This window comes from Nocardia otitidiscaviarum (assembly GCF_007362295.1).
GTDB lineage: Bacteria > Actinomycetota > Actinomycetes > Mycobacteriales > Mycobacteriaceae > Nocardia > Nocardia otitidiscaviarum.
This window is the reverse complement of record NZ_CP041695.1, coordinates 6,693,210-6,750,880: the sequence shown is the minus strand read 5'-3', so window position 1 is coordinate 6,750,880 and position 57,671 is coordinate 6,693,210. Positions and strand designations below refer to the sequence as shown.

Here is a 57,671-nt window from a genome sequence, read left to right as displayed (position 1 = left end):
ACGCCGAGGAGCAGGTGCCCGACCCCGAGGTGGAGGATTCGCGGCCGGTGGACCGCGGCCGGGTGGCCTTCGAGGAGGTGTCGTTCCGCTACGAGCCCGACACCCCCGTCATCGAGGAGCTGTCCCTGATCGCCGAACCCGGCCACGTGGTGGCCATCGTCGGCCCGACCGGTGCGGGCAAGACCACGCTGGTGAACCTGCTCATGCGCTTCTACGAGCTGGACGCGGGCGCGATCACCGTCGATGGTGTGGACATCACCCGCATCACCCGCGACCACCTGCGCGAACGCATCGGCATGGTGTTGCAGGACACCTGGCTGTTCGGCGGCACGATCCGGGAGAACATCGCCTACGGCAATCCGAAGGCGTCCGAGGACGAGATTCTGGAGGCGGCGCGCGCGGCCTACGTCGACCGCTTCGTGCATGCGCTGCCGCACGGTTACGACACGGTCATCGACGAGGAGGGCTCCGGCGTCTCGGCGGGTGAGAAGCAGCTCATCACCATCGCCCGCGCCTTCCTGGCCACACCGTCCATCCTCATCCTGGACGAGGCCACCAGCTCGGTGGACACCCGCACCGAACTGCTGGTGCAGCAGGCCATGGCGGCGCTGCGCCGGGACCGCACGAGCTTCGTCATCGCGCACCGCCTGTCCACCATTCGCGATGCGGACCAGATCGTGGTCATGGAGCAGGGCCGGATCGTCGAAATCGGCACCCACGAACGCCTGCTCGCCGCCCGTGGCGCGTACTACCGGCTCTACAACGCCCAGTTCGCCGCCGCCATTACCGACGAAGGCGGTGCGGACGAGCCGGACGCGGACGCGGTGCCGCTGGCGAAGACCTGACACCAGGCTCTCCGCCACGTACTCTCGCTAGAGTAATGCTCTAGCGAAAGGTGTAGTCATGCCCGACACCGAGCCCACGCGGGTGCTCATCCTCGGCGGTTACGGCACGGTCGGCCGCGAGGCCGCCGCACATCTGGTCGATGCGGGCTGCCGGGTGACCCTCGCCGGGCGCAATCCCGAGCGGGCGCGTCCCGTGCCGGGCGCGGAGTTGCTGCGCGTCGATATCGCTGACGCCGCCCAGGTCGCCGCCGCGCTGACCGGCGCCGATGTCGTGCTCATGTGCGCCGAGCTCGACAACGCCCGCATCGCCCGAGCGTGTTTCGAGCGCGGCATCGCTTACCTCGATGTCACGGCCACGCTCGACGTGATCACCGCGATCGAGGAGCTGAGCGACCTCGCCACGGCGGCGGGCGCGACCGGGGTGCTCAGCGTCGGCCTCATCCCCGGGGTGTCGAATCTGCTCGCCCGAACGGTCGTCGCCGCCTCGGGATTGCGCACCGTGCGCATCGGCGCGATGCTCGGCTCCGGTGAGGCGCACGGCCCGGCCGCCGTGCGCTGGACCCTGAACGGCCTCGGCCGGCTCACCGGTTCCTGGCGGATGCGCTTCCCCGAGGGCGCCCGCACCGTGCACCGCTTCCCGTTCTCGGACCAGTACACCCTGCGCCGCACCCTCGGCCTCGATACCGCCGACACCGGCCTCACCCTCGACTCCCGGGCCGTCACCGCACTGCTGGCCGCCGCCCGCCGCCCCGCCCTGGCCCGGCTCATGCGCGGCCGCACCGCCGAACGCCTGCTCACCCGCGTCCACCTCGGCTCCGACCGCTTCGCCCTGGTGGCCGAATCCGATACCGCGGCGGCCTATTTCGCAGGCCACCGGCAGAGTGCCGCGACCGGCCTGGTGGCGGCACTGCTCGTCCAACGCGTCTCCGGCTTCCCCGCTGGCATTCATCACATCGAGGAACTGGTGGATCCGGCGGAGTTCCTGCCCGCCCTGGCGGCCTACGGCTTCGACCTGCGCCTCGCCGCACGGCTCCCGGGGTGACCGCGACCCGTCTCGGACGCGCGACGGGGGGCTGGGAGGATATTCGGGTGTCTTCCCCCGAATCCTTCGCTTTCAAGGTCGGCACCCGGTTGGACGGTCGGCACGGCCGCACGGGTGTGATCAGCACGCCGCACGGCGACATCGCCACGCCCGCCTTCATTCCGGTGGGCACCAAGGCGACCGTGAAGGCGGTGCTGCCCGAGGCCATGAAGGAGCTGGGGTCACAGGCATTGCTGGCCAACGCCTACCACCTGTATCTACAGCCGGGTCCGGACATCGTGGACGAGGCCGGTGGGCTGTCGAGCTTCATGAACTGGCCGGGACCGACCTTCACCGACAGCGGCGGCTTCCAGGTCATGTCGCTGGGCGTGGGCTTCAAGAAGGTGCTCGCCATGGAGGCCGTGGGCGTGCAGAACGACGACGTGATCGCCAAGGGCAAGGAGCGGCTGGCCCACGTGGACGATGACGGCGTCACCTTCCGCTCCCACCTGGACGGGTCGAAGCACCGCTTCACCCCCGAGGTGTCCATGGGCATCCAGCATCAGCTGGGCGCGGACATCATGTTCGCCTTCGACGAACTCACCACGCTCATGAATACCCGTGGCTACCAGGAGGAATCGCTGGAGCGCACCCGGCGCTGGGCGCAGCGCTGCCTGGACGAGCACGAGCGGCTCACCGCGGCCCGCGCGCACCGGCCCTATCAGGCGCTGTTCGGCGTCATCCAGGGTGCGCAGTACGAGGACCTGCGGCGCAAGGCATGTCGCGATCTGGAGGAGCTGCGTGGCGCCGCCGGAACGGGTTTCGACGGATACGGCATCGGCGGTGCGCTGGAGAAGCACAATCTCGGCACCATCGTGCGTTGGTGCTGTGACGAACTGCCCGAGCGGAAGCCGCGGCACATGCTCGGCATCAGTGAGCCCGAGGACATGTTCACGGCGGTGGAGAACGGCGCCGACACCTTCGACTGCGTGAACCCGTCGCGGGTGGCGCGCAATGCGGCCATCTACGTCGACGAGGGCCGATTCAATATCAACACCAGTCGCTTCCGCCGCGACTTCACCCCCATCGACGACACCTGCGACTGCTATACCTGCGCCAACTACACCCGGGCCTACCTGCACCACCTGTTCAAGGCCAAGGAGATCCTCGCCGCCACCCTGTGCACCATCCACAACGAACGCTTTACCGTCCGGTTGGTGGACCGTATCCGCGGCAGTATCGAGCGCGGTGAGTTCGACGCCTACAAGACCGATTTCCTCGGTCGGTGGAAGGGCCGAATCAAGGCTCCCGCCAATTGATCTCGGCCGGGTGTGGGAGCCGGAGCCCCCACACCCGTCGCGGTCAGCTCGCGAGCGCCGATTCCGCGCGCGGCGCGTAGGACGGCTCGTGCCGCTTCAGGTACCCGATCACCCAGTAGGTGAGGGGCAGCACGATGACCTCCGCCAGGGTCTTCCACAGGAACCCGACGATCACGTAGTTGATGAACGAGCCCCACGTGCTGATGCCGATGGCCGTCGCCGCGATGGAGCAGAAGATCAATGTGTCACCGAATTCGCCGACCACGGTGGAGCCGAGCAGTCGCGCCCACAGGTGCTTCTCCTTGGTCTTCTCCTTGATCGCGACCAGCGTGGCCGAATTCAGCATCTCGCCAACGAAGTATCCGGCCAGTCCGGCTAGCACCAGTTGCGGCGTGGTGCCGAGCACACTGCGGAAGGCTTCCTGGTTCTCGTAGAACCCGGCCGGGGGCAGCTCGATGGCGATCTTGAACGCCACCACCATCAGCAGCAGGATGCCGAAGCCGTAGTAGATGGCCCGCCGCGCGGCCTTGAAGCCGTACACCTCGCTGAGCACGTCGCCGATGATGTAGGCGAGCGGGAAGAGGAACCACGCGCCGTCGGTGGTGATCGGGAGTAGTTCGATCGGCCCGAGGCTGAACGAGTGGTCGGAGAGGAACTGCACGCCCTTGGTGGCGCAGATGTTCGAAATGATCAGAACTGCCGTGAACAGTGCCACGACCGGTGTGTAGTAGCCCCCCGCCGCCTTCGCGAATGCCGCGTGTTCGGTGGCGGGGCGTCCAGGTCCGACCGTCTCGGCCGGTAATGCATCACTCACGAAGTGAACAGGATACCGGTCACTGCCATCGGTGGAATAGGCTGGGCAAATGACGAATAGCGGTGACTCCGACGAGTGGTGGAAGCAGTACGGGGGTGAGGGCGTCACGCCCGATTCGTCTTCCTCGCCGTCGGTGCTGCAGCCCCCGGTCGCCGGTTATTCCTCGGCACCGCAGTACCAGGCTCCGCCGATGACACCGCCACCGCAGCAGCAGTATCCGAATTACCCTCCGCCGCAGGCGAATCCGAGCACGCCCGGATACCCGCAGCCCACTCCCGCGCCCGCCCCCGGCCCGCCGTACGGCTATCAGTCCGGTGGGCAGGCACAACCGAGTTATCCCCAGGGCGGCTACGCGCCGTACGGGTACGCGCCCCAGCGGAGCACCAACGGCCTGGCGATCGCGTCGCTGGTGGTGTCGATCCTGGGCTTGACGACCCTGTTCTTCTGCTTCCTGCCGATCGGATCGCTGGTCGGCCTGATTCTGGGCGTGGCCGCGCTCAACCAGGTGAAACAGTCACAGCAGGAGGGCCGCGGCCTCGCCCTGGGCGGCATCTGGGTCGGTGCGGCCGGACTGGCGCTGGGTGTGCTGGCGTGGATCTTCATCGGAGCGGCGGTCATCTCCGGCTCCTAGCCCGGCCCCGGACGGACGAGAGCGGGGGCGCATCCGACCGGATGCGCCCCCGCTCTGGTGCTGTCGCCAGCTCTCGACGGCTCAGCTGTCGACGACTCAGCTCTTGACGACCTGGGTGCCGCCCGCGAACTTGTCGTGCCAGCCCTGCTTGTTCGGGTCCTGCTCGATGGTGACCGCGATGTAGATCCACAGGCCGATCGAGATGAGCAAGCCCAGGCAGGGAATGATATTGGCCAGGACGAACAGGTTGCGCTTGGCCGAGGTCGCCGGATCCAGGGTGCCGCCGCCGGGGGCGAGCACGCGCATGCCGAGCAACTTCTTGCCGAGGGTCTGGCCGCTCTGCTGGGTCTCCATGAAGACGAAGTAGCCGAACAGCAGCGCCGGGGTCAGTACCGACCACAGCGTGCCGAGCGTGCTGGAGCTGGAGTTGAGCACCCAGCCGATGATGCCCGCGGGGATGCCGACGATCAGGCCGTCGATGATGCGCGCTCCGAGGCGGGGCCACAGCTCACCGGGGGCCGTGCCGCCGAACCCGCCACCGAATCCCGGTGCGCCGTAACCGGGCTGCTGCCCGTACTGCGGCGGCTGGCCATACGGCTGCTGCTGCCCGTAGGGGTCCGGCTGCTGCCCGTACTGCGGCTGCTGGCCGTAGGGGTCCGACGGCTGCTGGCCGTAGGGGTCCGACGGCTGCTGGCCGTAGGGATCGGACGGCTGCTGCCCGTACTGCGGCGGCTGCTGGTTGTAGGGGTCGGACTGGCCGTAGGGCTGCTGCTGACCGTACTGCGGCTGGCCCTGGCCGTAGGGCTGGCCGCCGGGGTTCTGCCCGTACGGGTCGCCGCCCTGCGGATACTGATTGGGGTCGTACCCACCGCTCGTCATTGTCTCGCCGTCCTCATGTGAAGTTTCGTCCGGTGTGGTGTCGAATCCGTACGTTACGGACCTGGACTGCTCGCAACAAGCCAATCCGGATCGAGTGTCCACGGTTCGCGCGGCAGGTCCGCCGGGCGGAAACGGGGCAGCAACTCGGCCGGGCTGTGCGCCGTGTAGCCGAGCGACCTGGCCAGGTATCCCACCACCTCGTCGACGGTTTCGCCCCGGTCGAGCCGGTCACCGAGGGTGACCGCGCCGTCGCGTTTGGCCAGCCGCTGCCCGGCTTGATTCAGCACCAGGGGCACATGGGCGTACTGCGGTACGGACAGGCCGAGCAGGGTCGCCAGATATGCCTGCCGGGGTGTGGAGGGCAGCAGGTCGTCACCGCGCACCACCTGGTCGATGCCCTGCTCGGCATCGTCCACCACCACGGCCAGGTTGTAGGCCGGAATGCCGTCGCCGCGCCGCAGCACCAGATCGTCCACCGCGCCGCGGTAGGAGCCGTGCAGTTCGTCGGTGATCTCGAATTCGTGGACCTTGGCGCGCAAGCGGAGCGCGGCGGGCCGACCCGCGGCCCGGCGTTCGGCGCGCTCTCGAGCGGTCAGATCGCGGCAGGTGCCCGGATACGCACCCATCGGGCCGTGCGGTGCGGTGGCCGCCTGCTGGATCTCCCGGCGCGTGCAGAAGCATTCGTAGGTGAGCCCGGCATCGGTGAGCCGGGCGATGGCCGCCTCGTAGCGCGGTATCCGCTCGGACTGCCGCACCACCGGCGGATCCCACTCCAGCCCGATGGCCGCCAGGTCCGCGAGCTGCCGTTCGGCGGCTCCGGGCCGCACCCGGTCCAGGTCCTCGACGCGCATGAGGAAGCCGCGCCCGGTGGAGCGGGCGAACAGCCAGGCCAGCAGGGCGGTGCGCAGATTCCCCAGGTGCAGATCGCCCGAGGGGCTGGGCGCGAACCGGCCGTTGCCCACGGCGGTGGCCGGGCATGCGGCGGGCGCGGTCTGGTCGGTGGACACGTAGGTCCATGCTAGCGGCGGTACTCACAGCCCTGGCCGTCGGCGAGATGCCGGGGGTGGGTGCACCTGAGCGGCGGCCGATGCGGCGCGGGTGGTCAGCGGATTACTCACGCTCTCGGTCCGATGCCAGCAGCGTCAGCCGCACCCGCAACCTCTCCTCGGCGATGGGTGTATCGGTGTCGAAGGTTGCGAGGAGCTCCTTCGCACGGGCGACGAGTCCGGCGCTGTCGATACCGTACGGCGGTGGTCCGAAGGCCGTGAGGCGGTGCACGGCGCGCTCGAGGAGGGTGCGCGCACCCTTCCGATTCCCCCGCTGAATGTGGGTCAGGCCAACGGCATACTGGGCCAATCCCTGCCACAGCATCCTTTCGGCGAACGGCCCGTTCTTCCACGCGGCCTCCAGGACCTCATGGGCATTGAAGGCGAGTCCCGCATCGAGGAGTTGCTGGGCGTACTCGAGCGTTTCCGCGGGTGGGAGTTCGAGATCGTCCGGTATGCGAGGTACGCCGACACTGCCCATGGGCAGCGGGCGGCCAAAACGATCACGGGGACGCGCATTCCGCGCACGTCCGCTCTCGTCACGGTCCCGGGAGTCGTCGGCATGCGGTGCATCGGCCATGGCCTCCATCATCCCGGATGTGCGCGACAGCGGCGGCGGTCCGGTTTGCCACCCGGATGCGCACACCTACCCGCAATAAATATGCGCCACCCGATATTCGCCCGTTTAGGCATTCTGCAATTATTTGGCAAATAGTTTGCCAGCAAACTTTGCCACGCATTCGCTGGTTGAATTCGAAAGAATGCGATCTCCTGTTGACGAACCCTGCTACTGTTTAGCCCGGGAATGGTCATCGGGGGAGCATTCCCATCGTGAAGTGCAGAGAACGAGTTGACGGCACAGTTGCGTGCTACCTCAGGCGCACTGCGGAAGTCGGATTTCACCCGCTTCCGGCCTGTCACGAGAACGATGCCAGCAAGAACTCACGCATGATGCAGCAAAGGAGCTAGAACCGTGAAGGTGGATTTGGCAGGCGCCTCATGGCGCAAGAGCAAACATAGCGGCCCGAATGGAAACTGTGTGGAAGTGGCGTTTCTGCGGGACGGCAACATCGCGGTCCGCGACAGCAAGGACCACGGCCACGGCCCGATCCTGGCATTCACGCCGGGCGAGTGGGATGCGTTCGTGATGGGCGTATCCGACGGAGAGTTCAAGCGCGCCTGATCCGACGAACAGGTGGCCCCGAGTCAACGCGGACTCGGGGCTGTATCTTTTTGCCTCCGCTTCGCTCAGTCCAGAACCGAGACGCGCCGCCAACCCCGGAGCGTGCCGGTCGGGGGTGCTGGGTCAATCGGTGTGGTGGCCGTTGCCTTCTTCCTGGGCGCGGCGGAGGACGGCCAGTTGTTTGTGTTCTTCCTCTTGTTCAGTGGTGCGGTGTAGGTCGCGCTCGGCGTCGGGGTCGGGGCGGAAGAAGGCGCCGGTGCCGGGGCGGCCCGCTATGCCCAGTTCGTTCATCTTTCGGGGGACGCGGGCGCCCTGGTATTCCAGCGGGATCGGGTGGCCGTGGGCATCGACGGGGCCCAGGGGTTGGTGCAGTTCGATGTACTCGCCGTGCGGAAGTCGGCGCACCACACCGGTTTCGATGCCGTGGTCGAGAATCGCGCGGTCACTGCGTTGCAGGCCCAGGCAGAGCCGGTAGGCCACGTAGTAGGCCAGCGGCGGCAGCAGGAGCAGGGCGAAACGGAATCCCCAGGTCGTCGCATTGAGCGAGATATGGAATCCCAGCGCGATGATGTCGTTGACGCAGGCCAGCGTGAGCACGAGGTAGAAGGTCAGCGACATGGCCCCGATCGCCGTGCGAGTGGGCACGTCCCGGGGGCGTTGCAGCAGGTTGTGGTGGGCGCGATCGCCGGTGAGCCGCTTCTCGATCCACGGATAGGCGATGAGCAGTACGAAGATCAGCGGCATGAGGATGGCCACCGCGAACGCGCCGGGCACGGTATGGCCGAAGATGTACAGCTCCCACGGCGGGAACAGCCGCAGGAATCCGTCGGTCCACATGAGGTAGAAGTCCGGCTGCGTACCCGCCGACACCTGGGAGGGGTTGTACGGCCCCAGATTCCAGATCGGATTGATCTGCAACAGCCCGCCCATGAAGGACAGAATCGCCAGGTTGAACGCGAAGAACGCGCCCTGGTCCAGCGAGAACACCGGCACGATGCGGGTGCCGATCACATTGCGTTCGGTGCGCCCCGGGCCCGGGTACTGCGTGTGCTTCTGATACCAGACCAGCGCGATGTGCGCGGCCACCAGCGCGATCATGATGCCGGGGAACAGCAGCACGTGCGCGATGTAGAGCCGCGGAATGATGATGGCCCCCGGGAAGTCCCCGCCGAACATGAGCCAGTGCAACCAGGTGCCGATGATCGGCGTGCTCATGGTGATGCCCGCGAAGGCGGCGCGCAGCCCGGTGCCGGAGAGCAGATCGTCGGGCAGCGAGTAGCCGAAGAAGCCCTCGAACATGGCGATGATCAGCAGCAGTGAGCCGAGTACCCAGTTGGCCTCGCGCGGTCGCCGGAACGCACCGGTGAAGAAGACGCGGGACAGGTGCACGATCATGGACGCGGTGAAAAGCAGTGCGGCCCAATGGTGTACCTGCCGCACGAACAGTCCGCCACGCACATCGAAGGAGATCTCCAGTGTGGACTCGTAGGCGCGTGACATGGTGACGCCACGCAGCGGCTGGTAGGTGCCGTCGTACACGACGTGCGCCATGGACGGGTCGAAGAACAATGTCAGATACACGCCGGAGAGCAGCAGGATGATGAAGGTGTAGAGCGCGATCTCACCCAGCAGGAACGACCAGTGGGTCGGAAACACCTTGTTGATGGATCGTTTCAGGAATGCGGCGGCTTGATACCGCGCATCCATGGCATCGGCTTGTTCGGCCGCTCGACGGCCCGCACGTGAAGTTGCCATTCGCGGTCACCCCGCCCCCGCAGGAGAGTGAAATACTTCTACTACAGACGGTAGCACGCAGTGCCGTTGGGCCGGGCCGGAATTCCGGCCGATATGGTCGCGGGCGTGAACTCGCTGGCGCCTCGGGACGCGACCATGTACTGGCTGTCCACCCGCACCCGCACCCGCAATGATTTGTTCCTGCTGTACTGCTTCGCCGATACCGGTGTGCCCACAGCGGAATTGCGTACCGCCATTGCCGAGCGAACCACCCGCATTCCAGATTTGCTGGTCCGGGTGCTGGACGTTCCTGCGAACCTTGCGTATCCGCGGTGGACGCCCTGCGAGTTCGCTGACAGCCAGCTCGTCGAGCACACTCTCGATAAATCCGACTGGTCTGAACTTCTCGCCGACCTCGGCAAACTCGTGGGCACCGGTCTCGACGCCGCCGACCGCCCCTGGCGGCTGCATCTGTTCCGCGGCATAACCGATGCCCCGACCATGAACGGCCCCGCCCTGATCGCGGTCCTCCAGGTTTCCCACGCCCTCGCCGACGGCCGCCGCGCCGCCGCCCTCGCCCGCGCGCTGTTCACCGAGCACGACGGGGGAGCGCCGATTCCCTTGCCGCTCATCGAGAATGACGCGAGAACAGACTGCGCGAACGACGTGGGTCGGACGGACGGGAGCGGCAGCCTGGCCGCGTGGCGGGCCGCCGTGTTCCCGGATCGCGCGACGAGTTGGCTCGCGGCGGCAACCGCCTTGCCCGCCATACCGATAGGCATGGCCCGCACCGTCTTTCGCGGCTACACCGCCTACCGCGCGCAGCGCGAGCTGGAGGAGCTGACCGTGCGGGGTGAACTTCCGCCACCATCGCCCGGCTACCCGCCGAATCTGCTGCACGGCAAGGGCTCGGTCCCCGCACACGCGGTCCGTGTTCGCGTGTATGACGTGACCGACCTGCGCACCCCCGGGTACACCGTCACCGTCGCCGCACTCACCGCGGTGTCATTGACCCTGCAGCGCTACCTCAGCGCCCGGGGCCGGCCAGCCGACGCCCTCGGCGCTCAGGTTCCCATGGCCGTCTCCGGCGACTCCGGCGGCCGCCGCAACAGTTACCGCGACCTCTCGGTAGACCTCGCCATCGACGAACCCGACCTGTGCCGTCGGGCCGACCGCATCGCCGCGACCATGGCCACCCGCCGCACCCGGGCGACCCACCCCCTGCACGCCGCCCAGGACGCGGTGACAGCCGCCCTCCCGGCCCCGATCCTCCACCGCGACGTCACCACCTACCCGATCGACATCCTCCCCGACCAGGTTTCGGGCCACACCGTCGTCTCCAGCGTCCACCGCGGCCCCGCCGACCTGACCCTCGGCAACGGCCGCGTCCACTTCACCGCCGGTTTCCCGGCCCTGGGATCCGTCATGCACCTCACCCACGGCATCCACGGTCTCGGGGACACGGTCACCTTCTCGGTGCACGCCGATCCCGTCGTCATCCCGGACCTCGACGCCTACGTCCGTCTGCTGGCCACCGCTGTGGCCGAGGTGGTCGCCGCGCTGCGCTCCCTCGCCGGAAATACCGAAGGGCTCCGTCCGGAGTAATCCGGACGGAGCCCTTCGAGAGCGGAGGATAGGGGATTTGAACCCCTGAGGGCTGTTAACCCAACCCGCGTTCCAGGCGAGCGCCATAGGCCACTAGGCGAATCCTCCGCTGAGCAATATAGCGGCTGATCCGGGTGTACGGCAAAACGGGCAGCTGAGGGGCTATTTCTGCGGGAGGGCGGCGAGGGCCTTCTGGACCTGCTCCTTGGCGATCTGGCCGACTTCCTCGGTGCTGATCGTGTCGGCGCTGGCCCGCTTGATGCTGATCTCCACCTTGACCGACACATTGCTGTCGCGCACCGCGACCGTGTAGTCGAGGTTGTTTCGGTAGCTGGAGTCGCGGGTCTCGGTGTGCCAGTAGCCCTCCTCGCCCAGGCCCGTCACATCGCCGGAGGCCAGGCCGCTGCCGGTGGAGCGGGTGTCGTATTCCTTCCAGCGCTTGTAGTCCGGATCGGGCTGGTAGTACTTGCTGCCCGCGGCCAGGAAGGACACCTCGAGTGTGATGTCGGCGTCATTGTCGACGTACTTGTCGGAGCTCGGCTCGGTGTAGCTCGCCTTGCACTCGAGCTTGCCGCCGGAGTACGAGGTGGGCTGGGTCTCGGTGTGCGTCGGCGAGCCCTCCGGAGTGCGCGACCACCTGGTCAACGCGGTCGGGTCGATCAGCGAGCAGGCGTTGGTGACATTGTCCATCGTGTACTTGCCGTCGGCATTGGCGTTCTCGGTCTCACCGCCGGCGGTGTTCGGGGAGTCGTCGCCACCGCTCATGAGGGCGATGCCGCCGATGGCGACAGCGACGATCACCACCAGGCCGATAATGCCGCCGACGATCAAACCGGCCTTGTTGCCGCCGGACGGCGGGGGCGTCGGATAGCCGGGGTAGCCGGGCTGGGGAGCCGGACCGGAGGTGTAGGGCTGCGCGGGCCCGGCGGCGAACTGCTGCACCGGGGCGGGACCGGAGGTGTAGCCCGGCTGGTAGGTCTGCTGCGGGGGCGGCGTGTAGCCCATGCCCCCGCCGTAGTTGAGCATGGTGGGATCCGGTGCGGATGGCTGCGGCGCACCCTGGTTGAGCATGGTCGGGTCCGGAACCTGTTGTCCCGGCGCGTAGTTCAGCATGGTCGGATCACCGGCGACCGGCTGGGCATCGGCTGCGGCGGGTGGGGTGGACCACCACTGGGCCGTCTCGGAGTGGTTTCCGGGGTTCTGCTCGCCGCCCGGTGGTGGATTCGTGCCTGTCACTGCCTGTTCCCCTCGATGTAGAGCGGGCCCTCCCCGCAATGTCCGACAGATCGTAGCGACCCCGGGCGGCGGGCGGCTCGGTGAGCGGCTACACTGGCCGACGGATCCAGCGCGGCGCGCATCCTGTGAACTCCCCCAGGGCCGGAAGGCAGCAAGGGTCAACGGGCTCTGCCGGGTGCGCTGGGTCCCCTTTCATTTCCGGGCCGGTTTTCTCCGCTCGCCGATCGGCTCCGCGTATATCCCTCCCACTTCCGCCTGCTCGCCGAGTAACGTGGGCGGCTGGGTCCGCGGACCCCCATCGCGGACCCCAAGGAAATCGACCCCACGCCGTTGGAAAGGCCCGAGGATGCCCCGGCAGACGCAAATCGGTTTGATGAGCCATGCGGAACTCGTATCGGAACACGAGACGCAGGACGCGAACTACGCGAAGCTCAAGACCGAGAAGCTCACGCTGGATCTGACCCGGGGTAAGCCCGCGCCCGAGCAGCTGGATCTGTCCGCGGATCTGCTCTCGCTGCCGGGCGCCGACGACTACCGGGACGCTTCGGGCACCGATGTGCGCAATTATGGCGGACTGCACGGTCTGCCGGAGCTGCGCGCCATCTTCGGCGAACTGCTGAACATTCCGGTGGAGAATCTGCTGGCGGGCAACAATGCCAGCCTGGAGATCATGCACGACATGGTCGTGTTCGCCATGCTGCACGGCACCGCGGATTCGGAGCGGCCGTGGGTGCAGGAGCCGGTGCGCAAATTCCTGTGCCCGGCACCAGGTTACGACCGGCATTTCGCCATCACCCAGTCGCTCGGCTTCGAGATGATCCCGATCCCCATGCGCCACGACGGTCCGGACGTGCCCGCCATCGCCGAGTTGGTGGCCGCCGATCCGACCGTCAAGGGGCTGTGGGCGGTGCCGAACTACTCCAACCCCACCGGTGTCACCTTCTCCGAAGAGGTGGTGCGCGAACTGGTTTCGATGCCGACCGCGGCCGCCGACTTCCGGCTGTTCTGGGACAATGCGTACGCCGTGCATCCGCTGACCGATACCGCCGACCCGGTGCTGGACGTGCTGGGCATGGCGGCTGCCGCCGGTAACCCCAACCGTCCCTTCGTCTTCGCCTCCACCTCGAAGATCACCTTCGCGGGTGCGGGCGTCAGCTTCGTCGGCGCGTCCACCGCCAACCTGGACTGGTACCTGAAGCACGCCGCCAAGCAGAGCATCGGCCCCGACAAGGTGAATCAGCTGCGTCACCTGCGCTTCTTCAAGGACGCCGAGGGCGTGCGCACACATATGCAGAAGCACCGCGCCATCCTGGAGCCGAAGTTCACACTGGTGCTGCGCATTCTGGAGGACCGTCTCGGCGCGTCCAAGGTGGCGTCGTGGACCGAGCCCAAGGGCGGCTACTTCATCAGCCTCGACGTGCTGGAGGGCACCGCCAGCCGGGTGGTGGCGCTGGCCAAGGACGCGGGCATCGCGCTGACCCCGGCCGGTGCGTCCTTCCCGTGCGGTAAGGACCCCGACGACAAGAACATCCGCATCGCCCCCAGCTTCCCCAAGGAGGCGGAACTCGAGAAGGCCATGGACGGCCTGGCGACCTGCGTGCTGCTCGCCGCCACCGAGAAGCTGCTCGCGGACGGCAAGTAAGCACACACCAGCGGCGCGCATCGTTGTCCGGTGCGCGCCGCTGGCTTCTCCGAATGAACCTTCTCCGAATGAACTCAGCCGTCAGGTGGGTTTGTGCGCGAGGACGGCGAAGATGGTCACCGACAGGTGGATGTCGCCGGAGGCGGCACCGGCCTCCAGGTCCGCCACCAGCTGGTCGCGCTGCTCCTGGGTGATGGCCCGGCGGGCGACGGCCATATCGGCGACGCGGGCGACCAGTGCGCCCGCGCCCGCACTGCGGTCCTGGACCAGCGCGTGCGAGCCGATGTCGTCGATGACCAGTCCCGCCCGGGTGAGCTGCCCGGCGAGCTGGCGGCCCGCGTAGGGATTGGTGGTGCTGGCGATCATGGTGTCGATGACCTCGTTCACCACGCGGCGGTCGCCGGGATGCACGATGGCGGTGCCCCAGTCGCTGTCCATCACCACGACGCGACCGCCGGGCGCGAGCACGCGGGCGATCTCACCGGCGGCACGGGCGGGCGCGGTGAGGTGCTGGAAGACCCGTTCACACAGGGCGACGTCGAAGGTGTCGTTGCCGAACGGCAGCCCGTAGGCGTCACCGGACATGAATTTCGCGCTGGAGCCGTGGTTGGCGGCCCGCCGTTCGGCGGCGGCCAGCAGGGCCGGGTCGGGTTCGACGCCCATGGCCAGGCCGGTGGGGCCGACCCGGTCGGCGAAGGTCAGCACCTCGGACCCGGTGCCGGAGCCGATGTCGAGGGCGCTTTCGCCGGGCTGCGGGGCGAGCGCCTCATGAGCCCAGTGCCGCAGGCTGCGGATGGCGGGTAGTGCCGCGCGTAGGTCGCGGACGTCGACGAGTTGGTCTTGGCCGTTCTTGTCGAACCGATCCGGTGCCAGCCCGGACCGCGTGCCGTTATGCGGCACGGAGCCCACTGTGGGGGAGGCCATAGTGTCAGGCATGGGCCGAGCCTACTTGTGTTCGGGGACGACGCATCACAAGGTCTGTGATATGCGTCACGATAGCGCTCTTCGCCCGGTTGCGCACGGATGCGGCCGCCGTCGCACCCCTTCTCGCTCGACAGTGCGTGCCGAAGTGCGATGATCGATGCCATGGCGACCCGCAAGCTGTGTATCGCGCAGGATCCGCAGGCCGATGAGCTGCTCTCCACCGACGACTTCGCATTGCTCGTCGGCATGGCCCTGGACCAGCAGTTCCCCATGGAGCACGCGTTCCGCGGCCCGCAGAAGATCGCGGACCGGATGGGCGGTTTCGACATCCACCGCATCGCCGCCGCCGATCCCGCCGAGTTCGAGGAGATCGGGGCCACGCCGCCCGCCATCCACCGCTACGGGCGCTCCATGGCACGGCGGGTGCAGGAGTTGGCGCACTACATCATCGAGCACTACGACGGCCGCGCCGCCGGCCTGTGGACCGACGGCGACCCGGACGGCAAGGAAGTCCTGAAGCGCCTCAAGGCCCTGCCCGGTTTCGGCGACCAGAAGGCCCGCATCTTCCTGGCGCTGCTGGGCAAACAGGACGGCCTGGCGGCGAAGGGCTGGCGCGAGGCCGCCGGCGCCTACGGCGAGCAGCACTCCCGCCGCTCGGTCGCCGACGTCACCGACGCCGAATCCCTGGCCCAGGTCCGCGAGTTCAAGAAGCAGGCGAAGGCCGCCGCCAAGGCGGGCTGACCGGATCCGCCGCCCGCGGGATTTCGCCACGGTCAGCTGGACGCGGCAGCGGCGAACGGGGTGGCCGACGGTGGGACGGCAACCGCGCCGTGTGGCTGCCACACACCGCGTCGACGCAGGATGGGCAGTACGCCCTCGCCGAACCAGTACGCCTCTTCCACATGGGGATAACCCGACAGGACGAAGTGGCGAATGCCCACCCGCGAGTATTCGATGAGCCGTTCGGCGACCTCGGTGTGCGAGCCGACCAGGGCGGTTCCGGCGCCGCCGCGCACCAGCCCCACGCCCGCCCACAGATTGGGCGCGATCTCCAGCCGATCGGTGCTGCCGCCGTGCAGTTCGGTCATGCGGCGCTGTCCCTCGGATTCGCTGCGCGCTAGACTCGCCTGCACGCGCGCCACGTCGGCCGGGTCGATGCCGGCGAGCAGTCGATCGGCCTCCGCCCACGCCTGCTCCGAGGTGTCGCGGGTGATGACGTGAATTCGTAAGCCGTAGTCGAGGATTCGACCTCGGTCGACGGCCAGGCCGCGAATCCACTCCAGCTTCTTCGACACCGCGAACAATGGCTCGCCCCAGGTGAGGTAGGTGTCGGCGTGGGCGGCGGCCACCGGACCGGCGGCCGTCGACGACCCGCCGAAGAAGATGGGCGGCACCGGGTCCGGATGATTGTGCAGCAGCGCGTCGTCCACTCGAATGTGCTCGCCCGCGAAGCTGATCGGCTCCCGGGACGTCCACAGCCGCCGCACCACGTCCAGGAATTCTCCGGTGCGCCGATACCGCTGCTCCTTGTCCAGCCGATCCCCGTACGCGCGCTGCTCGTGGCTCTCGCCGCCGGTCACCACATTGAGCAGCAGCCGCCCTTCGGAATGCCGCTGGAAGGTCCCCGCCATCTGCGCGGCCAGGAATGGGCTCACCAGTCCGGGCCGCAGCGCCACCAGGAATTTCAGTGTGCGCGTGGACTCCACCAGCATGGCGGTGGTGAGCCAGGCGTCCTCGCACCACGCTCCCGTCGGAGTGAGCACGGATTCGAAACCGTTCTCCTCGGCGGCTCCGGCGATCTGGCGCAGATACCGCAGCGTGGCGGGCCGGTCTCCCGACATGGCGGTGCCGTGACCACCCGCGACGAGTTCGCGGGAGTCGCCGTAGGTGGGCAGGAACCAGTGGAACGACAATGACATCGGCTTTCTCCGAATCAGGCGGGGGTGAGCAGGTCGTTGAAGCGGGTGTCGACGAAATCGGCGATGGCTATCCGCTCCGGGATGAGCCCCGCCGCGGCGAAGGCGTCGGCCACCTGCTGCTCGGCCGCGACGGTGGCGTCGTCGATGGGGTGGTCCCGGTACGGTGCGCGGGCCACGGCCAACCGCGTCACCTCCACGGGCAGCCCGGTGACCTGCGCGAAGGTCGTGGCCCACGCTTCGGTATCGCCATTGACCCAGGCGTGCGCGCGGGCGATGCGGGCGAGCAGGTCGCGCAGCGCGGCCGTGGTCGCGGGGCTGTCGAGCGCCCGCCGCCCGGCCACGTAGAAGGAGTCGCCGGGCACATATCCGTTGCCGTCCACCAGGATCCGCGCATCCGCCTGCTGCTGCGCCTGCGCGGTGTAGGGATCCCAGCTGGCCCACGCATCGACGCGTCCGGTGCTCAGCGCGGCGAGCGCGTCGGCCGGTTGCAGGTACTGCGGTTCGATATCGGCGAAGCCGAGTCCGGCCGCGGTCAGCACGGACAGCAGATGGTGGTGCGCGGAGCTGCCCTTTGCGACAGCGATCTTCTTGCCGCGCAGGTCTTTCGGGTCCCGCAGAGGTGAGTCGCGGGGAACGACGATGGCCTGACCGCCGGTGCCGATCAGATATGCCGAGACGATCCTGATTCCGGCCCCGGCGGCGGCCGCGAACACCGGCGGGGCATTGCCGACCCCGCCGATGTCGACCGCTCCGGCATTGATCGCCTCCAGCATGGGCGGTCCGGAGGTGTACTGGGACCATTCGATGCGATAGGGGATGTCTTGCAGCTCACCCGCCGCCGCCAGCAGGGCCTGGGTGCCGGTGCCCTTCTGGTCGCCGATGCGCAGCGTCACCGCGGACAGGTCCACGGAACCGTCGGGGCGCAGCGCGTCGCCGTTGGGGTCCGTTCCGCCGCAGGCGGTGACGAGGGCCGTGGCGAGGGCGAGCACGGCGGCGAGTCGTCGGGTGGTCATGCGGTTCCTTCCGGGGCGACGCCGAGGGCGGCGAGCAATTCGCGGCGCAGCGCGAGGAATTCGGGGTGGTCGCGGCGGCGCGGCCGGGGCAGGTCTACCGCGAGGTCGCGGGCGATCCGGCCGTCGCCGAGCACCAGGGCGCGGTCGGCCAATAGCAGCGCCTCGTCCACGTCGTGGGTCACCAGCAGCACGCCGGGGCGATGCCGCTGCCACAGCTCGAGCACCAGGCCGTGCACGCTGATGCGGGTCAGCGCGTCCAAGGCGCTGAAGGGTTCGTCGAGCAGCAGCAGATCGGGTGCGCGCACCAGCGCGCGAGCCAGCGCGGCGCGCTGCGCCTCGCCGCCGGACAGGGTGCCCGGCCAGACCTCGGCGCGTTCGCCGAGCCCGACCTCCGCCAGCGCGGCGCGGGCGGCCCGCTCCGGCTCCGGATGCCGCAGTCCCAGCGTGATGTTGGCCAGCACCCGCTGCCACGGCACCAGGCGTGGCTCCTGGAAGGCCACCGCCACCGCACCGGATACCGCCAGCGTTCCGGTGTGGTCGGTATCCAGCCCCGCCAACGCCCGCAGCAGCGTGGATTTGCCGGACCCGCTGCGCCCCAGCAGCGCCACGAACTCCCCGCGCCGGATCTCCAGATCGATGCCACGCAGTATTTGCCGCGCACCGAATGTCTTGCCGAGCCCACGGATTCGCGCGACGGGAGCAGTTCGATCCGAATGCGCCCCCGCCGCCGCGTCCGCCGGACGGGTGGCCGCGGTGATCATGGCCGCCGCTGGATGCGAGGTGGCGGTACCGGCCTCCCGATGTCCGCCGCCGGGCGTGGCGGCACTGTCGACCGCCCCGGCGCGAATACCGTTCAGGCTGCCAAGAATCCGTGTCGCCATGCGAGGGCTCTCCTTTCGATCAGCCGGACCGCGGCATCGGTGAGCAGTCCGAGCACGCTGTAGACGAGCAGGCCGACGACGATGACGTCGGTGCGCAGGAATTCCCGGGCGTTGTTGATCAGATAGCCGAGCCCGGCGTCGGCATTGACCTGTTCGGCCACGATCAGCGCCAGCCAGGCCACGCCGAGCGCCTGGCGCAGCCCGACCAGGGTCTGCGGCAGTGCGCCCGGCAGCACGATGTGGCGTATCAGCGCGGGTCCGCCGAGCCGCTGCACCCGCGCGAGTTCGGCCAGTTTGCCGTCCACGCCGCGGATTCCGGCGAAGGTGTTGAGGTACAGCGGCACCGCCACGCCGAAGGCGACCAGTGCGATCTTGGGCGGCTCACCGATGCCGAACCAGAGGATGAGCAGCGGAATGAGCCCGTAGAACGGCAGGGTGCGCAGCATCTGCATGGGCGGGTCCACCGCATACTCGCCGATCCGGCTCAGCCCGGCCACCACGGCGGCCCCGACTCCGAGCGCCGCGCCGATGGCGAACCCGATGACCGCCCGCCGCAGCGAGACGGTGACGGCGTCGGTCAGGGTGCCGTCGCGCAACAGCTCCAGCGTCGTCTCGAGCACGGTGGTCGGCGCGGCCAGCAGCCGTTCGGGCAGCACGCCGGTGGCGCTGGCGAGCTGCCAGGCGACGATGAGGACCAGTGGGCTGACCAGCCGCGGCCAGGGGCCGGGCCGGGAGCGGTGGGGCGTCGACCGTGCGGCGGGCCGGGCAATGAGTGCTGACAACGCGAAACCTCGGTGGGGACGGGGAATTCCGCCGAGCGGCGGGTTGCTCGATGGTCCGCCGGACCGGGTGCGACCCGCACCGGTTGGAATCGGCGTGATTCTTGGCCGCCCCGGCATCGGCGCCTAGCTGATGTTATTCGCCGTTCACATCGACAAATCTTGTTAACGCCATGTTGTCGCCAGGAAAAGTGACCGGACATTCACAAGAATGTGGTAGAACTCACTCGGTTACGAAGGGTGGATTTGTCATGGAACCAACGGCCCGACAGCGCGCGGCGCTGGGCATGATCTGCGATACGTTCCTGCCGGGGGATGGGGCATCCCTGCCCGCGGCGACCGAACTCGGGGCGGTCGACACGATCTTCGCCATCCTGGGCCGCAATCCGCGCGAGGCCGAGCGGAAGCAACTGGCCATGCTGCTGGACCGGTGGGATTCGCGGTTGGCCGGACTGCTCACCGGCAGCGGCCCGCGCCGCTTCTCGTCGCTGTCGCAGCAGCAGCGGGAACAGGCGCTGCTGCGCCTCGGGGACTCCGGCCTCGCGCCCGCGCGGGCCGTATTCCAGGCGCTCAAACAGGCGGCGCTGCTCGCCTACAACGTCACGCCCGGCCCGACCGGAACCAATCCGCTCTGGGGGCGCATCGGCTACCCCGAGCCCACCGGCCCGCTGCCGTCGGCCCCGCGGCCCGCGCTCACCCCGCTGCGTTTCACCGAGAACACCTCGCTGAGCTGCGATGTGGTCATCGTCGGATCGGGTGCGGGTGGCGGCGTGGCGGCGGCGGTGCTCGCCGAGGCCGGTCTCGACGTGGTACTGCTGGAACGCGGAAACTATTACGACGACCGCGATTTCGGTGCGGGCGAGCTCGACGCGCTGACGAAGCTGTACGCGCCCGGCCCGTCCGCCACCGCGGAGGGACAGCTCACGCTGGTGGCGGGCACCTGTCTGGGCGGCGGCACCGTGGTCAACTGGAGCACCTCGTTGCCGACGCCGGACGCCATCCGGCAGGAATGGGCCGAGCTGGGCGTCCCGCAGTTCGCCGACACCGAATTCGGCGACGCGCTCGAGGCGGTGCGCAAGCGGATCGGCGTCACCGAGCAGCGCTCGCCGCTCTCGGCCCGCGACAGCGTCCTCGAACGCGGCGCACGGGCGCTGGGTTGGGCGGTGGATCCGTTGCCGCGCAATGTCTCCGACGCCTGTGACGCCGGGGTCGAATGCGGCCGCTGCGGTTACGGCTGCCGTCTCGGGGCCAAGCAGACGGTGACCAAGACCTGGCTCGCCGACGCCGCCGCCCGCGGCGCGCGCCTGGTGGTCGACGCCGACGTGCGCCGCATCGAGGTGAAGAACGGCCGCGCCGAGTCTGTTTCGGCGCGCACCTCGACCGGGGTGGAGATCGACGTGCGGGCGCGCGCCGTGGTGGTGGCCGCCGGTGCCATCCAGACACCGGCGCTGCTGCGCCGATCCGGCCTGCGCAACAAGAACATCGGCAGATATCTGCGGCTGCATCCCGCCGCCGCCGTCTTCGGGGTGTTCGACGAGGACATCCGCCCGTGGGAGGGCGCGCTCCAGGGACGGATCAGCCGCCACCACGCCGACCTGGACGGCCGGGGCTACGGCGTCATCTACGAGACCGGGCCGATCCATCCGGGACTGGCCACCGGCTTCATGAACTGGCGCGGCGCGGCGGGCTTCCGGGACACCATGCTCGACTTCGCCCGGTCGAATTCGATCGGCGTCATCACCCGCGACCGCGATCCGGGCGCCGTCACCGTGGACGGCAGCGGCGAACCGATCGTGAAGTACCGGCTCTCCGACTACGACGCCGCGCATCTGCACACCGGAATCGTCGGGGCCGCGTCGATTCTCGAGGCCGCCGGAGCGCGCCGGATCTTCTCGGGACATCAGGCGGGCATCGACTACGAGCCGGGGGTGCGCGGCTCCCACGACGACTTCGCCGCCGCGTGCCGCCGGGCGGGCTACGCGCCCGGGCGGTGCGCGATGGGCGCGCTGCACATCATGGGTTCGGCGCGCATGGGCGGCACCCGCGAACTGTCGGCGGTCGATCCGGACGGTGTCACCTGGGATGTCGCCAATATCGTCGTCGCCGACGGCTCCTGCTTCCCGACCGCGCCGGGGGTGAATCCCATGGTGACCATCGAGGCGATCGGCTACATGAACGCCACCCGTCTCGCCGCGCGATTGAGCTAGTCCCGCACGGCATCCGGGACCGATCACAGGGCTCGGATGCCCTCCAGCAGCGTATGCAGGACGCCGGTGTCGGCGTGCCCGGTCGGCGCGGGCGGCGGCGACCGGTGCAGCAGCCGCCCGTCGTCGATGAGGTCACCGATGAGCACCTTGGTCACGGTCAGCGGCAGCCGCAGATGCGCCGACACCTCCGCCACCGACAGCGGGGTGCGGCACAGTCCGATGATGGCCGCGTACTCGGGTTCGGTGCGGCGCGCCGCCGCGCCCCGGTGGATGTCGACCACCAGCGTCGTCATGTCCAGATCCGGCCGCCGAGCCCGGCCGCGACCACGGGTGACGGCGTAGAGGCGGACCAGCGGGCCCGCGTCCTCCTCGTACCAGTGCTCGCGCGCGTCGCTCATGGCTGTGGCCGGTCGACCGCCGTGAACCGTGGATCGACCGACAGATGGGTGCCGACCCGCTGCACCGTCTGGTTCATCTCGTAGGCCACCAGCCCCATATCGGCGGTCTCGGCCGCCAGCAGGGCCAGGCAGGCGTTCGCACCGGCGGCGGTGATGAACAGCACCGCGTGATCGAGTTCCACCACGGTCTGACACACCCCACCGGCCTTGAAGTGGTGACCGGCGCTACGCGCCAGACTGTGCAGAGCCGAGGCCATGGCGCCGAAGCGGTCGGCGTCGGCGCGGTCGAGTCCCTTGGAGAAGCCGAGCAGCAGGCCGTCGGCGGACAACAGCACCGCCGATTGCGCGTCGGGCAGCCCGCTGACCAGTTCGTCGAGCAGCCAGCCGAGGTCGATTCGCTGTGAAGTGGTCATTGTCGCCTTCTGTGGGTAGAGCTATTCGTTTGGAGTGTGGCCGGTCTCGGTGCGCGCCCGACGGCCCTGGCGGGTGCCTTTGGCTATCGCGCTCATGAGATCGCGCGCCTCGTCGGCGGTGCGCTGGCGCGGCGGGGCGGGGGCAGCGGTGTCGGTGTTCGCCGCGCGGTCGGCGTTCGCCTCCGGGCCGGAGTGGCGGTGGCGGCGGGGCAGTTCCGGCCGGTCGTCCCGCGACGGCAGCGGCCGGGCGGACGATGGCGGTGCGGTGGACGGCGCGATGTCGACGGTGCCGATCAGGGTGATAGGGCTCAGCGGCGGCAGGCCCGGCCGTGACGCCCGCAGTGGCGGCATGGGTGGCATGGTGATCTCGGCCAGGCGTCGCATATCCACCGAGGTCGTCCCGATGGGAACGATGACCTCGGGAACGGCGCCGACCTCGGGAACGCCGGTGTCGACCGGCCGCGCGGCCTCCAGCACCGGATGCGGCACCAGCACGACCGCCCGCACCCCGCCGTAGTCGGATTCGGTCAGCCGCACCGAGATCCCGTGTCGTCCAGCCAATGTCGCCACCACGAACAGCCCGAGCCGGGAATCGCCGGACAGCGTCGCCACGCTGAAGTCCGGCGGATCGGCGAGCATGGCATTGCGTTCGGCGAACTCGGCCTCCGACATGCCGAGCCCCTGGTCGATGATCTCGATCGCCACCCCGCGGCCGACCACCACCGCCGATACCGTGACCGGTGATTCGGGTGGCGAGAAGGCGGTCGCATTGTCCATCAGCTCGGCCAGCAGGTGGATCACATCGGCCACCGCCTTGCTGGCGATCCGCACCTCGGGAATGCGCCCGGTCGAGATCCGGGTGTAGTCCAGGCTTTCGGCGACCGCACCGCGGATCAGGTCGATCAGCAGCACCGGATTGCGCCAGCGGCGGCCGGGCTGCTCACCGCCGAGAATGACCAGGTTCTCGGCATTGCGGCGTGCCCGGGTCGCGAGATGGTCGAGCTGGAACAGCAATTCGAGCTGATCGGCGTCGGTCTCCTCGCGCTCGGCCCGGTCCAGCAGGGCGAGCTGCCGGTGCACCACCACCTGGCTGCGGTGGGCGATATTGAGGAAGACGGCATTGATACCCGTGCGGGTCTTGGACTCCGCCACCGCGGCCGCCACCGCCGCCCCGTGGGCGCGGTTGAAGGCGTCGGCCACCTGGCCGAGTTCATCGGTGCCGAAGTCCAGCCGGGCGGCGTCCCGCTCGGCGTCCACGGCCGCGCCCGATCCGGCGCGGCGGATCAGTTCGGGCATGCGCTCATCGGCCAATTCCAAGGTGTGGCGGCGCAATCGGCGCATCCGGCCGATGAATCGGTTGGCCAGCAGCAGCGCCAGCAGGAAGGCGACGGTGGCCACCAGCAGCACCGCGCCGCCGCCGAGCAGGGCATCGCGGGTGGCGTCCGTGCCGCGCTGCTTGGCGACGGCGTGGGCGTCGCGGCTCTGGTCCTCCCACAGCTGCTGGAGCGCGGAATTGACCTGCGCGGTCGCCGCCTGCCAACCGGCCAGATCGAGGGGGAGCGCGGTTTTCGGCTTGGCTCCGTCGGTGACCGCGCCGCGCAGCACGACGGCGTCCTGCATGGCCGTGACCTGCTGCCAGGCCGGACCGGCCGTGATGCCGTTGAGCTGGTCGAGCCGCTTCCCCTGCAGCACCGTGGCCGCGTAGGCCACCTGATCGCGGAATTCGCCCACCCGGCGCGAGAATTCGAGGAGCTGCGGTTCGGTCAGCTCACCTGTGGTCAGGGCCACCGAGCCCAGGGTGTCGGCCTGCGACAGCGCCTCGGCCGCGCGCAGCACGTCCACGCCGTAGCCCAGTTCGACCGCGATCTCGGCGTCCGGGGCTACCCGGGCCGCCAGCATGGAGGCGGCGATGATGGTGCCGATCACCTGGGTGAAGAAGGTGAATACCTGATCGGCCGGAACCCGCAGGCCGTCGATACCGGCGCGCAGCGTGGGCACCATCTCGAAAAGCCGGTTGTAGCCCTCGATATCGGCCGCCGAGTTGTTCGGGTTGAGTTCGGTGGCGGCATCGCCCTTGGCCTCCAGCGCGACCAGCGCGGCATCGGACTGCTGGCGCGCGGTGGCAAGTTGTGCGGCCGCGCCCTCGTCACCGGCCAGCCGCAGCAGGGACAGCCGGCGTTCCTCCTCGAAGGCCGAGATCATGAGGATGGCCGGGCCGGTGGTGCTGCTGGCCAGGTCGGCCCATTCCGTGGAGCTGCGCGCGTCGTCCACCAGATACACGGCCGCGCCGCCGCCGATGGCCAGCAGGGTGACGCTGGAGATGAGCACGATGGACAGCAGCCGGGCCCGGATGCCGATCCGCCCCCGCAGGTCACGGAGGTCGCGTGCCAGTGCATCGGACCGTGCGGCGGACGCTGTGCGCAGGTTGTGCCGAATGCCCACGTAGATCTTCCCTGCTTCCGGATGGCGCGCCTGCCGGTATTCGATGCCCGTGTGCTCGAGATGAGCGCAAGGTCACACTTTCTCGACGAAAGAGTAACGGAAAGATGCCGACGCAACCACACGTCTCACTCACCGGCATCCGGCGAATATGTGGCTACTACAAGGTGATTGGCGCGGCACCGGTCGTAGCGACGGCGGCAGCGGCTCGGCCGTCGCCACGGCCCGGGGTGCACTGTTCGAAGCTGGCGGGCCGGATTCGTGGGATGTTATGTTGATCGACATGACTGCCAGCCGCCCTCGCGCCACGCGGGTCACCTATGTGACCGTCGCGCTGGGTGTGCGGCTGCCGCGCCAGCGCGAGCTGTGTTGCTCCCGCCGTCGCGCAGTCGAGTTCTGATCCCGGGTCGCCATCGCCCTCGGGCATCCTCGCTGCCGCTGCCGATATGTCCTGTCGACACGTCCCGTCCGAACACGGGACCGCAGCAAGGAATTCGCGTCATGTCCAGCCCCGCCCTCGAGCGACCGCATACACCGACCGCGTCCACCCGCCCGGCCCCGGCACGTCCCGCCGTGCCCCCGGAACTGCGCATCTCCGACAACCCGGCCGCCGCGGTGCTGCGGGCCGCGGCGCGCGGTCCCATCTTCCGCGACAGCGCCGCCCGGACCACGGGCGCAAGTATCGCCACCGTCAATCGTCAAGTGTCCGCGCTGCTTTCGGCCGGGCTGTTGCGGGAGCGGGCCGATCTCACGGTCTCCGGCGCGGTCGGCCGCCCGCGGGTGCCCGTGGAGGTCGACACCGACTCCTTCGCGACGGTGGGTGTGCATATCGGCTGCGGTGTCACACGGATCGTCGCGGCGGATCTGTCCGGCCGGATACTGGGCGGCCTCGAGATCGCCACGCCGCAGACCGGGCAGCAGGCCGCGCTGACCATAGTCGCGCGCAGCGCCCGAGCCTTCCTGGACCGGATACCGCGCCGGCGGCCGCTGTGGGTCGGGGTCGCCGTATCGGGACGGGTGGACGCCGCCGCCGGCGAGGTCGACCACCCACGGCTGGGCTGGCGGTCCGCGCCGGTCGCCGCCGTCTTCAGTTCCGTACTGGACCTTCCGGTTTCGGTATCCGCGCATGTGGAGGCGATGGCCGCCGCCGAACTGCTGCTGACGCCACGCGAGACGGACAACCGCCCCGGCAGCAGTCTCTACTTCTACGCGCGCGAAACCGTCGGTGTGGCGGTGACATTGGACGATCGGGTGCATACGCCCGCCAACGGTCCGGGCTCGATCGCGCATCTGCCCACCGGTTCGCAGGTGGAATGCCCGTGCGGCCGTCGCGGCTGCCTGGAGGTCACCGTCGGTGAGCGCGAACTCCTCGCGCGCGCCGTGCGCCACGGCATCCTGCCCAAGCCCGAGGCGCACCGCCGCCCCCGCATCGCCGACCTCTACCGGGCCGCCGACACCGATGCCGCCGCGCGCGACCTGCTCGCCCAACGAGCCGAGATACTGGGCCGAACCGCCGCGCTCATCCGCGACATGTTCAACCCGGACCGCGTCATCCTGGGCGGTCAGGCGTTCACCGGCTACCAACCCGGAATCGCCCGCGTCGCACGGGCTTTCCGCGGGAACACCAGCCTGCCCGATGCCGATCTGCGCATCAGCCGCTTCGGCGCGCGGGTGCAGGAGAGCGCCGCCGCGGTCACCTCGCTGAGCGTGGTCTACGCCGACCCACTCGCGGCCCTCCGCCGCGCCGTCCGCACCCGCTGAGCGGCACGGGTCCGACCCCGCCCGAGGGCACAGGATCGACAAGGTTTGCGCAGGTCACAAGCATTCCACTACGTCAGCGACATCGAGGGTATGGCGAGTATCAAGTTCGAGTGCTTCGCTGCTGACGAAATGCGAGTCCTTGTCCGCCACCAATCGTCGTATGCACGACGATCGCGTTCGAGAAGGTCGTTTTAGAACTGGTCAAGTCTGGAGACGGCTGAGGTGATTATTGACCTGAAACGTATCGGTTGTGCTGCTTGATGTTTCGGGTGTGGGTGATGATCTCCGGATGGACATGCGCAGGCTTTCCCCGGCTCAGCAGGAGGCGGTGCGGAAGCGGGTGATGGGAGCGTTGACTGACGGGATGTCGCCGGGTGAGGCGAGGCAGGTGTTCGGGGTGTCGGCGGGGTCGATCCGTAACTGGCGCAACCGATTCGCTGAGGGTGGGGCCGATGGCTTGGGTTCCGGGCGTCCCGGCAGGCGTGTGGGTGAGAAGACGAAGTTGTCGGCGTCGCAGGTCGAGGCGTTGGTCGTGTTCACGCCGGAGCAGTTGGAGCTGGGTGGGTGTTGTGGACCCTGCGCAAGGTCGCTGTGTTCGCACGTCGGCTGTTCGGGGCGTCCTACACCGAACAGGGTATGGGAAAGTGCTGCGCCGCGTGGGATTCACTTTCCAGCGACCAGACCGGCGGGCGATCGAAGCCGACCCCGCCGCGATGGAGCAGTGGGTGGCGGCGACTTACCCGGCGCTGCGCACACGCGCGAAACGGGAGGGGGCGGTCATCGCGTTCGGTGACCAGATCGGGGTCCGCAGCGATCGACTTGCGGGCCGCACCTGGAGCCGGCGCGGGGTGAAGCCGGTGGCGCGCACCGGCAAACGGTTCTCCCTCAACGCGATGTCGACCATCTCCACCCACGGTGACCTGCACTTCACGATCGTTAGGGCCGGTCCGACACCAGGTCGTTCCTCAAGTTCCTGACCCGGCTGCTGCGTCAGTACGACCAGAAGATCCAACTCGTTCTCGACGGCCACCCCGTCCACTGCGCCGAGGCTGTCCGCGCCTGGGTAGCCGAACACGCCGAGGAGATCGAACTGCACTACCTGCCCGCCTACGCCCCGCACCTCAACCCAGACGAACTGGTCAACGCCGACCTCAAACGCACCCTCGCCGACCAGATCATCACCACCCCCGACCAGATGAACCACGCGGTCAAGTCCTTCTTCCACCGCGTCCAGAAACTCCCCGACCACGTCCGCGCCTACTTCCAAGCACCACACACCAAATACGCTGCAACCGTTTAGTTTCGGACAATATCTCACTGGGCGTGGGATTGCACCCTGTCATAGTCATGCATCGAACAGCCCCCGCTGCCCCCCTGGTGTCGTCGAGCGACGGCGGCGAGTCTTCGGCCAGAACCTTAACATCCGCGCCTCGACCTTGTCGGTGAACGTAGCCACCGGCCCAGACGGGCCAAGAGCAGCCCTGGGCGATTCTCTCAGCGCGAGATCAATCAACGTGTCCACGTTCACTCGAATCTCAAGGTGGGGCGCCAATGGGCGCGGCGAGGCATCAGTATCCGGATCTAGTTCGAATACGAATATCCAAGCGTTTTCACTATCATTCCGGGTATCCCCCAGAGAGAAGGTGCCATCCCCGTTGTCTATCAGCGTTGGGTTGGCCAGATGTCTCAGCCAGCTTTTCCAGACACTCTGCGGAATCGCGAACCCGGTCCCGGCACATCGTTGATGACCACTCAGAGCGAATTTGTATGCCATCTGGTAGAACGTGCGCTTGAACACATTGGAGAGGTTTGGGCCCTCCATCTTCTTCGAGAGAGCGGCACGACCCGCTGGTGTGGGCAACCAGCCGTGGAAATCAATTCCCTCCACTAAGGCAATGTCGATAGCACCGACAGCATGCTTGTACGAGCCGTGGAAGTCCATAGTCTGGATCTCAAGGACCCCGTACCGCTTGATCTTCGGCACGGGGTAGATAGACTCGACTTCGGCAAGAGTCCAGTCGAATGAAAACTCCGGCGAGCTATCGGTCTTGCTGATGCTCAGCTCGCCACCGAGTTTCTCCTGGAAGTAAGCGACCACGTGGACTCCACGATCCAGCCATTCCCGGATTCCGTCGCGCACCGCCTGATCGGCTAACGTCGGCGCCGCGATGAACTGAAGCGGTTCTGTGGGTCCGTAGCCAAAAAGCTTCCTCGAAGCTGCGGACATGAACAGGGGGTCTAACGCTCGGTTGGGACACACCAACCAGTCGTAGCGCTCGTTGTCTACAGCTGTGTTGACCACGCAAACCCCGCGCGAGGTCTCGGCCTTTACGCATGAAGTTTCAACCAGCTTGGCAGCCGTCAAGAAAGGGCAGGTCCCCGTCGCCTGGTCATTCCTCGCAGCTTCAGTGCTGACGACTTCGGGGTACACACGATGCCCGAAAAATTCCGCGATGAAGTTGGCGCCCTCTGGCTCCACCGACGTATCTGACCGCATGACCGTCGAGTATGCCGGAACCCTCCGACAGGTTCGGTGCTCTAGAGGAGACGCAAAGCGTTTGCGCTGGCCTCCGCGTTGCGGGTGGCAGCTTGCGTGAACTCCTCACTCAGCTCGAATCCGATTGCGCTGCGTCCAAGTTCAGCCGCGACTCCGAGTGCACGCCCGGTCCCAGCGAACGGGTCCAGGACGAGCCCACCGACGGGCGACGAGCTTTCGATCCTCGGGCGGATCAAGTCCGGGGGGAAGGTCGCTGAGTGCCCATCCGAACCCGAGCGAACGTTCACGGTCACAACGTCGCGCGTACCTTCTTCGACCGCACTGGTGTCGTAGTAGTACTTCGCCCTTCCTTCCTTCGGCCTCAGCACGAAGTGAAAGAAGTGCTCATGAGCCAGGCGCAGGCGGTCTTTCTCGGGCCGCGGTGCAACGTTGGGCTTGTGCCAGATCAAGTCGTTCCGCAGAATCCAGCGCTTGTCTTGCATGGCAATCGCGAACCGCGATGGAATGAGCATTAGCTGCTTCTCCTGGCGGTATCCGCCCATCGGGGTTTTACGTCGGGTACGCGGGTTGTCCCCGAGTCCCTGGCGGCCGTCGGATCGTATGCTGGACCACCGAGCGAAGTACGTATCGCCAAGGTTGACCCACACGCTGCCACCAAGCTTCAGGGCTGGCCTCAAGCGCTCGAAGATCTCCACCAAATGAGAAATGAACCACTCCGGAATCGGTTCCATCCCGAGCAAACCACCGTGTTCGCGATACCACTCGTAGGGCGGTACGTCCGTCGCATGATTGCCCTCGGCCACCCACTCGTCAAGCACATCTTCGCTGTGGTCATGGCCGTAGGTCCGCATCCCCCAGTAAGGAGGTGACGTGATGATGAGGTCTATCGACTGCGGATCGAGACCACTGGCCAAATCGTATGCGTCCCCCTGCCGCACCTCGACAGTAGGGTCATCGATTGCTGAGTCATAGCTGCTCAAGGACGTCACGCAGGCATCATAAGGTATCACGACACGAACAGGTGTTCTCCTCGACCTAGTTATCCACAGCCCCGTCAACGATCCGCACACACTGATACCGACGTGCAGTCGAGGGCCGCTCATCTGATCAGCAATCAGGCGTCGTACTGCTCCAACGACCAGACGCGCGAACCGAGTTGCGCGGCGGTCATTTGCGACACGTGCAACCCAGACGCGCGTAGCAGGATCTCAAGACGCTCGTGACGCCCTCCGCGCGTGTTGCTCGATCATTCGATGCACGCGACGATCGCGAGACGTCAGAACGTCTACTAGTGTCCTGAGTCGGAAGTTCACCGGCGGCATAGACTGTTCGGGTGCCGTCGCCGAAGGTCGAGCCTGTCCAGTTGTCGGATTCCGAGCGTGAGGTGTTGGAGGGGTGGGCTCGACGTCGAAAAACGGCTCAGGCGTTGGCGGTTCGGTCACGGATCGTGCTGGAGTGCGCCGCCGGTGGCGGTAACACCGAGATCGCGCGTGAGCTAGGTGTATCGCGAGATATGGTGCGCAAGTGGAGGACTCGATTCCTGCGTGACCGGCTCAAAGGCTTGTCCGACGAGCCGCGACTGGGTGCGCCGCGCAAGATCACCGATGAGCAGATCGAATCGGGTGATCGCCAAGACGCTGGAATCTCAACCGACCAACACCGATTCGCACTGGTCGACCCGGTCCATGGCCGCCGAGGCGGGCATGAGCCAGTCGGCGGTCTCACGGATCTGGCGGGCGTTCGGGCTCAAACCACATGTAGTGGAAACCTGGAAACTGTCGACCGATCCGCAGTTCGTCGACAAAGTGCGTGACGTGGTCGGACTGTACATGAGCCCGCCGGAGAACGCGCTGGTGTTGTGCGTGGACGAGGAATCGCAGATCCAGGGCCATGGACAGGACCGCGCCCACGATGCCGATCATGCCGACCACCCCGGCGCGGATGACCCACGACTACGTCCGCGACGGCACCACCAACCTGTTCGCCGCCCTCTATCTGGCCAGCGGCTCGGTCATCGCCGAATGCTATCCGCGCCACCGCCACCAGGAGTTCCTGCGGTTCCTTGAGGCCATCGACACCGCCGTGCCGGTCGAGTTCGACCTGCACCTGATCCTGGACAACGACGCCACCCACAAGACCCCGAGGTGAAGAAATGGCTACTGCGACACCGGCGGTTCCACCTGCACTTCACCCCGACCTCCGCGAGCTGGCTCAACCTGGTCGAACGCTGGTTCGCCGAGTTGACCACCCGCAAGCTCCGCCGCTCGGCTCACCGCTCGGTCACCGAACTGCGCGCCGACATCCAGGCATGGATCAACACCTGGAACGACGACCCGAAGCCGTTCGTCTGGACGAAGACCGCCGACGAAATCCTCGAAACCCTCGCTGCCTACTGCCAACGAATTGACGACTCAGGACAATAGGTTGGCTTCGGCACAGACACACTGTGCCACAACCAGATTCACACCAGGTCAGCGGCCTGCCGAGAGGGCACCTGACCAGTTACAGCAGGTCTTTCTCGCGCGAACGCACGCGTAGCAGCTCCACACAGACCTAATGCGAAGCATTTACTCGTAACCTGAGCTATAGCGAGAGACCCGTACACAGTGGTTACATACACCAGATTTCTTGCACAAGGGCCCCGCTCATCTAATTGGTAATTAATTTCCTTATCAACTTGCCATCGAATTGACTCGACACGATTCTGGCCGGATGCAATACTGTCACACATGCCTGCGATGACTGAGCTGGAAGAACGTGAAATTCGCGAGTATGTAGCTTCTCAAACGCCACCGGATTCCGGCGACGAAGTCTCTCTGGTTCAGAAGGTTGGTCGGCGAAGAGTCGCCCGCCGAAACCATGACCTCTACGACGTCTGGATGTCAAGTGGACAACGATGGTGGGTAATTACAGATATGACCAATCTGTATGCGCAGGATGACTTCAAGAGTATCGATCAGGCTTTTACCTACCATCTTGGCCTCAACCTCGTCCTGCATGAGCAGTTCAATGTGGAGCCAACCGATGAACAGGTCGAACATGTCGCCAAATCATGGCGCCGGTACGCGGGGGCGGTCGATGCAATGGCAGAAGCTGAAGAATCCGAGGATTTTCAAGCCGTAGGCATACGTTGCCGCGAGGCCGTGTTAGCGTTGGTCCGCGAGAACATGAACGCGGATTGGGTTCACTTTGAGGGAGACCGGCCACAGGTGGCTAATGCCAAGGCGTGGTTTGGAATTTTTGCGAACAGCCTAACTGCAAATAGTAAGCCGCGAGCCTATCTTAAATCAATGGCAGATAAGACGTGGGACCTAACCGTGTGGTTGCAGCATTATGCCAAAGCTTCCGAGCTGGATGCCGAGATAGTTCTCGGTGCGACCCGAGAACTTATGAGACTATTTACGCTTCTGCGCGTACGTCATGATCAGGACGAGGAACAGCGGTGTCCAGGCTGCGACTCATACCAGGTAGTGGAAGAGAGTAGTGGTCTCATCGAGCGCGACGGCCAATTTGGCACACTATTGCATGATGAATGTGTTTCATGCGGGTGGAAGTCTGAACAAATATTCGACCAATGGCCGATCGATAGACTGAAACGCTTGATCGACTACAAGACCGGCACTTGGAGCCCTCCGAAGAAATCAATGGAAGAGCTCGAAGTCACGGATATTGACGGGTGACGTTATGTATCCGAACACGAAGAGGTGGCTCGCTGACACCCGCGTTATAATATGAACATTTCGCGAGAGATCTACCTGAGATTATTTAATCGGGTCGCATGATTGTGTTGCAGATGGAAGTTGATGATTGAGGTAGTGGGCAGAAAGCGGACACTCTGGCCCTCGCTGCATTGTTCGATTTCTTCGGTGATTTCTGCCGCCCACTGACCCTCGATCTGTGTATGGCATACTGGGGCGAGGAGTATGGTATGTCGATGCATTCACCGGGCGGTGGTCCTGGCTACGAGATACAGCGGCGCATTGCACTGCCTCGAAATGTCGAGTTTGAACCTTGGTGGGTAGGGCAGCGGATCACTACTGCTGATGAATTGAATTATTCGACTACCGCGACGTTCATGCGAAAATCGCTGGACGCAGGAATCCGCGATAATTCCCCTGTGGCGATTGGATGGAATGGCATTTGGGTCGGTCGGCTATGGTGCGACTTCCATCTGAATGTGAGGCGATTGGTGGTGTAATGTCAGTACGAAGCGGCCCATCCGTCCTCGATCATTCGGTAGAGTTAGTCGACGGCAAGCAATGGGTATGTGGACCGCAGCTGGTCAATCGCTCGGGTCCCATAGTGTGTCAAATAACTCGGGACTGCGGGGTGATTTCGCGGCAAGTACCTATACATTGGTCGATATGGGCTTGCGGTAACCTGGTTTTGTTGATGTTTAAAATGGGGTTTCAGCTCTAGCCGGAGAGGGCTGGCAATTGGATGAGGGATTGTGGCAGAAATTCGCGCCCAACTACTGATCAGACGGCTATGAGTGTTTGGGTGCAGCGCAGATCGCGGCCCGCAGCGAGCATGGCGCCAGCGTTCATCACGTCGGCCAGAGCGAGATTGACCAAATCCCTTTCCTGCGCTGAGGAATCCGCCAGAGGCATGCCGGGGACTCTGTCCAGTTCATGCCCTACGGGGTGGTCAAGCCGCTGTAGGTGCCGCCCCGAGGAATTGCACCGACGTGCCGCCGCGCGAACTACTTCCCGGGTGTGAACAGCCCCTCCAGCACCGTGATGAAGTACGGGAAGTGCCCGGCGAACCGGTACAGGTCGCGGTCGCGTTCGAAGCCGCCGAACCAGTACAGGCCGGGACGGCCGTCCGAATTCGGGTTGAGGTCGCGGAAGGCGCGGGTCCAATGGTCGGTGCGGCCCGCGGCCACCGCGAAGGGCAGCGCGCGGGAGAAGACCAGTTCCTGGTCCGGTGGCGGAATCTGCTCGCGCGACAGCGCATCCAGGGCGCGCTGCATGCCGCGCACGCGGTCGGTGAGTTCGCGACCGGCCGCGGTGCGCGCGGGCAGATAGCGGGGGAGCAGCAGGGCCGCCACACCGCCGAGCGCGATCGCCACCCCGACCAGGGCGTGACCGGGCCCCAGCGCCAGGCCGACGGTGGCCGCCGCGCCGACCGCGACCAACCCGACGCCGAGCCAGAATTCCGTCCCGCGCCGGGCGCGATCCACATACAGTCCCTGCGCCACCGCATCGGCCACCAGCGCCTTGCGCACCGCCGTGGCGTCCAAGCGCCCCCGCAGTTCCGACAGCAGCACCGACTCCGAGCCCTCCGGCAGCAGCGCCGCGTACACCGCCCGCTCATGGTCGGTGAGCTGCCCGTCGGCCGGATTCACCCGGGAGATCCGCCAATCCGTGTCGTCGATCGCCGTCACCCACAGGTACCGCCGCACCGCCAGATCCACCACCGTCGCGGCGAGATCGCGCGGATCCACGTAGCCGTCCAGCAGCAGCCCCGCCGTACCGGGCAGCACCCCGTCCGGGGAGGTGAACAGCACCCGATTGCCCTCGCGCAGCAGCGGATCGACCGCCTCGGCCTGCTGCGGTGTCGCCTGCCTGCGCGACCACACCACGAACCCGGCGGCCACCGCCACCCCGAGCAACTGGACCGCGAAGGCGGCGAGCACGGGAGTCGTGATGGAGAACGGACCCGGCGCGTCGGCATCGTCGATATCGGCATTGGCCGCCACCGTCCCGGGCGGCAGTTGCAGGGTCACGTCGATGACATCGCCCTTGCGCAGATCGGTCTTCTCCAGATGGGCGAAACCGTCCGGTTCGACCCGGATGTCCGCGCAGTCCTGCGGCTGTCCGGGTGGCCCGATGGTGCACTTCGTCACGCCCATCCGGAAATCCGGACTGCTCACCGTCGCCACCACCGACGCCACATCGGTATTCAGCACACCGGTCCAGTGGAACACCTGCGCTCCGGTGGTATCGCTGACCGTGTTGTGCACCGTGTACTCGAACGTCGACTCCCCGGGACGCGCGGTAATCGTGAAGCGGTCGTCGGCGACCGTCGCCTCCCCGGCGCCGGCCGAGCGCACGTCGGTCACCCGGAAGGTGCGCGCCACGCTCTCGCTGACCTGCACCCGCAGCGGCAGTACCTGGCGGAACTCCTCGCCCTCGGGCACCGTCACCGTCTCGGTGACCCGCAGCAGCCCGTCATCGCCGAGATCGACATCGGCGACGATCCGCACCCCGTCCGGAGCGGGCTGGGCGTGGGCGGCCGGGGCGAGCAGGCCCAGCAGGGCGAGCAGCGCGACGACCAAGCCCCCCCGAAAAATCTGCATGGAAGGGTACTTTAGACAGCTTGCTATCCTTCCTCAGCGGCTGTCGGTGATATCGAGGTGACGAGGGGGTCCGGGGGAATGACTCGACCACCGTACGGACAGGGGCCGATTTCCCCTGGTGGACGGCCTGTTCCGCCGCCGCCCGGTCGCCGTCCCGGCGCTCCCGGTCCACGCCCCGAGCCGGGTTATCCACAACGGCCCGGTCCCGGTTATCCACAGCGTCAGGGATTTCCGCCGCCGCCCGGCTACCAACCGCATCCCGGACCGGGCGGGCCGCAAGCATCGCCCTACGGCATTCCGCTCTCGCCCCCGCTACCCCCGGTCGGCTATACACCGCACCAGCGCCCGCCGACGCAGCCGCCCGCGCCGCGGGGCCCCACCCCGTACGGCCCGACCGCGCGCCCGACCCCGCCGCCGCGCCGTCGTCGTTGGGGCACAGTGCTGTTGATCGTCGTCGTGGTGGTGACCGGTGTGCTGTTGCGCACCGCCCTGAGTGCCGGAGTGGACAAGCTCGGGGCGGGCGACTCGGTGGACACCGGTTACGGCCCGGATATCGGAGCGCTCGGCGTCGCCGAGACGGCGGGCAATCCGCTGCTCACCGATACCGACGCCACTCTCGTTCCGGCGGACTGCGATTACGCGCCGTGGAGCACCCAGGTGGAGCAGGCCCGCGCCTTCTTCGATTCCGCCGCCACCTGTTTGGAATCGGGCTGGCGCGCGGTATTCGCCGAGGTGGGTCTGTCCTTCGAAGCGCCCAAGGTCACGGTGACCGCGTCCACCACCGGCATCACCACGCTGTGCACCGGCAACAGCAGCAATTTCGCGGCCTTCTACTGCTCCGCCGACAAGACCATCTACATGCCGATCAGCCAGTTGCAGACCGATGTCTTCAAGAACAACTGGGTGGTCTACCTGTCGGTGTTCGCGCACGAGTACGGCCATCACGTGCAGGCGCAGTCCGGCATCCTCGGCAAGGTGCACGCGCAGCGCCGCGAAGCGGGCGTCCGCTCCGACACCGGTCTCGAGCTGTCGCGCCGAACCGAGTTGCAGGCCAACTGTTTCGACGGCATGTACCTGTCTTCCTCCCGGGACGGCGGGGCGCTCACCGCGGCGCAGATCGGTGTCGCGCGCAACGACGCCTACCATCGCGGTGACGCACCGGGGGATATGCGCGACCACGGCACCACGCAGAACGGCGGAGCCTGGTTCGAGCTGGGTCTCGACGAGAATCGCACCTTCGCGTGCAATACCTTCACCGCCCCGGCGAGCGCGGTGAACTAGCGAGAACTCGGGCCCGTCGCGTGGCGACGGGCCCGAGTCGTGCATCGCGACCCCTCGGGCTCAGTGCCCGAGCGGCCCCTCACCGATGCGGCGCGGTGAATGTCCGTGCACCCCTTCGGCATAGGCGGTCTCGGCGTGCAGCGCGAAGTCGATGCCGCCCACCTCGTCCTCACGGGAGACGCGGAAGCCGATCGTCGCGTCGATCACCTTGCCGATCAGGAACGAGATGCCGAAAGCCCATGCGGCCACGGCCAGGACGCCCACCGCCTGCTTGCCGAGCTGGGTGAGCCCGCCGCCGTGGAACAGGCCCGCCGCGCCGCCCTCGCCGGTCATCACCTCGGTGGCGAGCAGGCCGATCAGCATGGTGCCCACCACGCCGCCGACGAAGTGCACGCCCACCACGTCGAGCGAGTCGTCGTAGTTGGCCTTGAACTTCCAGCCCACCGCGAACGCGCACACCACACCCGCGACCAGACCCACGACGATCGCGCCCAGGGTGTTCACGAAGCCGCAGGACGGCGTGATCGCCACCAGACCGGCCACCACACCCGACGCCGCGCCGAAGGTGGTCGGTCGACCGTCGCGCACCTGCTCCACGGCCAGCCAGCCCAGCATGCCGAGGCAGCCCGCCACCAGCGTGTTCAGGAAGACCGCGGCCGCGGTGCCGTCGGCCGCCAGCGCCGAACCGGCATTGAAGCCGAACCATCCGAACCACAGCAGACCCGCACCCAGCAGCACGAACGGCAGATTGTGCGGGCGCATGGCGTCCATCTTGAAACCGACGCGCGGACCCAGCACCAGTGCCAGTGCGAGCGCCGAAGCGCCGGAGGCGATCTCGACCACCAGACCGCCCGCGTAGTCGAGTGCGCCGAATTCGGCGAGCCAGCCCTCGGAATTCCACACCCAGTGCGCGATCGGCGCGTACACCAGCGTCGCCCAGATCGGCACGAAGATCATCCACGCGGAGAATTTCGCGCGGTCGGCGATGGCGCCGCTGACCAGTGCCACGGTCAGAATCGCGAAGGTCAGCTGGAAGGTGACGAACAGCAGATCCGGAATACCGCTGTTGGCCTCGGTATCGGTCACCCGCACCGTGCCCGGATCGAATCCGGAGAGGGCGAAATGATCGAACCCGCCGATGAAGCCCCCGCCCGCGTCGGGGCCGAAGGCCAGCGTGTAGCCGACCAGCAACCAGACCACGGTGACCAGCGGAATGGAGATGAAGCTCATCATCAGCATGTTGAGCACGCCGCTGGAGCGCACCATGCCGCCGTAGAAGATCGCCAGGCCGGGTGTCATGAGCAGCACCAGCGCGGTGCTGGCCAGCAACCACGAGGTGGCGGCGGCGTCGATTGTGGGCACGGGGTAACTCCTTCCACGCGTTTCGCGTTTCAGGGAAGTTACCGAAAGCTCACGTTTCCGCGTTGTTACGAAGAGCGTTCGTGTGTTACGGATTGTGCACGCGATGTTACGAAATGCTCACACGCGCGTCGGAGCGCGGCTTTTCCCGGGCTGGACGTCGCGATTTCTTGTTCAGCGCGCGCAGGCCGCGCGGTCCGGGCAGCGGGAGACCGTCGTCACGCAGCACCATCCATTCCGCGGTGGTCATCCACTGCTGCTGGGCGCGGGCGTCGGCGGTGTCGTTGAATACCCGGCGCCCGCGATCGTCGCGCAGCTCATGGGCCAGCACCGACCAGCGCGGCGGGCGATCGTGTTCGGCGAACTGATCGCGCAGATATGCGGCCACCAAGGTGCCGATCGCGTTCACCGGCCGCAGCGACACCCGATTTCCGTATTTCGCCGAATAGAAACGCCGTCCGGCGCACAGGGAGCGCGGCGAATCGTTGTAGGCGATCCAGCCCGCGCGTTGGGCGCGCTCGATGAGCCACAGGTGTTTCACGGCGGTCGGCGGAATATCGCCGACGTGCTCGTGAATAAGTGCCACAACGGGTTCCGACAGCAGAATGTCGCGACGGGTCGGACCGTTTCCGTGCAGCGTCCAGTATTCGTCGGTGAGGGTGGCGATCACCCGGCCGAAATCGTCGATGCCGCGCTGGGCGCGGCGGCCGAGACGCTCGATGCGCTCGGCCTCGCGGCGCATGTCGTTCTGGGTGATCAGGGTGCGGATGGCGGGCAGGGTGGGTACCTGGCCGCGATGCAGGAGTTCGAGGATCGCACCGGCGGTGGCGGGGTCGGCGGCTGCCGTGACCGGCAGCGATTCGCGGTGCAGATCGAACTCGCGCGGGCTGATGGCTCGGCTCAGCAGATCCGCCGCGGTTCGATTGCCGGCGAATTCGGTACCGGAAAGCCAGGCGGCTGCGATGTCGTCATGCGACGGCACGTTGGGCGTTTCCTCCGAGAGATTTGGTTGCGCCCCGGTCGGGATGAGGGACCGGCCGGGGACACCAACCTGATGAAGGTTTGGCTACCGAAGTTGCCGATGTCCACGGTAGCCAAGCAATTGCGATCTTGCCGCATCCGTTGACGGTATCGTTATGTCCGTAATGCGGAGTTGAAACCGGGCGCAGGTCTGTAGACAGCGATCATGCACTACAGCGTTATCCGGCAAATTCCGTTCCCGAACTACGCTGAGAATTTGCTGTGCATTCTTCTCGCACCGGGGGACTGCGCGACGTCGGCGAACGGGGCGCTCGGTTCCTACGTGATTCACATCACGTTTGCGAGTGGGTGGCGAACGGGCAAAGGGGCGGATTTTCGGTCGAATCGGACGCGCCGAACCGGGTCGGGACATCGGCGCATGCGCTGTCGGTGTCCGCCGGTAGCCTCTCTGCCGTGGCTCTCTACCGGAAGTACCGACCGGCAACGTTCGCTGAAGTCGTGGGGCAGGAGCACGTCACCGATCCCCTGAGTACGGCGCTCGACACCGGTCGCATCAGTCATGCGTACCTGTTCTCGGGACCGCGCGGATGTGGCAAGACCTCATCGGCGCGCATCCTCGCGCGCTCGCTGAACTGTGTGGAGGGGCCGACGTCCACACCGTGCGGAGTGTGCGCGTCGTGTGTGGCGCTCGCCCCGGGCGGACCGGGCAACCTCGATGTCATCGAACTCGACGCCGCGAGCCACGGCGGCGTCGACGACACCCGCGAACTGCGCGACCGCGCCTTCTACGCGCCCGCCGAATCCCGCTACCGCGTCTTCATCGTCGACGAGGCGCACATGGTGACCACTGCGGGCTTCAACGCGCTGCTGAAGATCGTGGAGGAGCCGCCCGCCCACCTCATCTTCGTCTTCGCCACCACCGAACCGGACAAGGTGCTGCCCACCATCCGGTCCCGCACCCACCACTACCCCTTCCGGCTGCTGCCGCCCGCCACCATGCGCGGACTGCTCGGCCGCATCTGCGATCAGGAAGGGGTGCGGGTCGAGGAATCGGTGTACCCGTTGGTGATTCGCGCGGGCGGCGGTTCGCCGCGCGACAGCCTCAGCGTGCTGGACCAGCTGCTGGCCGGCGCCGGATCCGAGGGGGTCACCTATCCGCGCGCGGTGTCGCTGCTCGGCGTCACCGATATCGCCCTCATCGACGACGCCGTCGAGGCGCTGGCGACCGATGACGGCGCCGCCCTGTTCGGTGTCATCGACCGCGTGGTCGAATCCGGCCACGACCCCCGCCGCTTCGCCACCGACCTGCTCGAACGCCTGCGCGACCTGATCCTGCTGCGCGCCGTCCCCGACGCCACCGACCGCGGCCTGGTCTCCGGCCCCGGCGACGTCCTCGACCGCATGCGCGCCCAGGCCGACGCCATCGGCCCCGCCACCCTCACCCGCTACGCCGAACTCCTGCACGAGGGTCTCGGCGAGATGCGCGGCGCCACCGCCCCCCGCCTGCTGCTCGAGGTCATCGCGGCCCGCATGCTGCTGCCCTCGGCCACCGACACCGAATCCGCGGCCCTGCAACGCCTGGAACGCATCGAACGCCGCCTGGCGGGTGCACCCCTGCCCCCGGCCGCCGGTAACGCCGCGCCCGGTAGCCCGACCGCTGGCAACCCGACCGTTGGCAACCCGACCGCCGCCGACCCCGGCGTCGCGGGCAGCGCGACCCCGCAGCACGGCGCGCAGCCCACGGCCGGACCCTCGGCGGCGCAGCCGAACCCCGGCGGCTCACCACGCCGTCGCGGCGCGGAAGCCCTCGCCGCCATGCGCGCCGAGAAGTCCGGCACCCAGGCATCCCCCGCACCCGGAACCCGCCAGCCCGAGCCCACCCCACCGAGTGGAGCGGCACCCTCCGGCAGCGCGACGGGAGGATCCACATCCGCGACGAGTGCCGCCGGGCCTTCGCACGGGGCGGCGGGTAAGCCCGCGCCGACGTCGACGGGAGCCCCCGCGAACCGGGCGGCGGCGGGCAATTCCGCTCCGACATCCTCGAACAGCACACCGGCGGATACCCACGACGCACCGGACGCCAGCGCTGCCGCGAAACCGGAGGGTGGTGTGACCGATGCGGGGGGCAGCGCACCGGACCTCGACGCCATCGCGCAATCCGGCGACCCGGCGGCGGCACCGTCCGCTGCGCGCCTGCCGTCCGGCACCTCCGCCGCCCGGCCACCCGAACTCGACCCGGTCACCGGCGGCCCGTCCGACCTGCCGAAATCCGCGGCCCGGCCGGAAGTTGCCGCCCCGCAACAACAGTCATCCGCCGAAGCGGCCCCTAGCTCACCGGGCGGCGGCGTTTCCCAGGCTGGCACGGGATCGGCCACAGGGTCGGCGGCCGCATCGGTCACCACCGCGTCGGCCGCCACCCAACCGGCTACATCACCTGCCGCCCAACCGGTTTCGCCCGCATCCCCCGACCCGGCCGCCGATTTCGAGCGAGCCCGCGAAACCCTGCTCATGCTGGTCGGGTACGCCAGCGCCCGCGCGGTCGCCGAACCGCAGTGGACCGAGAAGCTCACCGCCTGGGCCGCCCGCCTGCACACCCTCACCCCGGCCGCCAACGCCGAAATCCAGACGGTGCTGACCGAAGACGCCGCCGCTCTGCGCGAACTGCTCGGCTCCGCCGCGCGCGTCGTCCATGGCGCGGACCCGGCCGTCCCGAGCGTCCCCGTGACCGGTGGTGCGGCCGCTCCGGCGCGATCCGCCGACCCCGCCACTGCCGCATCCGTCGACACGCCCGGCGCTGCCGCCGGTTCCACCGGGGCACCGGACGCTTCGAGCGGCGAAGCTGTTGCGCCCGCGTCGCCGGCACACGCCGCGCGGCCATCGGCCGCTGCGGACAGCCCGGCCACGCGGTCGGATGCGGACGCCCGCGAACAGGCGTCGGAGGGCGTCGGTAGCGCTGCCGCGCAGCGTGACGCGGACGGCGCGGCACGGGGCACCAGCGCCCGCGCGGAAGGGGCGGCCCCGCAGGCCGTGCCCGCTTCCGTGATCGATGCCGGACTCCAGGATTCGGCTGCGGTGGCCGGCTCCACTGCCGGACGCGGCTCTTCCGACGGTGGGGCGCACGGTGCCGCTGGCGAGCATAGGCAGCCAGGCGATCGGTCCGATGCGAACGCTGCGGCGCAGCGCCGGAACACCGGTGTGCCGGAAGGGGACTCGGCCCCTGAACTGCCGAACGCACCGGCCGTCGCGGGTACGGCGGTCGACCCGTCGGTCGGGGAGGACTCGACCGGCGGTGCCCCGCGCGGCGCCGATGGGCAACGTGATCGGGTCGGTGACCGTGCCGCCGGTCCGGACGCCACGGGACAGCGGCGGACCGCCGAGGTTCCCGACTTCGTCCCGGGTGCCGACGCACCGGACGGGGTCGCGGGCTGGTCGGATGTCTCCGGTACCTCCGGTGCCGCGCGGGCCGGGGCGGTGGGGACGCCGGGCGGGGGCGATACGACATCGACTGCCACCCGCATGGCCGGGCCGGGACACCCGGGGGAGCCCGCCACCGGACGCGAGGGCGCCGAGTCACCTGCCGTGGCCGCCGCGCAGGAGCACGAAGCGGGCGACGTGCGGCGTGGGGCGGGAATCGGCGGCGCGACCGCGGACGCGGTGCCCGCTGAGGCTGCTACGGACACCGAGGGCGGTGCTGGCGGTGATGCTTTCGTGGCCGCGCGGGCTGGAGAGGGCGCGTCTGTCGTGCCGGAATCGGAGACCGCCAGCGGTGCGGCTCGGCCTGGGCAGGACGGCGCTGTCGAGGCTGAGATCGGACGTGGCGCCGAGGTGGCCGGTGCGGCGGAGCCGACGGCGGGCAGCGGTGTGCCTGACACAGCGGCGGGTGCCGGGAAGTCCGAGCGTGCCGGTGCGGCCGATGGAGCGGCGGGGGCCGACATGTTGGCGACTGTGGAGGGGGCCTGGGTCGAGATCAAGGCGAAGGTGCGGGAGTTCGGGCCCGCGCTGCCCGCCCTGCTGGCCGCCGCCGCGGTCGCGCGGGTCGAGGGCGATGTGATCGTGCTGGCGCATCAGCACGCGGCGCTGGCGCAGCGGTTGTCGGAGGCGAAGAACCTGGAGGCGGTGCGGTCGACCGTGCGGGCGGTACTCGGGCGGGAGTTCGAGGTGCGCTGGGAGGTCGGCGGTGCCGCGCCGGGTGGTGCCGGACGGAGTGCCGGGAACACCGGACGCGGGGCGGGCGCCGGAGGCGGGCAGGCTGCGGCGAAGAAGGCTCCGCCGAAGTTCTCCCGGCCGAGTCAGGCCAAGGCCGCCGCGGGGGCGGCCGAGCCGCGGACCGATACGTCCGGCGGCTGGGGTGCCCCGCCGTCGAGCGCCCGGGACGGGGACTCGTCCGGGGGCACTCCGGCATCCCCCCTGGACGACGATATTCCGCTGCCCGACGGGCCGGACCTTCCCGACGACCCGGGGCCGTCGGACTACTCGCCGGTAGGTTATGACGGGGTCCCACCTGCTTCGACAGAGGAGGAGGAGCGGGAGATGTTGGCCGATGCGGCCGTGCCCGTACCGCCCGGTGATCGCCGCGACCCGGATGAGATGGCCTTGGAGTTGTTGCGGTCGGAGTTGGGTGCCAGCCCGCTGGAGGCTTGACAGCACCCGTGTGAGGCACCTTAAGTTAACCGGAGTTCGCATCCGGCGGTACTATGATCGGGTGGCCGTGAGTTCTGGCTCGGCGAGGTTCTAAGGTATGCCCAGGCGCAAGGGCTGCCGGAGCGTCGACAAGCCGGTTCGTGACGCGGTTTGTACAGCGTCAGGACGGTCGGTCGACAAGGCCGGTCGGCGAGGTAACCGCGGCCGCCCCGCACAACGCGGTGACGGCGCACCTTTAGAGAGGACAACTCCGATATGACCACAGAGGCCTACATTTACGAGGCCGTCCGCACTCCGCGCGGCAAGAACCGTGGCGGCTCGCTGCATTCGGTCAAGCCGATCGACCTGACCACCGGTCTGGTCCAGGAGCTGCGGAACCGGTTCCCGAACCTGGACGAGGACCGCATCTCGGACATCATCCTCGGCGTGGTCTCGCCGGTCGGTGACCAGGGCGCCGACATCGCCCGCACCACCGTGCTGACCGCGGGTCTGCCCGACACCGTCGGCGGCTTCCAGCTCAACCGCTTCTGCGCCTCCGGCCTCGAGGCCGTCAACCTGGCCGCGCAGAAGGTCCGCTCCGGCTTCGACGATCTCGTCATCGCCGGCGGCGTCGAGTCCATGTCCCGCGTGCCGATGGGCTCCGACGGCGGCGCCATGTTCATGGACCCGGCCACCGCGTACCCGAACTACATCGTTCCGCAGGGCATCTCGGCCGACCTCATCGCCACCATCGAGGGCTTCACCCGCGACGACGTGGACGCCTACGCCGTCCGCTCGCAGGACCTCGCCGCCAAGGCATGGAAGAACGGCTACTTCGCCAACTCCGTCGTCCCGGTCAAGGACATGAACGGTCTGACCGTGCTGGACAACGACGAGCACATGCGTCCCGGCACCACCGCCGCCGACCTGGGCAAGCTGAACCCGGCCTTCGCCGGTATCGGCGACATGGGCGGCTTCGATGCCGTCGCCATGCAGCGCTACACCTACGTCGAGAAGATCGAGCACGTCCACACCGGTGGCAACAGCTCGGGCATCGTCGACGGCGCCGCCCTGGTGCTGGTCGGCAACGAGGACGCCGGAAAGGCTTCCGGCCTGACCGCCCGCGCCCGCATCGTGGCCACCGCCACCTCCGGCGCCGACGCCACCATCATGCTCACCGGCCCGACCCCGGCCGCCGAGAAGGCCCTCGCGAAGGCAGGACTGAAGCGTGAGGACATCGATCTCTACGAGATCAACGAGGCCTTCGCCTCCGTCGTCCTGAAGTTCCAGAAGGACTTGCAGATCCCGGACGAGAAGCTGAACGTCAACGGTGGCGCGATCGCCATGGGCCACCCGCTGGGCGCCACCGGCGCCATGATCACCGGCACCATGGTCGACGAGCTGCACCGTCGCAATGCCCGCTACGCGCTGATCACCCTGTGCATCGGCGGCGGCATGGGTGTGGCCACCATCATCGAACGCGTCTGACGCCCACTGACTTTTCTCTAGGAGAACGAGAACCAATGACTGAGAACATGATCGGCTGGGAGAAGGACGCCGACGGCATCGTCGTGCTGACCATGGACGACCCGAATCAGGGCGCCAACACCATGAACCAGCTGTACAAGGACTCGATGCGGGCCACCGTGGACCGCCTCGTGGCCGAGGTCGACGACATCACCGGTGTCGTCATCACCTCCGCGAAGAAGACCTTCTTCGCCGGCGGCGACCTCAAGAACATGATGCAGACCGGCCCGGACGACGCCGCCGCCATCATGGAGGAGCTCACCTTCATCAAGAGCGACCTGCGTCGACTCGAGCAGCTGGGCAAGCCGGTCGTCGCGGCCATCAACGGTGCCGCGCTCGGTGGTGGCCTGGAGATCGCGCTGGCCACGCACTACCGCATCGCCGCCGACGTCAAGGGCCTGAAGATCGGCCTGCCCGAGGTGAAGCTGGGTCTGCTGCCCGCCGGTGGCGGCGTCACCCGCGTCACCCGCATGCTCGGCATCGCCAACGGCCTGATGGGCGTGCTGCTGCAGGGCAACGAGTTCAACGCGCAGAAGGCCAAGGCCACCGGCCTGGTCAACGAGGTCGTCGGTTCCATCGAGGAGCTGGTCCCGGCCGCCAAGGCGTGGATCAAGGCCAACCCGGACAAGGGCGTGCAGCCCTGGGACGTCAAGGGTTTCAAGATCCCCGGTGGCACCCCGTCCACCCCGTCGCTGGCCGCCAACCTGCCGGCGTTCCCGGCCAACCTGCGCAAGCAGCTCAAGGGCCAGAACATGCCGGCCCCGCAGGCCATCATGGCCGCCGCGGTCGAGGGCGCGCAGGTCGACTTCGACAATGCCTCGCTCATCGAGTCGCGCTACTTCGTCTCGCTGCTGACCGGCCCGGTCGCGAAGAACATGATCCAGGCGTTCTTCTTCGACCTGCAGTCGATCAACAACGGCGGTTCGCGTCCCAAGGACGTGCCGAAGCGTGAGATCAAGAAGGTCGGCGTCATCGGCGCGGGCATGATGGGCGCGGGCATCGCGTACGTCACCGCCAAGGCCGGTATCGACGTCGTCCTCAAGGACGTCACCATCGAGGCCGCCAACAAGGGCAAGGACTACTCGGTCAAGCTCGAGGAGAAGGCGCTCTCGCGGGGCAAGACCACCGAGGAGAAGTCCAAGGCGCTGCTGGATCGGATCACCCCGACCGCCGATCCCAAGGATTTCGCGGGCGTGGACTTCGTCATCGAGGCCGTGTTCGAGAACCCCGAGCTGAAGAACAAGGTCTTCCAGGAGATCGAGGACATCGTGGACGCCGACGCGCTGCTCGGCTCCAACACCTCGACCCTGCCGATCACCCTGCTGGCGGGTGGTGTGAAGCGGGCCGAGGACTTCATCGGCATCCACTTCTTCTCGCCGGTCGACAAGATGCCGCTGGTCGAGATCATCAAGGGTGAGAAGACCTCCGACGAGGCGCTGGCCCGGGTGTACGACTACACCCTCGCCATCCGCAAGACCCCGATCGTGGTCAACGACTCGCGCGGCTTCTACACCTCGCGCGTCATCGGCAAGTTCATCAACGAGGCCATCAAGATGCTCGACGAGGGCATCGACCCGCAGACCATCGAGCAGGCCGGTCTGCAGGCGGGCTACCCGGCGGCTCCGCTGAAGCTGTCGGACGAGCTGAACTTCACCACCATGCAGAAGATCTACAAGGAGACCGCGGCGGCCCTCGAGGCCGAGGGCGGCGAGATCGACGCCGCCTCCGCCGCGACCGCCGCGATCCTGGACAAGCTGGTGGGCGAGTTCGACCGCAAGGGCAAGGCCGGTGGCGCGGGCTTCTACGACTACGAGAACGGCAAGGCCACCAGCCTGTGGTCGGAGCTGCGCTCGCTGTACAAGACCTCGACCGAACTGCCCGAGGGCGTCACCTTCCAGGATCTGAAGGACCGCATGCTGTTCGCGGAGGCCATCGAGACCCAGAAGTGCTTCGACGAGGGTGTGCTCACCACCACCGCCGACGCCAACATCGGCTCGATCTTCGGCATCGGCTTCCCGGCCTGGACCGGTGGCACCCACCAGTTCATCGTGGGCTACCCGGGTGGGCAGGAGGCCTTCGTGGCCCGTGCCGACGAACTGGCCGCCAAGTTCGGCGACCGTTTCCAGGTGCCCGCGTCGCTGCGCAAGTAACTCTCCTGCGGGCGCATATGCGCCACTGACGCGGTGCGTACCGTGTCTGCCGGGGTGAACCACACGGCCCGGATCGCGAATATCGCGGTCCGGGCCGTGTCCCGTTTTCCCGACCTCCACCGACCCTGCTGATTCGAACCGGTCGGCACGCCGAGATACGCGGCGAATCGTCCACACACCCCGCACACCCGCGCTACGTTTGAAATATGCGCGGGTAGAACGCTGGGCTGGCCCGTACGTTTCGGTATGCGCTTGTTCCGAGTTCGAGGTGGGCGGAGATGAATCCACAGTCACGTTCGGGGAAACCCCGAGCAGACACAACTCCAGCCGACACGAACACGCAGAACTACCTTCCGGTCGGCCTGGTCGACGAGCTCGAGGTGATGGGACTCTTCGACGCCGAGGAGATCGGACGGGGCGGGTTCGGCGTGGTGTACCGCTGCGCCCAGCGGGCCCTGGACCGCGAGGTCGCGGTGAAGGTGCTGTCCTCGGAGATCGACGACGAGAGCCGGGAGCGCTTCCTGCGTGAGGAACAGGCCATGGGGCGACTGTCCGGACACCCCAATATCGTCGAGATCCTGCAGGTGGACGTGACGGCGAGCGGACAGCCGTTCATCGTCATGCCCTTCGCCGTGCACGGTTCGCTGGAGCGGCTCGTGCGCGACCGCGGGCCGCTGAGCTGGTCGGACACCGTGCGGGTCGGGGTCAAACTGGCCGGAGCCATCGAGAGCGCGCATCGGGCGCACGTGCTGCACCGCGATGTGAAACCCGCGAACGTCCTGCTCAGCCGGTACGGGGAACCACAGCTCACCGATTTCGGCATCGCTCGCATTCCGGGCGGATTCCGCACCTCGACCAGCATGATCACCGGATCACCCGCCTTCACCGCGCCCGAGGTGCTCAAGGGCGAGGAGCCGACCGTGCGCTCGGATGTCTACGGCCTCGGGGCCACCCTGTTCGCCCTGCTGACCGGGCACGCGGCCTTCGAGCGGAAGGTGGGGGAGAAGGTCGTCTCCCAGTTCCTGCGCATCACCAGCCAGCCGCTGCCGGATCTGCGCGAGCAGGACATCCCCGCCGACGTCGCCGCGGCCATCGAGGCGGCCATGGCGCCCGATCCACGCGACCGGCCCGCCAGCGCGGTGGAATTCGGGGAGATGCTGCGCACGGTGCAGCGCGAGCACGGTCAGGTGCCCGATGAGATGGCACTGCTCGACAGTGGCCCGCCCGAGTCGGACGTGTCGGCGGAATCTCCTGCCGCCCAATCCTATTCACCAGTGCGCAGTGGCACGGTGGTGACGTCGCCGCGGCGGTCGCTGAGCTTCCCGCCGCTCGGCGGAACCCGCGCGGGCACCGCCACCGGCAGCCAGGCCGCCCATACCGGCACCACGATGCCCCCCACCGCCGTCACCAAATTCCGGCCGCCCACCCCGGCGCGGGAACCGGTGGCGCGCCCTCGCCTGCTGGAACCGCTGCGGGCGGCCGGGCAGCGGCGGCTCGCGCTGATCCACGCCCCGGCGGGCTTCGGCAAGAGCACCCTGGCCGCGCAGTGGTGCGCCGAACTCACCGATCGCGGCGTGGCGGTGGCCTGGATCGGCATCGACAGCGACGACGACAACGAGGTGTGGCTGCTCGCCCACATCATCGCCGCCATCCGGCGGGTGCGGCCCGAGCTCGGCGCGGGCCTGGAGCAGGCCCTCGAGGAGCGTCCCGCCGACGCGGTGCCGTTCGCGGTGTCCACGCTCATCGACGAGATCCACGCCAGCGGGTCCACCGTGGTCGTGGTGGTGGACGACTGGCATCGCAGCACCGATACCGGCGCGCAGCGGGTGCTGGAGGCACTGCTCGACAACGGTTGCCACCACCTGCGATTCGTCATCACCAGCCGGGATCGGTCCGGGTTGCCGCTGAATCGGATGCAGGTGGCCGACGAACTGGTGGAGATCGGGTCGGGGCAGCTGCGGCTGACCGAGGCGGAGACGCGGCAGATGCTGGCCGACCGGTCCGCCTGCGAGCTCACCGACCGGCAGATCGAGCAGATCCACACCGCCACCGACGGCTGGCCCGCCGCCTTGCAGCTGATCTGCATGACACTGCGTTCCGAACACGACCCCGAGCAGCTCATCGCGCGACTGTCCGGTGATACCAAGGCGATTCGCGAGTACCTCGCCGAGAACGTGCTCGACGGGCTGGAACCGCGCATGCTCGGCTTCCTCAGCGCGGTCGCGGTGCCGGAACGGGTGAACGCCTCGTTGGCCGCCGCGCTCACCGGCGATCCGGACGCCGCGGGGCTCTTGGAGCAGGCGGAGGAGCGCGAACTGTTCCTGCACCGGCTCGACGACGATCCGACCTGGTTCCGGATGCAGCCCATGTTCGCCGAACAGCTGCGCGCCCGTCTGGACCGCACCGCGCCAGGGGAACAGAAGGTATTGCACCGCAAGGCGGCTCGCTGGTTCGCCGAGCACAATATGCTGCGCCAGTCGGTGGATCACGCACTGGCCGCCGCCGATTTCAAGATGGCGCTGGACCTGGTCGAGAACGGCGGCATGGATCTCATCGACCGTTCGCGACTGGCCACCCTGTTCGGAACGGTGTCGAAACTGCCTGTGCAGCAGGTGACTTCGCGCTCCAAGCTGCTCATGGCCTTGGCGCGGGCGAATGTGAACCTACAGCAGTCGAGCGCGGCGCGTTCGGCGCTGGGGCGGCTGTCGAATCTGCTCGCCCGCACCTCGCCGACCGATGCCGAGGCGGTGCGGCAGCGCTGCCAGGCCGCGGTGCTGGCGGCCGTCGACCAGGTGGCGCGCGACCGCACCGAGGGCGTGGCCGAACGCATCGCCGAATGTCTGCGCCTGGCCGACGATCTGCCCGCGTGGACGGTGTCCACCGCCGCGAATCTGGCCTCCTTCGTGCGGTTGTGCGATTTCGACTTCGACGGCGCGCGCGAGATGCAGGAGTGGGCGGCGACCTATCACGCCCGCTCCGCCGATCCGCTGGGCGAGGTGCTCGGGTTGTGCGGGCTCGGCGCCGCGGCCTACGAACAACTCGATATCGCCACCGCCACCGCGGCTTTCGAGCAGGCGTGGCAGACCGCGCGGGATCGGTCCGGACCGCGCTCGCATGCGGTGCGGGTGGCGGCGGCGCTCCTGGGTGAGATGACCTACCGACGCGGCGATCTGGAGGCCGCCGAACGGCTGCTCGATCAGAGCCACCAGCTGACGGCTCGAATCGGGCCGGTGGACTTCCTCATCACCACCTTCGTGATCGGTGCGCGGGTCAAGGCCGTGCGCGGTGATCTGGAGACCGCCGCCGCCCGCCTCGACGAGGGGGCGCGCATCGCGGCCGACCGCAAGGTGGCCCGCCTCGCGGCCCATATTCGCGCCGAACGCCTGCGCCTGGGTCTGCCGCCCGACCCGCTCACCGGCGGTCAGGTCACCGAACCGCTGGTGCGCGCCGTCCGCCACACCACCGGAACCGCCTGGCTCACCGCGGAAGCCGAGGAGATCGCCACCATCCGCGCGCTGCTGGCCCGCCACTACCGCGGCTCGGACGGCTACTTCGGCAACGACGACATCGCCCCGCTCGGCACCGATGACACCACCGTCAAACGCGCCCGCGCCCTGCACGCCCGCATCCGCGAACAACGCCGTCCCCGAGCCGAATTGGATTCCGCCCTGCTGCTGGCCGAATGCCTGTCCACCGCGGGCTGGGCGGGCGAATCCATCAGCGTGTTCACCCCGGTGGTGGTGCGCTGCGCCGAACTGAACTGGCCCCGACCACTGCTCGACGCGGGCCCCGGCGTGCTCGGCATCCTGCGCACCCTCCGGCACGAAATGCCGTTGGGCACCGGGGGACAGGAGCCGCAGGAGCTGCCCCGCCGGTTCCTGGACTCACTGCTGTGACGGAACCGTCCGCGGTTCGCGTCGAGGGCGGTTCGCGTCGAGGGCTACGGCTGCCACCAGGGGCGTAGCGGCACCGTCCATTCCTGGTCGGCTCCGAGCTTGACGCCTAGGACCTGGTGCAGCTGCACCACATTGCGTTCGAAGCCGAGCTGACAGCCCGCCATGTAGAGGCCCCAGACCTTGGCGGTGCCCTCGCCGACCTCGGCCACCGCCTTGTCCCAGTTCTCGACCAGGTTGTCGCACCATTCGGAGAGGGTGAGCGCGTAGTGGCGGCGCAGGTTCTCCTCGTGCAGAACCTCGAGGCCGACGTTCTGGATCTCGGAGATGATGCGGCCGGAGCCGATCAGCTCCCCGTCGGGGAAGACGTACCGGTCGATGAAATCGCCCGCCTTGGTGGTGCGGGTGTTGTCGGGCCGGGTGATGCAGTGGTTGAGGAACAGACCGCCGTCGCGCAGCTTCGACTTCATGAAGGTGAAGTACGCGGGATAGTTGTGCACACCGATGTGCTCGGTGAGGCCGATGGAGGAGATGGCGTCGAAGTCGCCCTCCGGCACGTCGCGGTAATCGGAGTGGCGCACCTCGGCGAGGTCGGTCAGGCCCTCCTCGCGAATCTTGCGCTGCGCCCACTCGGCCTGCTCGGCCGACAGCGTCGCGCCGATGACCCTGACCCCGCGCTTGGCGGCGTAGCGCACCATGCCGCCCCAGCCGCAGCCGATATCGAGCAGCCGGTCGCCTTCCTGCAGGCGCAGCTTGTCGAAGACCAGCCGGTACTTGTTCTCCTGCGCCTCTTCGAGCGTCTGATTCTCGTTGTCGTAGGCGGCGCAGGTGTAGGTCATGGACGGGCCGAGCACATACTCGTAGAAGGTGTTCGACACGTCGTAGTGGTGGTGGATGGCCTCGGCGTCGCGCAGCTTGGAATGGCGCAGCCCCTCCAACGCCACCCGCCGCCAGCGCGGCATGGCCTCCTGGGGCGGCGGCGGCACCGGCTTCATCAGCTCCCAGCCGAGCGAACGGGCGATGACCACCAGTTGCAGCGCGGTCGGGCGGCGGAACTTCAGCCCCGCCATGGCCTTCAGCAGCGCGTACGGGTCGCCGGGATGCACACCGTGGGCGAGCATGTCACCGGCGATGTAGGCCCGGGCCATCCCGAGGTCGCCGGGTGCGGTGGCGATGTAGTTGACGCCGCGCGGGTTCTTGATCTCCAGGCCGAATTCCGAATCCGCGGGCCCCGTCGTACTGCCGTCGTAGGCGGTGAACCGGATGGGCATATCACCGTCGATCAGGGTCTCGAAGATCTCGGCAATGGTGAGTTTGGTTCCGAGTTCCGCGAAGACATCGGAACGATCCTTGAATGTCGTCACTTGCGTTGCACCGCCTTCGAATACAGATCCAGTAATCGATGCTGGGGGTCGTAGCGTTCCTTCAGCTCGGTGTAGGTGTGCCCGCCGTAGAGCGCCGCGAACTCATCCTGGCCGTAGTAGGCATCCGAGTACAGGGATTTATGACCGTCCAGTTCGGAGACTTTCCGCTCTATGGCGCGGTTGGCCGCGCCCTCGGGCTGTCCGGGAACGGTCGGGACGGCCGACCAGAAGCCCACGTTCACATAGGTCCGCTTCGGTTCCAGCGGATACAGGGGCCAGGGCCGATCGCCCTGCTCGCGGTCGGTGTCGCGCAGGCGCAGGGGGCACAGCCAGATCGGCTCGATGGGAATCTCGCGCAGGAACCAGTGCATGAACTCCGCGGTGCGCTCGATGGGCACCTCGATGTCCTGTACCACCCGCTCCCGCGGTGGATTGCCCTTGCGGGCCTCGAGCTTGTCGCCGATGTCGTACTTGTGGTCCAGGGCGATGAGCTTCCAGTAGAAGCTGCTGCGCCGGTACTGCCGGGGCCAGAAGCGCCGGATCCGCGGATTCTGGGTGCCGAACGCCCGTGAGCACCAGAACCAGTCGGTATCCCAGCGCCACAGGTAGTCGTGGATGGTGAGCCGGTCGCGCTTCGGCGCGGGGCCGTCGTGCTGGATGGACCGGTAGTAGATGTCCATACCGGTGTAATCGCTGACCGGGCCGGGTTCGTCGGTCTGCCGACCGAGGATCAGGTAGCTCTCGTCGGCGGTGAACACCACGCCGTCGAGGTAGTCGACCCGCTCGCCGTCGTGGGCGCGGTCGGCGACGATCCGGCCCATGGCGGCCTCGAGGTCGCCCAGATCGTGGAAGCGCAGGTGGCGCAGGGCCACATAGGGCGGCACCGGCTCCAGCTCGATCTTCAGCCGGGTCGAGTAGCCGAGTGTGCCGTAGGAGTTCGGGAATCCCCGGAACAGGTCGGCGTGCTCGTTGTCCGGCGTGGCGGTGATGATCTCGCCCGACCCGGTGAGGATATCGATCTCCAGCACCGATTCGTGCGGCAGGCCGTTGCGGAAGGAGGTCGACTCGATGCCCAGGCCGGTCACCGCGCCGCCCAGCGTGATGGTCTTGAGCTGCGGCACCACCAGCGGTGCGAGCCCGTACGGCAGGGTGGTGGCCACCAGGTCCTCATAGGTGGTCATGCCCGCCACATCGGCGGTGCGCGCCTCCGGGTCGACCGCGATGACCTTCGTCAATCCCGATACGTCGAGTCCGGGGGCGGTGTTCTTGGCGCGGGCCCGGAACAGATTGGAGGTCTTCTTCGCCAGGCGGACATCGGCGTCGCGTGGAATGGCGCGATAGGACGCCAGCAGTCGTTCGACCCCGGCCTGGTGCGCGGCGAAACCCGATTCCACTGCGGCCGGTGCGCGGCCGGCCTTCCCCAACAGACTCACTGCCACCTGTGGAACCTATCGCGGACCCGGCGAGTCGGCCAGCAGGATCACACCGGCGGGGCGGTTTTTCACGCACAGTTTGCATCCGTGTCGATGGGCGCCACCTGCGGCGGGGCGAATCTATTCCGATCCGGACCGTGACAATAGTTACTCTAGCTAACTTTATGGTCCCGAATGACGCCGCCGACATCGGAGCGGACCGATCCCGTCGCACCGGCGGCGGCGTAGCATAACCGGGCGGCAAGAGGCCGAGAGCCGGGAATCAGTAAGGAGCTCATGGTGGGACAGGTCAGCGCGTCCAGCTCGATCGTGGTGGCGGCCGAACCGAAGCGGGCGCTGGAGGCGATCGCGGACTACGAGACGGTGCGCCCGCGCATCCTCTCCTCGCACTACCGCGACTACAAGGTGGTCGAGGGCGGCAAGGGCGCCGGCACCGTGGCGGAGTGGACGCTCCAGGCCACCGAGAAGCGCTCCCGCAATGTGCGCGCCGCCATCTCGGTCTCCGATTCCATGGTGACCGAACGGGATTCGAACTCCTCCATGGTCACCACCTGGACCGTCACCCCGCAGGGCACCGGCTCCCTGGTCAACGTGCGCACCAGCTGGAAGGGCGCGGGCGGTATCGGCGGCATCTTCGAGGGCATCTTCGCCCCGCTCGGCCTGAAGAAGATCCAGGCCGAGGTGCTGGAGAACCTGAAGCGCGAACTGGCCTGAGCCCGCGATCGGGTCAGCCCGCCGCGATATCGAACAGATTGCCCTCCGGATCGGCGAGGGTGGTCCAGCGGACGCCGTACTCGTCGAAGTCGCCGATGTGCTTGGCCCCCAGGGCCACCGCGCGGTCGATCTGAGCGGGCAGATCATCGGCGACCAGATCCAGATGCACCACGTTCTTGCCCGGATTCTTATCCGGCACGGCCAGGAACATGAGGGTGGGCGACGCGCCCGCCGTGCGGCCGACGGTCGCGAAGAACTGATTGGCGTCGGGGTCGACCGGCCGGTCCAGCAGTTGTGACCAGAACGCGGCCAGGGCGGCGGCGTCGGCGCAGTCGATGGTGATATTGGCGATGGTGAGGGACATGGTGGTGCTTCCTTTCCAGGTGGGGCGAGTTCAGAGTCGGCCGATGGGCCAGCAGATCTCGGTGTGGTAGTCGGCGGGCGCGGCGTCGCCGGGGCCGATCAGGTACACCTCGCGAATCGGTTCGGCCAGGGCGGTGTCGTGTTCGGCCACATGGCTGCCGAGGGCGCCGTAGGTGCGATCGAAATCGTCGAACGGACCGTGGTGGACGGCGATGGCGAAGCGGCGGGCCGGGAGATCGACCACCGAGCCCAGCGCGGCGGCGCGTTCCCGGTCGCGTTCCGCGACGGGAACGAAGGCGACCACTTCGCCCTTGTCCTGCTCGAAGAACTCCACCGCGTAGGTGGCTCCCGCCGGACCCGCGGGCGTGAGGTCGGCCGCGGCGAGCGATTCGGACAGGGCGGTGAACGCCGTCTCGCACCAGGCGTCGATGCCGTCGCGCGCCACCGTCTCCGCCATGGCCAGGGCGGGGAAGCTCGGGATCGAACGGTATTCCACGGCGACCGCGGTGGACGGCGTCAGCAATGCGCGCAGCGACGCCACCACATCGCGGGTCCGCAGCAACTCGGCCTCCATGCGTGCCAGGTGCCCGCGCAGCGCGGCGTCCCGGGTGTCCCGGTCCGGGGCGGCCAGCACCTCCTGAATTTCCGGCAGCGGCATATTCAGATCCCGCAGGCGGCGGATCAGATGCGCCCGCTCCACCTGATCCGTCGAATACCGCCGGTACCCGCTGTGCGCGTCCACCACCGCGGGCTCCAGCAGCCCGATGTCGTGGTAGTACCGCAGCGCCTTCACGCTGAGATGGGTGAGCCGGGAGAACTCCCCGATCGGAACGATCGCTGTCATGCCCTAAGGGAACACCCTCCTACCGGGGGAGAGTCAACGACCTTCGGTGTGCGGGGGCTGCGCGGGTCGCCGCCGTCGCGAGCACGACTACGCTGGACGGCGATCCCCACTCAGAGAGGAACACGTCCGTGGAACCCGGTGGACAGTTCGACATGCAGGCGTTGCTCGCCCAGGCCCAGCAGATGCAGGAAGCGGTCATGGCGGCGCAGCAGGAGATCGCCGCCTCCGAGGTGGAGGGCGAGGCGGGGGGCGGGCTGGTGCGCGCCAAGATTCGCGCCACCGGCGAGGTGCTGTCGCTGGCCATCGATCCCAAGATCGTCGATCCGGAGGATGTGGAAACGCTCCAGGATCTGGTGATCGGCGCGGTCAACGACGCCATGGCCAATGCGCAGAATCTGGCCGCCGAGCGATTGGGTCCGCTCGCCGGCGGTATGGGTGGCATGGGCGGCGGCGCGCTGCCCGGCTTCTGATCGAGGACGCCGGTGTACGAGGGTCCCGTTCAGGATCTCATCGACGAACTGGGCAAACTGCCCGGTGTCGGACCGAAGTCCGCGCAGCGCATCGCCTTTCACCTGTTGGCGGTGGAGCCGCCGGAGATCGACCGGCTGCAGGCCGCCCTGCAGAAGGTGCGCGACGGCGTGCGCTTCTGCGAGGTCTGCGGCACCGTCTCCGACGGCGAACTGTGCCGCATCTGCGCCGATCCGCGCCGCGATCTCAGCATGATCTGCGTGGTGGAGGAGCCCAAGGATGTGCAGGCCATCGAGCGCACCCGGGAGTTCCGGGGGCGCTATCACGTGCTGGGTGGCGCGCTCGACCCGCTCAGCGGCGTCGGCCCGGACCAGCTGCGCATCCGGGAACTGTTGACCCGCATCGGAACCCAGGCCGACGGCGTGGACGTCACCGAGGTGATCATCGCGACCGACCCGAATACCGAGGGCGAGGCCACGGCCACCTATCTGGTGCGCATGCTCCGCGACTTCCCGGGCCTGTCGGTGACCCGCCTGGCCTCGGGGTTGCCGATGGGCGGCGATCTGGAGTTCGCCGACGAGCTCACCTTGGGACGCGCGCTGTCGGGGCGGCGCGCGCTCTGAGCCGTCCGGCCGCTCAGCTCCGGACGTCGCCGACCAGGTAGCGGACGCCGCCGGTCCAGATCTCCAGGGCGGCCGGCTCGGGGCAGGGGATCTGCTGGTGATTGCGGGTGATGCCGGGGCCGGTGCCGGTGACGAGCAGCGACGCGACGCCGACGCTCGCGGCGGCCACGGTCGCGAGGACGACCAGACGCTTGCTGATCAGCACCGGAGGGCGCGTTTGCTGGCGTAGCTCCATGATTCTCCCTCGTCGGATGGGACATGGGAAAAGCGGGAACGTGCTGTGGGCAGCGAAAGGCTAACGCTCGCGGGCGGCGCGAGCGGGGCATCAGGGGCCGCGAGGCCGAATCGAGACGCGTTCGATCGCGTTACGAGACCGACCGGTCGGCCTCGATCAGAGTTCCAGCCGCTCCCAGTCGAGCGCGTCGAAGTCGGCGCGATCCTCGGTGGTCCACGCCCAGATGAGGTCGGCCACCGCGGCCGCATCGTCCACCGAGGTGGCGAAGTGCCGGTCGGGGGAGCCGTCGCGGTATTCGAGCGTGTACCGACCGTCGGGGTGACGGTAGG

47 protein-coding genes, 1 tRNA gene, 1 other RNA gene and 2 pseudogenes (2 of these 51 cut by a window edge) are annotated in these 57,671 nt (G+C 67.9%); 24 read left to right on the top strand and 27 right to left on the bottom strand.

What is annotated here, in order from left to right:
- The 3 genes in view from FOH10_RS30350 to tgt are tightly spaced (at most 58 nt apart) and all read left to right on the top strand, a layout consistent with a single transcriptional unit that may run on beyond the window.
- On the top strand, nucleotides 1–845 hold the final stretch of the coding sequence (locus tag FOH10_RS30350) for an ABC transporter ATP-binding protein (protein ID WP_143983240.1). The gene continues 1,117 nt to the left of window position 1, outside the view; only the last 845 of its 1,962 coding nucleotides appear in the window; the start codon falls outside the window, past its left edge; its stop codon occupies nucleotides 843–845.
- Between the two features lie 58 nt (nucleotides 846–903).
- Nucleotides 904–1,887 (top strand): NAD(P)H-binding protein, encoded by a 984-nt coding sequence (locus tag FOH10_RS30345; protein ID WP_143983239.1) that lies wholly within the window; start codon nucleotides 904–906, stop codon nucleotides 1,885–1,887.
- A gap of 47 nt (nucleotides 1,888–1,934) precedes the next feature.
- Nucleotides 1,935–3,185 (top strand): tRNA guanosine(34) transglycosylase Tgt, encoded by a 1,251-nt coding sequence (gene tgt / locus FOH10_RS30340; protein WP_143983238.1) that lies wholly within the window; start codon nucleotides 1,935–1,937, stop codon nucleotides 3,183–3,185.
- Nucleotides 3,186–3,228: 43 nt separating this feature from the next.
- Here tgt and FOH10_RS30335 read toward each other — a convergent pair whose 3' ends face one another.
- The gene (locus tag FOH10_RS30335; RefSeq protein ID WP_143983237.1) at nucleotides 3,229–3,999 is read right to left on the bottom strand and encodes a queuosine precursor transporter; all 771 of its coding nucleotides are present in this window, start codon (nucleotides 3,997–3,999) and stop codon (nucleotides 3,229–3,231) included.
- A gap of 49 nt (nucleotides 4,000–4,048) precedes the next feature.
- Here FOH10_RS30335 and FOH10_RS30330 point away from each other — a divergent pair, with 49 nt between their 5' ends.
- Entirely contained in the window at nucleotides 4,049–4,630 is a 582-nt protein-coding gene (locus FOH10_RS30330) for a DUF4190 domain-containing protein (RefSeq protein ID WP_143983236.1), read from the top strand.
- Between the two features lie 96 nt (nucleotides 4,631–4,726).
- On the opposite strand, the gene FOH10_RS30325 is transcribed toward FOH10_RS30330, so the two are convergent.
- The 3 genes from FOH10_RS30325 to FOH10_RS30315 all read right to left on the bottom strand — a co-directional run bounded on the left by FOH10_RS30325 (nucleotide 4,727) and on the right by FOH10_RS30315 (nucleotide 7,135).
- Complete coding sequence (locus FOH10_RS30325; RefSeq protein WP_143983235.1) at nucleotides 4,727–5,509, bottom strand: RDD family protein; 783 nt, start codon at nucleotides 5,507–5,509, stop codon at nucleotides 4,727–4,729.
- Between the two features lie 53 nt (nucleotides 5,510–5,562).
- Nucleotides 5,563–6,516 (bottom strand): tRNA glutamyl-Q(34) synthetase GluQRS, encoded by a 954-nt coding sequence (gene gluQRS, locus FOH10_RS30320; RefSeq protein WP_244961440.1) that lies wholly within the window; start codon nucleotides 6,514–6,516, stop codon nucleotides 5,563–5,565.
- Between the two features lie 103 nt (nucleotides 6,517–6,619).
- Nucleotides 6,620–7,135: a DUF309 domain-containing protein gene (locus FOH10_RS30315; protein WP_143983234.1), complete on the bottom strand. Its 516-nt coding sequence runs from the start codon at nucleotides 7,133–7,135 to the stop codon at nucleotides 6,620–6,622.
- A 393-nt stretch (nucleotides 7,136–7,528) separates the two neighbouring features.
- Between FOH10_RS30315 and FOH10_RS30310 the strand changes: the two genes are divergently transcribed.
- Nucleotides 7,529–7,738, top strand: coding sequence for a DUF397 domain-containing protein (locus FOH10_RS30310; protein ID WP_029932862.1), 210 nt, complete (start codon nucleotides 7,529–7,531; stop codon nucleotides 7,736–7,738).
- Between the two features lie 123 nt (nucleotides 7,739–7,861).
- Here the strand turns inward: FOH10_RS30310 and qcrB are convergent, their stop codons facing one another.
- Complete coding sequence (gene qcrB, locus FOH10_RS30305; protein ID WP_143983233.1) at nucleotides 7,862–9,493, bottom strand: cytochrome bc1 complex cytochrome b subunit; 1,632 nt, start codon at nucleotides 9,491–9,493, stop codon at nucleotides 7,862–7,864.
- A 105-nt stretch (nucleotides 9,494–9,598) separates the two neighbouring features.
- On the opposite strand from qcrB, the gene FOH10_RS30300 reads away from it, so the two are divergent.
- On the top strand, nucleotides 9,599–11,077 hold the full coding sequence (locus tag FOH10_RS30300; RefSeq protein WP_186000626.1) for a wax ester/triacylglycerol synthase domain-containing protein: 1,479 nt from the start codon (nucleotides 9,599–9,601) through the stop codon (nucleotides 11,075–11,077).
- A gap of 22 nt (nucleotides 11,078–11,099) precedes the next feature.
- On the opposite strand, the gene FOH10_RS30295 is transcribed toward FOH10_RS30300, so the two are convergent.
- Nucleotides 11,100–11,185 (bottom strand) — tRNA-Ser (locus tag FOH10_RS30295).
- A gap of 54 nt (nucleotides 11,186–11,239) precedes the next feature.
- A complete protein-coding gene (locus FOH10_RS30290; RefSeq protein ID WP_143983231.1) occupies nucleotides 11,240–12,313 on the bottom strand; it encodes a hypothetical protein in 1,074 nt (357 codons plus the stop codon).
- A gap of 99 nt (nucleotides 12,314–12,412) precedes the next feature.
- Here FOH10_RS30290 and ffs point away from each other — a divergent pair.
- An RNA gene (gene ffs / locus FOH10_RS30285) (signal recognition particle sRNA small type) lies at nucleotides 12,413–12,507 on the top strand.
- 152 nt (nucleotides 12,508–12,659) lie between these two features.
- Nucleotides 12,660–13,955, top strand: coding sequence for an aspartate aminotransferase type Ic (locus tag FOH10_RS30280; RefSeq protein WP_143983230.1), 1,296 nt, complete (start codon nucleotides 12,660–12,662; stop codon nucleotides 13,953–13,955).
- An 81-nt stretch (nucleotides 13,956–14,036) separates the two neighbouring features.
- Here FOH10_RS30280 and FOH10_RS30275 read toward each other — a convergent pair whose 3' ends face one another.
- Nucleotides 14,037–14,879: a methyltransferase domain-containing protein gene (locus tag FOH10_RS30275; RefSeq protein ID WP_143984409.1), complete on the bottom strand. Its 843-nt coding sequence runs from the start codon at nucleotides 14,877–14,879 to the stop codon at nucleotides 14,037–14,039.
- A 162-nt stretch (nucleotides 14,880–15,041) separates the two neighbouring features.
- On the opposite strand from FOH10_RS30275, the gene FOH10_RS30270 reads away from it, so the two are divergent.
- Nucleotides 15,042–15,620: an HhH-GPD-type base excision DNA repair protein gene (locus tag FOH10_RS30270; RefSeq protein ID WP_143983229.1), complete on the top strand. Its 579-nt coding sequence runs from the start codon at nucleotides 15,042–15,044 to the stop codon at nucleotides 15,618–15,620.
- A gap of 32 nt (nucleotides 15,621–15,652) precedes the next feature.
- Here the strand turns inward: FOH10_RS30270 and FOH10_RS30265 are convergent, their stop codons facing one another.
- From FOH10_RS30265 to FOH10_RS30250, 4 genes are all read right to left on the bottom strand, one after another.
- A complete protein-coding gene (locus FOH10_RS30265; protein ID WP_143983228.1) occupies nucleotides 15,653–16,798 on the bottom strand; it encodes an LLM class flavin-dependent oxidoreductase in 1,146 nt (381 codons plus the stop codon).
- A 14-nt stretch (nucleotides 16,799–16,812) separates the two neighbouring features.
- Entirely contained in the window at nucleotides 16,813–17,811 is a 999-nt protein-coding gene (locus FOH10_RS30260) for an ABC transporter substrate-binding protein (RefSeq protein WP_143983227.1), read from the bottom strand.
- Nucleotides 17,808–18,572: an ABC transporter ATP-binding protein gene (locus FOH10_RS30255; RefSeq protein WP_143984408.1), complete on the bottom strand. Its 765-nt coding sequence runs from the start codon at nucleotides 18,570–18,572 to the stop codon at nucleotides 17,808–17,810. The genes FOH10_RS30260 and FOH10_RS30255 overlap by 4 nt, the downstream gene beginning before the upstream one ends.
- A gap of 92 nt (nucleotides 18,573–18,664) precedes the next feature.
- The gene (locus tag FOH10_RS30250) at nucleotides 18,665–19,474 is read right to left on the bottom strand and encodes an ABC transporter permease (protein ID WP_221937896.1); all 810 of its coding nucleotides are present in this window, start codon (nucleotides 19,472–19,474) and stop codon (nucleotides 18,665–18,667) included.
- A gap of 248 nt (nucleotides 19,475–19,722) precedes the next feature.
- Here FOH10_RS30250 and FOH10_RS30245 point away from each other — a divergent pair, with 248 nt between their 5' ends.
- Nucleotides 19,723–21,678: a GMC family oxidoreductase N-terminal domain-containing protein gene (locus FOH10_RS30245; protein ID WP_143983226.1), complete on the top strand. Its 1,956-nt coding sequence runs from the start codon at nucleotides 19,723–19,725 to the stop codon at nucleotides 21,676–21,678.
- 23 nt (nucleotides 21,679–21,701) lie between these two features.
- Here the strand turns inward: FOH10_RS30245 and FOH10_RS30240 are convergent, their stop codons facing one another.
- From FOH10_RS30240 to FOH10_RS30230, 3 genes are read right to left on the bottom strand one after another with little or no spacing between them, the layout of a single operon-like run.
- Nucleotides 21,702–22,076, bottom strand: a complete 375-nt coding sequence (locus tag FOH10_RS30240; RefSeq protein ID WP_143983225.1) for a DUF742 domain-containing protein — start codon at nucleotides 22,074–22,076, stop codon at nucleotides 21,702–21,704.
- Nucleotides 22,073–22,489, bottom strand: a complete 417-nt coding sequence (locus FOH10_RS30235; protein ID WP_143983224.1) for a roadblock/LC7 domain-containing protein — start codon at nucleotides 22,487–22,489, stop codon at nucleotides 22,073–22,075. Before FOH10_RS30235 ends, FOH10_RS30240 begins: the two co-directional genes overlap by 4 nt.
- 21 nt (nucleotides 22,490–22,510) lie before the next feature.
- Nucleotides 22,511–24,931: a sensor histidine kinase gene (locus FOH10_RS30230; RefSeq protein WP_244961438.1), complete on the bottom strand. Its 2,421-nt coding sequence runs from the start codon at nucleotides 24,929–24,931 to the stop codon at nucleotides 22,511–22,513.
- Between the two features lie 498 nt (nucleotides 24,932–25,429).
- Here FOH10_RS30230 and FOH10_RS30225 point away from each other — a divergent pair, with 498 nt between their 5' ends.
- The 4 genes and pseudogenes from FOH10_RS30225 to FOH10_RS36350 all read left to right on the top strand — a co-directional run bounded on the left by FOH10_RS30225 (nucleotide 25,430) and on the right by FOH10_RS36350 (nucleotide 27,989).
- The gene (locus FOH10_RS30225; RefSeq protein ID WP_143983223.1) at nucleotides 25,430–26,689 is read left to right on the top strand and encodes an ROK family protein; all 1,260 of its coding nucleotides are present in this window, start codon (nucleotides 25,430–25,432) and stop codon (nucleotides 26,687–26,689) included.
- Between the two features lie 289 nt (nucleotides 26,690–26,978).
- Nucleotides 26,979–27,146, top strand: a pseudogene (locus FOH10_RS36360) (helix-turn-helix domain-containing protein); the annotation flags it as partial.
- Complete coding sequence (locus FOH10_RS36355) at nucleotides 27,142–27,666, top strand: winged helix-turn-helix domain-containing protein (protein WP_143984405.1); 525 nt, start codon at nucleotides 27,142–27,144, stop codon at nucleotides 27,664–27,666. The pseudogene FOH10_RS36360 and the gene FOH10_RS36355, both read left to right, overlap by 5 nt.
- Nucleotides 27,663–27,989 carry a transposase gene (locus FOH10_RS36350; protein WP_143984404.1) on the top strand — a complete coding sequence of 109 codons (327 nt, stop codon included), beginning with the start codon at nucleotides 27,663–27,665 and terminating at the stop codon, nucleotides 27,987–27,989. The genes FOH10_RS36355 and FOH10_RS36350 overlap by 4 nt, the downstream gene beginning before the upstream one ends.
- Nucleotides 27,990–28,034: 45 nt before the next feature.
- Here the strand turns inward: FOH10_RS36350 and FOH10_RS30205 are convergent, their stop codons facing one another.
- Both FOH10_RS30205 and FOH10_RS30200 read right to left on the bottom strand, forming a co-directional pair.
- Nucleotides 28,035–29,186 carry a PDDEXK family nuclease gene (locus tag FOH10_RS30205; RefSeq protein WP_143983221.1) on the bottom strand — a complete coding sequence of 384 codons (1,152 nt, stop codon included), beginning with the start codon at nucleotides 29,184–29,186 and terminating at the stop codon, nucleotides 28,035–28,037.
- A 41-nt stretch (nucleotides 29,187–29,227) separates the two neighbouring features.
- Nucleotides 29,228–30,175, bottom strand: coding sequence for a DNA-methyltransferase (locus FOH10_RS30200; protein WP_221937895.1), 948 nt, complete (start codon nucleotides 30,173–30,175; stop codon nucleotides 29,228–29,230).
- 344 nt (nucleotides 30,176–30,519) lie between these two features.
- Here FOH10_RS30200 and FOH10_RS30195 point away from each other — a divergent pair.
- Nucleotides 30,520–31,609 (top strand): annotated as a pseudogene (locus FOH10_RS30195) (IS630 family transposase).
- 306 nt (nucleotides 31,610–31,915) lie between these two features.
- Nucleotides 31,916–32,866 carry a hypothetical protein gene (locus FOH10_RS30190; RefSeq protein ID WP_143983219.1) on the top strand — a complete coding sequence of 317 codons (951 nt, stop codon included), beginning with the start codon at nucleotides 31,916–31,918 and terminating at the stop codon, nucleotides 32,864–32,866.
- Nucleotides 32,867–33,664: 798 nt separating this feature from the next.
- Here FOH10_RS30190 and FOH10_RS36110 read toward each other — a convergent pair.
- A complete protein-coding gene (locus tag FOH10_RS36110; RefSeq protein WP_255056147.1) occupies nucleotides 33,665–33,796 on the bottom strand; it encodes a hypothetical protein in 132 nt (43 codons plus the stop codon).
- Nucleotides 33,797–33,888: 92 nt separating this feature from the next.
- Nucleotides 33,889–35,487, bottom strand: coding sequence for a DUF2207 domain-containing protein (locus FOH10_RS30185; RefSeq protein WP_143983218.1), 1,599 nt, complete (start codon nucleotides 35,485–35,487; stop codon nucleotides 33,889–33,891).
- A gap of 438 nt (nucleotides 35,488–35,925) precedes the next feature.
- On the opposite strand from FOH10_RS30185, the gene FOH10_RS30180 reads away from it, so the two are divergent.
- Nucleotides 35,926–36,768 carry a neutral zinc metallopeptidase gene (locus tag FOH10_RS30180; RefSeq protein WP_244961436.1) on the top strand — a complete coding sequence of 281 codons (843 nt, stop codon included), beginning with the start codon at nucleotides 35,926–35,928 and terminating at the stop codon, nucleotides 36,766–36,768.
- Nucleotides 36,769–36,828: 60 nt separating this feature from the next.
- Here FOH10_RS30180 and FOH10_RS30175 read toward each other — a convergent pair whose 3' ends face one another.
- Both FOH10_RS30175 and FOH10_RS30170 read right to left on the bottom strand, forming a co-directional pair.
- Nucleotides 36,829–38,130, bottom strand: a complete 1,302-nt coding sequence (locus FOH10_RS30175; protein ID WP_143983216.1) for an ammonium transporter — start codon at nucleotides 38,128–38,130, stop codon at nucleotides 36,829–36,831.
- A 106-nt stretch (nucleotides 38,131–38,236) separates the two neighbouring features.
- Nucleotides 38,237–39,109 (bottom strand): hypothetical protein, encoded by an 873-nt coding sequence (locus FOH10_RS30170; RefSeq protein ID WP_143983215.1) that lies wholly within the window; start codon nucleotides 39,107–39,109, stop codon nucleotides 38,237–38,239.
- Nucleotides 39,110–39,561: 452 nt separating this feature from the next.
- On the opposite strand from FOH10_RS30170, the gene FOH10_RS35920 reads away from it, so the two are divergent.
- The 4 genes from FOH10_RS35920 (at nucleotide 39,562) to FOH10_RS30150 (ending at nucleotide 51,301) form a co-directional block, all read left to right on the top strand.
- Nucleotides 39,562–43,749, top strand: a complete 4,188-nt coding sequence (locus FOH10_RS35920) for a DNA polymerase III subunit gamma and tau (RefSeq protein ID WP_244961435.1) — start codon at nucleotides 39,562–39,564, stop codon at nucleotides 43,747–43,749.
- Nucleotides 43,750–44,004: 255 nt separating this feature from the next.
- Nucleotides 44,005–45,216 carry an acetyl-CoA C-acetyltransferase gene (locus FOH10_RS30160; RefSeq protein ID WP_029932843.1) on the top strand — a complete coding sequence of 404 codons (1,212 nt, stop codon included), beginning with the start codon at nucleotides 44,005–44,007 and terminating at the stop codon, nucleotides 45,214–45,216.
- Nucleotides 45,217–45,251: 35 nt separating this feature from the next.
- Nucleotides 45,252–47,405 carry a 3-hydroxyacyl-CoA dehydrogenase NAD-binding domain-containing protein gene (locus tag FOH10_RS30155; RefSeq protein WP_039808662.1) on the top strand — a complete coding sequence of 718 codons (2,154 nt, stop codon included), beginning with the start codon at nucleotides 45,252–45,254 and terminating at the stop codon, nucleotides 47,403–47,405.
- Between the two features lie 383 nt (nucleotides 47,406–47,788).
- Complete coding sequence (locus tag FOH10_RS30150) at nucleotides 47,789–51,301, top strand: serine/threonine-protein kinase (protein ID WP_244961434.1); 3,513 nt, start codon at nucleotides 47,789–47,791, stop codon at nucleotides 51,299–51,301.
- A 44-nt stretch (nucleotides 51,302–51,345) separates the two neighbouring features.
- Here the strand turns inward: FOH10_RS30150 and FOH10_RS30145 are convergent, their stop codons facing one another.
- Nucleotides 51,346–52,662: a class I SAM-dependent methyltransferase gene (locus FOH10_RS30145; protein ID WP_143983213.1), complete on the bottom strand. Its 1,317-nt coding sequence runs from the start codon at nucleotides 52,660–52,662 to the stop codon at nucleotides 51,346–51,348.
- Nucleotides 52,659–54,095 (bottom strand): FAD-binding oxidoreductase, encoded by a 1,437-nt coding sequence (locus tag FOH10_RS30140; protein ID WP_143984403.1) that lies wholly within the window; start codon nucleotides 54,093–54,095, stop codon nucleotides 52,659–52,661. Before FOH10_RS30140 ends, FOH10_RS30145 begins: the two co-directional genes overlap by 4 nt.
- A 279-nt stretch (nucleotides 54,096–54,374) precedes the next feature.
- Between FOH10_RS30140 and FOH10_RS30135 the strand changes: the two genes are divergently transcribed.
- Nucleotides 54,375–54,809, top strand: a complete 435-nt coding sequence (locus FOH10_RS30135; RefSeq protein WP_143984402.1) for an SRPBCC family protein — start codon at nucleotides 54,375–54,377, stop codon at nucleotides 54,807–54,809.
- 13 nt (nucleotides 54,810–54,822) lie between these two features.
- On the opposite strand, the gene FOH10_RS30130 is transcribed toward FOH10_RS30135, so the two are convergent.
- Complete coding sequence (locus FOH10_RS30130) at nucleotides 54,823–55,173, bottom strand: VOC family protein (RefSeq protein ID WP_143983212.1); 351 nt, start codon at nucleotides 55,171–55,173, stop codon at nucleotides 54,823–54,825.
- A gap of 30 nt (nucleotides 55,174–55,203) precedes the next feature.
- On the bottom strand, nucleotides 55,204–56,016 hold the full coding sequence (locus tag FOH10_RS30125; RefSeq protein ID WP_143983211.1) for a MerR family transcriptional regulator: 813 nt from the start codon (nucleotides 56,014–56,016) through the stop codon (nucleotides 55,204–55,206).
- A gap of 128 nt (nucleotides 56,017–56,144) precedes the next feature.
- Between FOH10_RS30125 and FOH10_RS30120 the strand changes: the two genes are divergently transcribed.
- Together FOH10_RS30120 and recR are read left to right on the top strand one after the other, a co-directional pair.
- Complete coding sequence (locus FOH10_RS30120; protein WP_029932836.1) at nucleotides 56,145–56,486, top strand: YbaB/EbfC family nucleoid-associated protein; 342 nt, start codon at nucleotides 56,145–56,147, stop codon at nucleotides 56,484–56,486.
- A gap of 12 nt (nucleotides 56,487–56,498) precedes the next feature.
- Nucleotides 56,499–57,107 (top strand): recombination mediator RecR, encoded by a 609-nt coding sequence (recR, locus tag FOH10_RS30115; RefSeq protein ID WP_029932835.1) that lies wholly within the window; start codon nucleotides 56,499–56,501, stop codon nucleotides 57,105–57,107.
- 13 nt (nucleotides 57,108–57,120) lie between these two features.
- Here the strand turns inward: recR and FOH10_RS30110 are convergent, their stop codons facing one another.
- The gene (locus FOH10_RS30110; RefSeq protein WP_115061502.1) at nucleotides 57,121–57,342 is read right to left on the bottom strand and encodes a hypothetical protein; all 222 of its coding nucleotides are present in this window, start codon (nucleotides 57,340–57,342) and stop codon (nucleotides 57,121–57,123) included.
- 156 nt (nucleotides 57,343–57,498) lie between these two features.
- Nucleotides 57,499–57,671, bottom strand: partial view of a hypothetical protein gene (locus FOH10_RS30105; RefSeq protein WP_143983210.1) — the 3' portion only. 472 nt of this gene lie beyond the right edge of the window; the window shows 173 of its 645 coding nt (coding positions 473–645); its start codon lies off the right edge, out of view; it ends in the stop codon at nucleotides 57,499–57,501.

Excerpts from the sequence above, each read along its gene's own strand:
- FOH10_RS30345 (WP_143983239.1), top strand. The coding sequence starts at position 904 with ATGCCCGACACCGAGCCCACGCGGGTGCTCATCCTCGGCGGTTACGGC.
- FOH10_RS30330 (WP_143983236.1), top strand. The coding sequence starts at position 4,049 with ATGACGAATAGCGGTGACTCCGACGAGTGGTGGAAGCAGTACGGGGGT.
- FOH10_RS30325 (WP_143983235.1), bottom strand. The coding sequence starts at position 5,509 with ATGACGAGCGGTGGGTACGACCCCAATCAGTATCCGCAGGGCGGCGAC.
- FOH10_RS30315 (WP_143983234.1), bottom strand. The coding sequence starts at position 7,135 with ATGGCCGATGCACCGCATGCCGACGACTCCCGGGACCGTGACGAGAGC.
- qcrB (WP_143983233.1), bottom strand. The coding sequence starts at position 9,493 with ATGGCAACTTCACGTGCGGGCCGTCGAGCGGCCGAACAAGCCGATGCC.
- FOH10_RS30280 (WP_143983230.1), top strand. The coding sequence starts at position 12,660 with ATGCCCCGGCAGACGCAAATCGGTTTGATGAGCCATGCGGAACTCGTA.
- FOH10_RS30275 (WP_143984409.1), bottom strand. The coding sequence starts at position 14,879 with ATGGCCTCCCCCACAGTGGGCTCCGTGCCGCATAACGGCACGCGGTCC.
- FOH10_RS30270 (WP_143983229.1), top strand. The coding sequence starts at position 15,042 with ATGGCGACCCGCAAGCTGTGTATCGCGCAGGATCCGCAGGCCGATGAG.
- FOH10_RS30265 (WP_143983228.1), bottom strand. The coding sequence starts at position 16,798 with ATGTCATTGTCGTTCCACTGGTTCCTGCCCACCTACGGCGACTCCCGC.
- FOH10_RS30260 (WP_143983227.1), bottom strand. The coding sequence starts at position 17,811 with ATGACCACCCGACGACTCGCCGCCGTGCTCGCCCTCGCCACGGCCCTC.
- FOH10_RS30255 (WP_143984408.1), bottom strand. The coding sequence starts at position 18,572 with ATGATCACCGCGGCCACCCGTCCGGCGGACGCGGCGGCGGGGGCGCAT.
- FOH10_RS30245 (WP_143983226.1), top strand. The coding sequence starts at position 19,723 with ATGGAACCAACGGCCCGACAGCGCGCGGCGCTGGGCATGATCTGCGAT.
- FOH10_RS30240 (WP_143983225.1), bottom strand. The coding sequence starts at position 22,076 with ATGAGCGACGCGCGCGAGCACTGGTACGAGGAGGACGCGGGCCCGCTG.
- FOH10_RS30235 (WP_143983224.1), bottom strand. The coding sequence starts at position 22,489 with ATGACCACTTCACAGCGAATCGACCTCGGCTGGCTGCTCGACGAACTG.
- FOH10_RS30225 (WP_143983223.1), top strand. The coding sequence starts at position 25,430 with ATGTCCAGCCCCGCCCTCGAGCGACCGCATACACCGACCGCGTCCACC.
- FOH10_RS36355 (WP_143984405.1), top strand. The coding sequence starts at position 27,142 with ATGGCTTGGGTTCCGGGCGTCCCGGCAGGCGTGTGGGTGAGAAGACGA.
- FOH10_RS30205 (WP_143983221.1), bottom strand. The coding sequence starts at position 29,186 with ATGCGGTCAGATACGTCGGTGGAGCCAGAGGGCGCCAACTTCATCGCG.
- FOH10_RS30190 (WP_143983219.1), top strand. The coding sequence starts at position 31,916 with ATGCCTGCGATGACTGAGCTGGAAGAACGTGAAATTCGCGAGTATGTA.
- FOH10_RS36110 (WP_255056147.1), bottom strand. The coding sequence starts at position 33,796 with ATGCCTCTGGCGGATTCCTCAGCGCAGGAAAGGGATTTGGTCAATCTC.
- FOH10_RS30185 (WP_143983218.1), bottom strand. The coding sequence starts at position 35,487 with ATGCAGATTTTTCGGGGGGGCTTGGTCGTCGCGCTGCTCGCCCTGCTG.
- FOH10_RS30160 (WP_029932843.1), top strand. The coding sequence starts at position 44,005 with ATGACCACAGAGGCCTACATTTACGAGGCCGTCCGCACTCCGCGCGGC.
- FOH10_RS30155 (WP_039808662.1), top strand. The coding sequence starts at position 45,252 with ATGACTGAGAACATGATCGGCTGGGAGAAGGACGCCGACGGCATCGTC.
- FOH10_RS30150 (WP_244961434.1), top strand. The coding sequence starts at position 47,789 with ATGGGACTCTTCGACGCCGAGGAGATCGGACGGGGCGGGTTCGGCGTG.
- FOH10_RS30130 (WP_143983212.1), bottom strand. The coding sequence starts at position 55,173 with ATGTCCCTCACCATCGCCAATATCACCATCGACTGCGCCGACGCCGCC.
- FOH10_RS30125 (WP_143983211.1), bottom strand. The coding sequence starts at position 56,016 with ATGACAGCGATCGTTCCGATCGGGGAGTTCTCCCGGCTCACCCATCTC.
- FOH10_RS30110 (WP_115061502.1), bottom strand. The coding sequence starts at position 57,342 with ATGGAGCTACGCCAGCAAACGCGCCCTCCGGTGCTGATCAGCAAGCGT.